A 57375-nucleotide genomic window follows, 5' to 3' on the forward strand; every position below is an offset into this window, starting at 1 on the left:
ACAAGTACGTCTCGGTCGCCACGGGCCGCATCTTCGGCGCTTGGGTCGACCTTCGTGAGGGGCCGACCTTCGGGGCCGTCTACACCGCTGAGCTCGACCCCTCGCGAGCGATCTTCGTCCCGCGCGGCGTCGGGAACTCGTATCAGACGCTCGAGCCCGACACCGCGTACACGTACCTCGTGAACGACCACTGGTCGCCCGATGCGACCTACACCTTCCTGAATCTCGCCGACGAGACCGCCGCGATCGAGTGGCCGATCCCGCTCGATCAGGTCGAGATCAGTGAGAAGGACAAGAACCACCCGCGTCTTTCCGATGTGGTTCCGATGCCGCCCAAGCGCATCCTGGTGACCGGCGCGAACGGCCAGCTCGGCCGGGCACTGCGCGCCGAGTTCGGCGATCACCCCTGGATGGAGTACGCGGGGCGGGACGAGCTCGACCTGACGTCGCCCGACCTGGCCTCCGCGCGCCGGTGGCGCGACTACAGCACGATCATCAATGCGGCCGCGTACACGAAGGTCGACCTCGCCGAGACCCCCGAGGGGCGCGTCGACGCCTGGGCGGCCAACGTCACCGCGGTCGCCGCGCTGGCGCGCATCGCCACGGCGAACGGCATCACCCTCGTCCACGTCTCGAGCGACTACGTGTTCGATGGAACGAAGGACGGCGCCTACACCGAGAGCGACCCCGTGTCACCGCTCGGCGTCTACGGACAGACGAAGGCCGCCGGTGATGCCGTGGTATCCGTCGTCCCCCGTCACTACATCGTCCGCACCAGCTGGGTGATCGGCGACGGCAACAACTTCGTCCGCACCATGGCGTCTCTCGCCGAGCGGGGCATCGATCCGAAGGTCGTCGACGACCAGATCGGACGCCTGACGTTTACGGACGACATCGCGCGCGGCATCCGGCATCTGCTGGACAGCGGTGCGGCCTACGGCCTTTACAACGTCAGCTCGTCGGGCGCCGCGTCGACCTGGTTCGACGTGGCGCAGGATGTCTTCGCACAGACCGGTCACGATGTTGGCCGCGTCAGCGGCGTCAGCACGGAGGGCTATTTCGCGGGGGCAGCGCATCCCGTATCAGCGAGGCCGCGTAACAGCGAACTGGATCTGTCTGCATTGGAGGCGAGCGGATTCTCGCCAACTGCGGGTGCCGACGCCCTCCGCGCATACCTGAGATCGTGAAGCTGCGTTGCGCAACAGCAGGTCCGGCGCCTCGGACTCTCGCGAGGAACCGATCGTGCGGCTGAGCGCACTCGTGCCCGCACCGATGAAGCGGATGTGGAGAAACAGTGCAGTCAGGTACCTCGTCGTGGGCGGCGTTGCCTTCATTTTCGACTTCGGACTGCTGTTCGTTTTGCATGACCTGGTCCACATCGACCTGGTGATCGCTACGCCCGTCGCCTTCTTCACGAGCTTCGCGCTGACGTTCGTAATGCAACGGGCGATCACGTTCCAGACCGGCGCGGGATGGGGATCGAGTGCTGCCAAATACACAGCACTCGTGATCTTCAACGCCTTCGCCACCACCGCGATCGTCACGGGCATTGATGCTCTCGGATGGCCGTGGGCCCTAGGAAAGGCGATCGCCGTCGCGTCGACGACGGTATGGAACTACTTCGGTTACCGCTACTGGATCTTCCCGCCGGAGCGCAGCCAGTAGTGTCGGCGCACTGTCACTCGGCGCGACCGTCCCGAGGCGGATCACCGTGAACCCGGGAGCACTCGCTCCGGGAATTGAACCGCGCCCTCAACTCGTCGAGGTCAGTTCGAAGGATCGCGGCCTCCTCTGCGAGGCGACGGATCTCGTCTTCGGCCCGAGACAGCTCCCACGACAGGTGGAGGGCAACTCCGACGAGCAGCACGATGGAAAGGGCGAAGATGAGGTTAGCTGGCACCTGGACACCGAGCACGTCGGTCAGCTGCAAGAGCAGCCCAGGGAACACCGAGATGACGAGGAGGGCGAGACCGATGATCAGCCAGAGGGTTGCGTACTTCTCGCGAAGCTGGCGTCTCAAAAGTAGGCCGATGATGATCGCGAGGACGACGATCGCGAATATTATTCCTGCGGCAATGATCATGACGCTGCTGCTTCCACGGGTCTAGCGGGCCCACGCATCAACGCGAGGCTGAGAGCAAAGACCGATCGCGTCAGGTACACCGTGGCTCCGATCGGATTCTGACTGGGCCGGCCGAAGGCCCGCGGCCGCATCGCAACCGGCACCTGCGTGACCGTCAAACCCGCGTGCAGCGCATTCACCAGCGAGTCCACCGTGTCGCCCAGGTATTCGGCCGGGTAGTAGCGGACGTATTGATCGATCGCGACCGCGTTGGCGGCACGGAAACCACTCGTCACGTCCGTGAGAGTTGTCTTCGCCACCCGCGACAAGACGCCGGCGAGCAGTTTCATCGCCCACCGGCGCGGACCCTTCGCGGAGTAATCACCGACGTCAGCGAACCTCGCCCCGATCGAGATGTCGGCCGTGTCGAGTCCTGCGAGAACGGCGGCGATATCGCGCGGGTTGTGCTGGCCGTCAGCATCCACCTGGATCGCTCTCTGGAAGCCATGTCGCTGCGCGTAGGTGAATCCGGCACGCATGGCACCCCCCACCCCCATGTTGAACGGGAGCGTGAGTACCCGCGCACCTGCGGCGGCTGCTACCGCGCCCGTCCCGTCCGTCGACCCATCGTCGACCACCAGAACCTCAAACTGCTCAGGTTGCTCTCGTATCTCTGCCACCGTCGCGGCGATGTTCGCGCACTCGTTCCATGCGGGCACGATGACGAGAGTCTCGGGGTGTAGGGCAGTGGGCACGCTCGATCCTAACAAGGGTCGTGACTCAGCTTGGAGGGGTTCACCTGTAGTCTGTGGTCCGCCCCGGCGCGTTTCCGAGGCCAGTTGCAGAGAGTGATCGAACAGCAGCCCATGAGCATACGTTCCACCTTCGTCGACCTCCTTCATCGCCACCGAACGGCCGAGGTTCTTCTTCTCGCACTCGCGGTGCTGATGATCCTCGGGACGGGGGCAGTGTTCCTGCCGATCGCCTCGGGAGCCGACGAGGCCGCTCACTACATCTACGCGTCGGCAGCGGTTCGCGGTCAAGCAGGCCTCCTCGAGCCGATGGTGCCAGAGCGCATCGCCAACACCCACAAGTTCGCCGCGTGTATTGCTTTCCACCCGGAAATCACCGCGTCCTGCCAGGGACCCCTACGTCTCGACTCAAACGCCGACATTCGTTCGCAGACCAATGCTGGCCTCTACAACCCGGTGTTCTACCTTTGGGCGGGCTTGGGATCCCTCATCGTTCCGACGGAATATGGCATGTACCTCTCACGAGCGCTTGCAGCTATCGTGACGTCCGCGTTCCTCGCCTGGGGGTTGTCGCTGCTGCGGCGCGGCGCGACGACCGGGTGGCCCCTCGTCGGAGCAGCGCTCGTGCTGACTCCGATGACCTTGTACGTGGGGATGGTCGTGAATCCGAGCGCTTGGGAGATCGCCACGATCTTCTGCGTCGCCGTGGCGGCCTATCAGCTATTCGCTAAACGCAGGCAAGCTCGCGGGTGGACGGAGCAACATACACTGCTGCTGATCTCGGGGTCGCTTCTCATAGTCACGCGTGGGCTATCACCCCTCTTCCTCCTCCTTGCGGCTATAGCTGTCGTGACCGCGGTGGGGTGGCGCAGGGCGTTCGGGCACCTTCGCGACCGCAGCACGCAGATCGTGCTGATCGCGCTGATCGCTATCGCGGTATGGAGCGTTATTTGGGTAGCCGGACATGGCACCTACTACGTGGGAGTCGAGCGTCCCGAGACACTTGCCGAGGGGCTCGAGGGCATTTCAATCTTCTACTCGTCCTACTACGAGCAGTTGAATCAGATGTACGGCGACCTCGGGTGGTTGGACCTGCCGAGCCCTCACATCCTTTCTCTGGTCTGGCTGATGTTCATCGGGGCTTACGTGGTCGTCGCGTTCGCAGTCGCGCGTCGACGCGGGAAGATCGCCCTGCTCATCGCCTTCGCCTCAGCGACAGTCGTCCCCGGTGTACTGGCAGGACTGCAGTGGTCGGGAGTCGGCTGGCAGGGACGATACTCGCTGCCGCTCGTCGCCACGCTGCTGATCGTCACGGGTTTTGTCGCAGACCGCGGGCTAAGCGGACGAGGTGACCAGATCGGGCCTCGGCTAGTCCGCACCCTGCGCATCCTCGCCGTGGGCGTGTTCGCCGTCGGCGCCGTCGTAATGACCGTGCAGACCGCCCATCGGTACAGTGTCGGCGCCTCCGAACCGTGGCTCGCAAGCCCGTCCTGGCTCCCACCGCTTCCCGGGTGGATGCTGACCGTCGTTCTGGGCGTAGGCCTCGTCGCGATTACGACGTTTCTCCTCCGCGCCGCCCCGGGAGCTGTGCCCGAGGAAGTCGACGAGGCTTCGGCCGCGCCCCGCAGATCGAACCGGATGGGGGCAGACCGACCGTGAGATCACCACTGTCCGAGACCGCCGACGAAGAGAACGCCGGTACCGGGACCGCTGGCGAACCCGCGCAAGAGTCCCGCCGGAGTACGAGCAGCGGGGCGAACACTCGACACCTTCGAGGGCATCGTTCGCATGCGCGACTATATCGATGGATACGGGTGCTTTCTCCGCTCGTCATTGTCATCGTAGGGTTTCTTCTAGCCTGGTTCCGGCTCAGCGGCACAGAACGCGGCGCGCTGTGGGCCGAGGACGCGGCGATTTTCTCCGCCCGCGCCCTTGACCCCGCTCTGCTCACCGCGGGGATCTTCACCCCGTACGCGGGCTACACCCACGCGCTGCCGCAGATCATCGCCAGTGCGATCTGGGCAGTCATACCGGCCGAGCATGTGGCCATAGCGACCTCGGCCGCATCGTGCCTCGTCGCGGCGTCAGTCGGTGCTCTCGTTTTCCGTCTCACCGACCACTGGCGCATCCATCCTGCGTCAAGAGTCGCGTTGGCCAGCATCACCGTACTCTCCCCCGGACTCGCTTACGAGGCGCTCGGCAATCTCGCCAACCTACATTGGCTGCTCCTATTCTTAAGCCCCTTCCTCTTCTTGGCAGCACCGCGAACGTGGTGGGGAAGCGTCGCACTCGCCGTCGTCGCACTCTTGGTCGTGGCGACGGAGATACAGGCCGCTGTGTTCGCACCGCTGCTGCTGTGGCGCTTGCGAGCTCGCAAGAGGTGGCCCTTGTATGCAGGCGCCGCGATCGGCGCACTCATCCAGGCATGGGCGTTTCTCAATTTCGACAAAACACGAGGCGACGGCGGTCGCCCCTCGCCTGCCGCGCTGGTCGACGGCTACTTTCTACAGGCGCCGCTTTCTGCCTTCACCGGGAGCGGCAAGGGTTCTTCCGCACTTGTCGCCTACTCCGGCTGGGACGTCGCATACGTCGCACTGGTGCCCTTTCTGGCGGCCGCTGTCGTGTACGGATGGCGACGACGCTCTCGCGCATTGCTCGTGACAGCACTCCTCGGCGCCTCGGTGGTCATCTGGGGCGCGGGGTTCTGGATGAACTTCTACGAACAGTTCGACTTCGCGAAGATGGGGTTCGAGACGCTGGCTGGCGGCGTGCCCCTATTGCGCTACTCCATCGTCCCGATCATGTTGCTGTGGGCGATCGTTGCACTCGCGGTGGGAGGGCGCCCGGACGGTCGTCTCGGCGGAGCGGGTATCGCGACCCTCGTGATAATGGCTTCAGTGTTCGCCGCGAGCTACCATGTCGATGACGGCGCCGCCAGAGGCAACGGGCCGACGTGGAGTCCGGAGGTCGAGAATGCCGCCCGGACATGCAGCAGCGACGTCGGCATCGTTATAGTGACCGTCCCCGCCGCGCCGGACGGATGGTTCGTCGACCTCCCGTGTGACGATCTCCGCTGATGTCAAGCCTTAGCCTCAGCATGCGCACGGCGGGCATCTAATATCATCTATCGAGCAGCATCGGCCCGAACGCATCCGCGGGACGGGGCGTCGAGAGGACCAGATGACCACGCCAGCCACTATCGTCGTGCCCACCTACAATGAATCGGCGAACGTCGCCGACCTGGTCCGCCGCCTCGAAGCCGCATCAGACGGACAGATCGCCGAGATCATCTTTGTCGACGACTCGACCGATGACACCCCGGCGGTTATCCGTGCTGTGGCGCGCCACGCGGCCATTCCGGTGCGCGTCATCCACCGCGAGCACGCCGACGGCGGCCTGGGAGGCGCCGTGCTCGTCGGGCTCCATTCCGCCACCACCGACGTCTGCGTGGTGATGGACGGCGATCTGCAACACCCACCCGAGGACGTTCCTCGACTCATCCGGGAGTTCGAGCTGAACGGCTCCGACATCGTTGTGGCCTCACGCTACAGCGGCGACGGCACTGCGCATGGGCTCGCAGGAATCGTGCGAACGGGCGTGTCGAGGCTGTCGACGCTCGTCACCAAGTCCATGTTCCCCGTCCGCCTGAGGTATTGCTCCGACCCAATGACGGGCTTCTTCTTGGTGGACCGTAGCGCGGTCGACCTGGGTGGCCTTCAGCCCCGCGGGTTCAAGATTCTGCTCGAGATACTGGCACGTGAGACCCTCAAGGTGAGCGAGATCCCATTCGACTTCGCAGAACGCAACGCCGGCGATTCCAAAGCGTCCTTCAGGCAGGGACTGCATTTCATCGCCCAGCTCGCGGCCTTGAGGTTCGGGAAGATGTCCCTCTTCGCCCTCATCGGCGCTCTCGGGGCGGTCCTGAACATTGGGATCGTGTGGGCTCTCACTCAGCTCGGCGTCAACTACATCGTCGCTGCCATCATCGCTGCGGAAGCCACAATCGTGGGCAATTTCATACTGCAGGAACGATTCGTCTTCGGCGAAATGCGCGCCAACGCGTCAAACCTCGGCTCTCGCTTCGCCAAGTCGTTCGCTTTCAACAACGCGGAAGCCGCCGTCCGTATCCCCGTAATGGCCGTTCTCGTTGAGACATGGCATATCTCTAGCGTGGTGGCTACCGCGTTCACCCTCGCTGTCGCGTTCTTTGCCCGCTTCCTTTTCCACTCCCTCGTCGTGTATGCGCCGCGCAGGGGCGGCTCGTCGACAAGCGCGAACCAGCAGGTCGCTTTCGAGAGGCAGATGACCGGACCGACCGAGCTTTGACGACACGGCCACCGTCCGTGAGCGGTTCCGTAGCCGCGTCCTCGACTACGGAATAGCTCGACACCCGAGCAGCGTATTCGACCGCCCGGTGTCGTCGACGGCGTAGACGCAGACGTTTCGGCTACCCGTGCGCAACGGCAGCGAGACGTCGTAGCCTCGACGCACTCCGTACGCAGGGTACGAAGCAGCCACATCCGGACGGTCGCGATTCGTCTCGAATATCGCGCCAACACCATCGAGATAGGCGTGAATAGCCGTGGGGCCTGCGGTATCGGGGTCGATAGCCCACCCCGCGAGTCGGAGCGACCTGCCGTCGGACGAGACGGATACCACGTCAAGGCTGCCGATCGGACTACGGCCGAGCGCTTGTGGCGCGAGAGCACTCTCGACGGTCTTGCATCCGAGGAGGCGGTTGGGTCCCGCGGTATTGATCGCGTACGCGCACACGTCGAGCCTGTTTGCTGTCAGCGGCGCAGACGCGCTGAAGCCGTGGCCGGGGCCATAGAGCGGGAACGCAGCCCCGATATCCGACCGACGCCGATCCGCCTGGGTCGCAATTCCGTTCGCGCCGAAGTAGATGTGCACAGGGATGGCCGCCGCCGTGTCGGGATCGATGGCCCATCCTGCCGCCGTGACCGTCTGGCCCGACACCGAGACGACGTCAAGAGCACCGATCGGCTCGCGCCCTTGATCGGGGCCACCCGGCACTCTGACGGTTGAGCACGTCACGGTCCGGTTGTCGCCGACTCCGACGTTGATGGCGTAGATGCAGACGGAATGGTCGCCGGGGGTCAGCCCGATGGTCTCCGAGAATCCGTGCCGTGTTCCGTAGGCCGGATAATGTGGCGCGAGGTCGGCGCGGTTCCGGTTTGCGCTCGAGATACGCCCCACGCCGTCCACGTAGATGTGGAGACTCACGGGTTCTGTGGTGTCCGGGTCGATAGCCCACCCCGCGATGGTCATCGAGTTGACGGTGAGCTGGGTCGAATCGATCGTCACGATCGGAGACCCGGCCATAGCGGTCATGCTTCGACACCCAAGTAGCGTATTCGCTCCACGACCAACGTTAATTGCCCAGGCGCATACCTGCAGCTCTCCTTCGGCCGACGCGGGGAAGGTGCGGTCGAAGCCGCGAGCGGCGCCCAGGCCGGGAAAAGCAGCACCGACGTCGGGGCGCGAACGATCCGCTCGCACGGCGTAACCGGCCCCGCCGATGTAGACGTGCACATCGATCGACTCGGCAGTGTCAGGATCCGCCGCCCAGCCGGCAACGCGGAACTGTCCCGGCGAGACCTCGACCACGTCGAGGCTTCCTATCGGACGGTGGGCGAGATCAGATTCAGTCGACCCGAACCAATCGGTGTAGAGCCGCCAGAAGTTGCGGTTCCCATACGAGGAGCACGAGTCGCCCGTGCCGTACAGATTGTTGAGCGCAGCCTGGTTGGGGACGTACGGAGTGTAGATGTACAGACCCGCCGTCGCCTGGTTCTCGATGTAGACGCGCTGGGTGCCGCAGTTGTTGTACGGGTGGTACAGGATGTTGTTCCAGCGGCCGGCCTGGTAGCCGAAGTCCTGCGGGAACGCCTTGTAGATCTTGTACTGCCGAGCCGCGTAGTAGACCTGGTAGAAGAAGCCGAGCGTCGCGGAATCACAGGGAGCCGTGTCGGGGCATCCCTGTCCGGTCGCCGCCGCGTAGGCGCGCGCGGTCGGGGAGGTCGACGTGACCAGCGACTGCTCCTTCTCGAGCAGGACCAGGATGACCTTCTGGCTGATGCCGCACGAGCGGGCGACGCGATCGATGATCGTGGACGCACTCTCGTTGCCGCGCCCCTCGTACCCGTTGCAGTAACGGTCGGACGGGCGGTTGTCGGTGTTCTGACGGTAGTCCTTGAGACACGTGTAACCCGACGAGCAGGACCGCACCTGGCGCTCCATGAATGCTTGGATCTCGGGTGAGCCCATCGCGTTGGAGTCGTAGAACGCGGCGTCGCTGATGATGTTGCCGGGATTGAAGTCCGAGCCCGATGCCGCCGCGGCAGCCGGAGCCGGAGCGATCGACGACGACAGCGCCACCGGTGCCGCGACGAGCAGGGCGACGGCGCACACCCATGCGGCGAGGACCGCGACGGACGAGCGGATGCTGCGGCGCGCGCTCACTGGCTCGACTCGACGCTCGAGTCGGCGGAACGCGCCCGCGTCGACGAGGACTCGTACTGCACGTCGAACCGCGTCGCCGTGGAGTCGGATGCGACGTCGGCCGACATGAGGCCGCAGTACGTCACACCGTTACCGGCCGTGCTGGTGATGGTAGCCACCCCGACGCCGTCGACCCGGAGCGTGCAGGTGCCGTCATCCTCGCTGACGCCGGGGATCATCGCCGTCACCTCGAGCGTCGCACCCCGCTGCTCGGCCGTCACGATCAGGACCTCCCCGTTGTAGGGGGTGTCCACCTCGACCGTCTCGGTCGGGACCGGCACATCCGGCGTGGCAGTGTCATCCGCCGTCGGGGTCGGCTCGGGCGTCGGGCTCTCCAGCGTCGCCGTCGGCGTGGGCGACGGTGTCATCGCACCGCCGACGGGCGTGGCGCAGGCGCTCAAGGCCAGCATCCCGATCACGAGGCCCCCGAAGAGTCGGAAGCTCGTGGCGGTCACCGAGGACGTTGTTCTGCGCGCGCGGGGAGAGGTCACCCTCTCATTCTGCGGCCATCGCCTCGTTCGCACAGCATCGACGCCCCATTCGTCATCCGTCCGTTACGGCGACGGTCAGCGCGACATCCGGCGGCGCAGACGGCGCAGCCGTGACCAGATCGGCTGATGGGCGTCGATGTCGGCGCGGATGGCGGCACGCTGCTCGCGCTGTTCGCGCCGCAGCGACTCGACCTCGCTCCGCAGCTCCGCGACGATGCGACGCTCCATGGCGCCCAGGTAGAGCGGCAGTCCGGCGCCGTTGGCCGCCACCCAGGAACGGAGCTCGCGGTCGCGAACGATCATGTCGTCGCGGTCATGGAGGTGCTCGAGCGCGAACATGCTGTTCCCCTCGGCACCCGACGCGCTCGGACGCTGCGTCCAGAAGGCCAGCGGCGCTCCTCCGATGAAGCCGAGCGTCCCGACCGCGAGGACGCGGAGGTAGAACTCCCAGTCCTCGACGGCTTCGAGCGACTCGTCGTAGGGGCCCACCCGCTCGTGCAGCGCACGGCGGTAGAGCAGCGAGATGGGGACCGCACGGTTCACCTCGAGCAGATCGATGAAGCGCAACGCGGTCAGATCCGCCCAGAACGGCACGCGCCCGGTCTCGACCCAGCGTCCCGCCCGTTTCTCCTCGTAGACGATCGCCGTCGCGACCCCGACCCCCGAGTCGTCCGGGTGCTCGTCGAGGAAAGCGACGGTGCGCTCGAGGAACTCCGGCGCCCAGAGGTCGTCATCGTCATGGATGACGACGAACTCCGTGTCGAGAGCGTCGACGCCCGTGTTCGCTGCGGCGCACCGACCGCCCGGGGCGCGGGAGTCGAGCACTGTCACGGTCTCGGCGACGGCCGACCCCCTGACCGCCGCGTCGACAGCGGCGCGATCACTGCCGTCGTTCACCACGACGATCCGCCGATCGCCGAAGGTCTGGGCGGCGACATCGGCGAGCGCCCGGGCGAGGAACTCGGGCCGGTCGGCCGTGCGAATGACGACTCCTACGCGTGCGGGCATACGTCCACCCTAGGAGGAGGAAACCGGCGCCCGCGTCACAGCTCGGCGTGGAGCGCCCACACGCGCTCGGCGTGATCGCGCCACGAGAAGGCGCGACCGCGGTCGCCGGCGCGCACGGCCCACCGATGGAGCTCCTCCGGCGACGCCAGCACCTCGCCCGCGGCATCCCGCAGCTCGTCGAACGGTGCGATGCGCGCGCCGTCCAGGAGCACCTCGCGATGGACGGGTGAGTCGCACGCCACGACGGGGACGCCCAGCACCATCGCCTCGACGGCCCGCCAGGGGAAGCCCGACCCGTCGGAGAGCGCGATCAGCAGCACGGCCGCGTCGAGGACGGCGGCGCGGTCGGCGGGGTCGAGCCGGCCGGGCACGATGACGCGGTCACGGTCGATTCCCGCCTCGGCGATCGCCCCGGCGACGTCGGCGGGCTCGTCGAAGACGACGACGCTGGAGGTCTCCTCCCCCGCGATCGAGGCCAGCACGGCGCGCAGCTGCTCATCGGTGCCGCCGGCGACGACGGCCACCCGGTCGGGCACGCCGAGTTCACGCCGCCGCCCGACGGCGTCGGTCGGAACACGGAACTGCGCGGGAGCGGCGCCCGGGATGACGCGGATCCGACCGCTGAGCTTGGGCGCGATGTCGGCGAGGCGATGCGCCGTCGCGTGCGCGGGGACGACGACGGCATCCGCGTGCTTCTCGGCACGCTTGAGCAGGGCACGATGAGCCAGCAGAGTGGCCCGCGGGAAGAGCGCGGGCGAGTCCCACACCGCGAGGTCCCAGAGCGTCACGACGGTCTGGTCGTTGTCGTGTGCGCGGTCGTGCTTGACGAGCGGTGCGAGCAGGGTCGGCGCGTGCATCAGCCCGCCCGCGACGCCTCCCGAGATCCCCATCGGCCACGAGGCCAGCAGGCCGGTCCGCGGGAACGGGGCCCGGATGGTCTGCGCCAGGCCGTCGACCGCGGCGGCCGTGTCCACGGCGTCCGACGGGACGACGGCCGCAACCTCGCATCGTGCCGGCGCGGTCTCGATGAGCGCGCGTGCCACCTCGAGGGATGCCTCGGCGGAATCGGCGTCGACGACGTCGATCAGCTGGTCGAGGACGACCCGGAGAACCGTGCTCATCGTTCAACCCTCCGGCTCGGGGGTGGGGGTCTGCGGGTGGAGCGCGTCCTGCACCATCTGTCGGACGAGGGCCCAGTCGGGGTCCGCCTCCTCGATGCCGTTCGCGGGGGTGAGCTCGATCGTGGTGACCGGCTGCTCCTTGGCCTTGATGGCGATGTCGGCGAGGAAGGGCAGCAGATCGGCGGGGATGTCGGTCTGCACGAGCACCTGGCCGGCGTCGGCGATCTCGGTGAACCGGTCGAGCACGTTCTGCGGGGTCATCTGGGCGAGGATCGCCTGCTGGAGCTCGCGCTGGCGGCGCATCCGGTCGAAGTCGCTCGTCGTGTACCGCGACCGGGCGTACCACTGGGCGGTGTCGCCGTCCATGTGCTGCTGTCCGGCCTCGATCCACCCCTCGGCCCAGTCCTCGGCGCTCTGCCCCTCGTACCGCGGGCCACCGCCCTTGGGCAGACGCTCGACCACGTTGATGTCGACACCGCCGAGGGCGTCGACGAGGTCGGCGAAGCCCTTCATGTCGATGAAGACGTAGTACGGGATGGTGATGCCGAGAATGCCTTCGACGGCGTCCTTGGTCGCTTCCACACCCGGCGACGAGCCGTTGTTCTTCGCATCCGGATAGAGAGCGTTGCCGTCGCGGCAGATCTCGACCTCGGTCTGCAGCTGATTGATGCCGCTGCTCCACCCGCAGTTCGGATCGACACGGCCTTCGTGGATGTCGGGATACAGATCCTTCATCGGCCCGGGCGCGAACGGGAAGTGCCCCATGTCGCGCGGGACGCCGGTGATCGTGGTGGCCCCGGTCTCCGCGTTCACGGACACGACGGAGATCGAGTCGAAGCGCATGGAATCGCGGCCTTCACCGCTGTCGGCACCGAGCAGGAGGATGTTGTAGTAGCCGTCCGACGGCGGAACGCTCGGCCCGCTCGAACCGAAGACGGTGCTGAGCGTCTCTCGGACGGAGTTGACCCGGTCGAAGGTCCAGGCAGCCGCCGAGGTCGACGCGACGGCGAGCACGATGGCCAGGAGCGGTACGCCGATGCGGGCGACGGTTCCGGCCCGCACGAGTCGCACGAGCCGCAGCGTGTCGACCGTCAGCACGAGCCAGAGCACCGCGTAGAACGCGATGAGGGCCTGGACGATCAGCAGCACGAACCAGTTGGTCGCGAGCGAGAGGAGCAGCGGACGCCACAGCAGTCCGGTCAGCACGGTCAGAAGGGCGAGGGCCCACATCGTGATCGTCGCCGCGAGGCCGAACCGCCCCAGGCGCCGGTTGCCCGCGAGCACCTGGGCCGAGCCGGGCAGCAGGAAGGTCAGCACGACGAGCCACCAGCCGCGGCGACCCATGACCTCGGGCGACGAGGTGTCGGGATGCCGGAGCGGACGCTCCTCGATGAGGTTCGAGCGTCGCGGCCGCGCGGAGCTGCGCGGCGGGGCGCTGACGCTCACAGGGAATCCTTGAGGCGGCGGTTCTTCTCTTCGACCTGCTGCTCGAGCCCGCGCGCGTACTCCTCCAGCCGATCCGCGAGTGCCGGATCCCCGGCTCCGATGATGCGCGCGGCGAGCAGGCCGGCGTTCTTCGCACCGTTGATCGAGACGGTGGCGACCGGGATGCCGCCCGGCATCTGCACGATGCTCAGCAGCGAGTCGAGCCCGTCGAGGGTTGCGAGCTGGACGGGGACGCCGACGACCGGCAGCGGCGTCAGCGATGCCAGCATCCCCGGAAGGTGCGCTGCTCCCCCGGCCCCGGCGACGATGACGCGCAGCCCCCGGCCCCGCGCCTCACGGCCGTAGCGCAACAGCTTGTCGGGGGTGCGGTGAGCCGAGACGACTTCGACCTCGTGGGCGACACCGAGCTCGGTGAGCGCCTGCGATGCGTCGCTCATGACGCGCCAATCGGAGTCCGAACCCATGACGACCCCCACGAGCGGGGCGTCCGACGAATGCAGCGGCGAGGATGTCACCGACCCAGGTTAGGTGGGCGACCTGAGGAAATCCCGGAGCGGCGCGGTGCCCCGTCGGGCTCAGTCGTCGAAGTGAGCGGCCACCACGCGGGCATCCCCCACGACGGCGTCGAGGTCGTCGCCGGAGAGGTTCACGTGCCCCACCTTGCGACCCGGCCGCGGCGACTTGCCGTAGGTGTGGACCTTCGCCCCGGGGTGGGCGTCGAGAGCGGCGGGGATGCGGGCGGCGAGCGAGTCGGAGACCGGGCCGCCCAGGATGTTGATCATGACCGACCACGGTGCTCGCGGAGACGTGTCGCCGAGCGGCAGGTCGAGCACGGCGCGCAGGTGCTGCTCGAACTGTCCCGTGACAGCGCCGTCCTGACTCCAGTGACCGCTGTTGTGCGGGCGCATCGCCAACTCGTTGACGAGCAGACGCTCGTCGGCCGTCTCGAAGAGCTCGACGGCGAGCATGCCCGTGACGCCCAGCCCCTCCGCGATCGCGACGCCGATCGTCTCGGCGACCTCGATCAGGCGCTGACCGGCCCGCGGAGCCGGCGCGATGACCTCGGCGCACACGCCGTCGCGCTGCACCGTCTCGACCACGGGGTACGAACGCCACGCGCCCGAGGGGCGCCGGGCGACCTGCTGGGCGAGTTCGCGAGTGAACTCCACGAGCTCCTCGACGAGGAGCTGTCCGCCCGGCTCGAGCGCGTCGAGCCAGTCGGCGGCTTCGTCGGCGGCGCGCACGACCCGCACGCCCTTGCCGTCGTAGCCGCCGCGCGGGGTCTTCACGACCGCGCGTCCGCCGTTGTCGTCGAGGAACGCCTGCAGGCCGGCGGCATCCGAGATCGCGGCCCACTCGGGCTGCGGCATCCCGAGCTCGGCGAGCCGCGCGCGCATGCGCAGCTTGTCCTGCGCGTAGAAGAGCGCGTCGGGACCGGGGTGGACGGCGACGCCCTCGTCGACGAGGGCCCGCAGCACCTCCTGCGGAACGTGCTCGTGATCGAAGGTGATGACGTCGACGTCGCGCGCGAACGCGCGCACCGTGTCGAGGTCGCGGTAGTCGCCCGTCGCGGTCGCCGCGATCGCGGCGGACATCCCGGCCTCCTCGGCCAGCACGCGCACGTCGATGCCCAGCTCGACGGCCGGCGCGATCATCATGCGGGCCAGCTGCCCTCCGCCGACGATTCCTACTCGCAACGACATAGCGCCTCCTCCGGGTTCGCATCCATCATCGCGCACCGCGCCACGTGGCCGCACGCGCGACCGGACTCGGGCGTGCTCAGGAATCGGAGCCGACGACCGGCATGCTGTGGGAGTCACGATGCGCGAGGATCTGGCTCACCTCGACCTGATCGGCCAGCACCTCGTGGACGAGCGCGACGGCCGGGATGCTCCGCAGCCGCATCGAGGGATCGACGCCGTTCGAGAGCGTCAGCGTGCCGGTGCCGTTGAGACGTTGCAGCGGGCCGCGCGACTCGTCGATGCCGTAACCGCGGATATGGCTGAGCTCGGCCCGGCGGCGGACGATGAGTCCCGAGGTCTCGATGACCCGGCGGGTCGTGATCGTGTACGAGTGCGCGAGCCAGCGCAGGTACGGCAGCACCACGAGGAGCACGACCACCAGTCCTGCGGCCGACCAGAGCATGACGTCGGTGAAGGGCTCGGGGAGGTTGTCCGTGAAGTACCCCGTCACGCCCGCCACCACGATCAGCAGCAGCGCGGGCCACAGCAGCGGCCCGGCGTGCGGGCGCAACCGCGCGACGCGCAGCTCGGGAGCGGCAGCACCGAGCGCGGGTGCGACGGGTCGGCCGAACGAGGCTGCGGGCTGAGTCACAGCACCATCATGACGCGCGGGTGCGACAACGCGGCGACGGCACGCCCGGATGCCGCCAGGGCTCAGCCGACTGCTCGGACATGCACGACGTCGCCGGCTCCGACGACGCTCTCGACCGCACCGGTGCGCACGACCAGGCGACCGTCGTCGTCGAGGCGCTCCGCCGTTCCCGTCAGCGTCTCGCCGCCGGGGAGCGAGACGACGACGTCCTCGCCGATCGTGACGCACACCGCGGCGACGCGCTCGCGCAACGGCTCGTCCGCGCCCGCCACCGCGAGGTGCGCGATGTGATCGCGCAGGCCCGTGAGATAGTCCGCCAGCAGTCGGTCCTCGTCGACCGGAGCGCCGAGCGCCGCGAACGACGTCGCGGTCGCGACCGGCAGGTCGACCTCGGCCATGGTCGTGTTGACGCCGGCGCCGAGGATGACGTCCCCGTCCTCCCCCGGAAGCACCTCGGCGAGGATGCCGCTGATCTTCCGTCCGTCGACCAGGACGTCGTTCGGCCACTTCACGCCCACCCGGCGGTCGCGCAGCTGTGCGGAGACGGCGTCGCTCATGGCGAGACCGGCGACCAGCGGGATCCAGCCGCGCGAGTGCACGGGCACGGCACCCACGCGCAGCAGCACCGAGATCGCGAGCGCGGTGCCGGCCGGAGCCGTCCAGCTGCGATCGAGGCGGCCGCGACCGGCGCGCTGGTCGGTGGTCAGGAGGACCGAGAGGTGCGGATGGGCATCGGGGTCGGCCTCGACATCGCGACGGAGGTGGGCGTTCGTCGAATCGGTGTGCTCGACAACGTGCACGCGGGGCGAGACCGCGGCCGCGCGGGGATATCCGTTCTCGGGGATGCTCATGGCGTCACCCTACGACGTCGGATCGGAACGCGGCGAGGGGTTGCGTCCGAGGGTTTCCACAGGTGATCCGCGTCGTCGTTGTCGGTGTGCTCCAACGGCTGCGGGGCGGCGCTGGATAGGGTGGAACGCGTGACCGACCAGCCCGACCTGTCCACGACCGCCGGCAAGATCGCCGACCTCCGCGCCCGCTACCAGACGGCCGTCGTCGACGCCGAGACCGCGGCACGCGAGAAGCAGCACAAGAAGGGCAAGCTCACCGCGCGCGAGCGCATCGAGATGCTCGTCGACCCGGGTTCGTTCGTCGAGCTCGACGAGTACGTGCGCCACCGCACCACGGCGTTCGGCATGGATCGCTCCCGCCCGTACGGCGACTCGGTCGTCTCGGGAGTCGGAACCATCCACGGCCGCACCGTCGCGGTGTATTCGCAGGACTTCACCACGTTCGGCGGCTCGCTCGGCGAGTCGGCGGGCGAGAAGATCATCAAGGTCATGGAGCTCGCCCTGCGCGGCGGAATGCCGATCATCGGCATCCTCGACTCGGGCGGAGCGCGCATCCAGGAGGGCGTCGTGGCTCTCGGCAAGTACGGCGAGATCTTCCGCCTGAACACCGCGGCATCCGGCGTCATCCCGCAGATCTCGCTCATCATGGGCCCCGCCGCGGGCGGCGCGGTGTACTCCCCCGCCCTCACCGACTTCGTCATCATGGTCGACAAGACGAGCCAGATGTTCGTCACCGGTCCCGACGTCATCAAGACGGTCACGGGCGAGGACGTCGGCATGGAGGAGCTCGGCGGGGCGCACACCCACAACACCCGTTCGGGTGTCGCGCACTACCTCGCCGAGGACGAGGATGACGCGATCGACTACGCACGTTCGCTGCTGAGCTTCCTGCCCGACAACAACATGTCGGACGCCCCGGTCTACGAGACCGGGTTCGAGTGGGAGACCACCGACGACGACCGCTCCCTCAACGCCGTCATCCCGGACTCGCCCAACCAGCCGTACGACATCCACCAGGTGATCGCGGGCATCGTCGACGAAGGCGACTTCCTCGAGGTGCAGCCTCTCTTCGCCCCCAACATCGTCGTCGGATTCGGTCGGGTGGAGGGCCGTACCGTCGGCATCATCGCCAACCAGCCCTCGCAGATGGCGGGAACGCTGAACATCGACGCCGGCGAGAAGGCGAGCCGTTTCGTGCGCTTCTGCGATGCCTTCTCGGTGCCGATCGTCACGCTCGTCGACGTTCCGGGCTACCTGCCGGGCACCGACCAGGAGTGGACCGGAGTCATCCGCCGCGGCGCCAAGCTGCTCTATGCCTACGCCGAGGCAACGGTCCCGCTCGTGACGGTCATCCTGCGCAAGGCGTACGGCGGTGCGTACATCGTGATGGGGTCGAAGCAGCTGGGCGCCGACGTCAACGTCGCCTGGCCCACGGCCGAGATCGCCGTGATGGGCGGGCAGGGTGCCGTGAACATCCTGTACCGCGGCGAGATCAAGCGTGCCGAGGAGGCGGGCGAGGATGTCGCCGCCGTGCGGTCCCGCCTGGCCTCCGAGTACACCTACAACGTCGCATCCCCGTTCCTCGCCGCAGAACGCGGTGAGCTCGACGGCATCATCGAGCCCGCGCAGACCCGCGTGTACATCGCGAAGTCGCTGCGCGCGCTGCGCGGCAAGCGCGCCGAGCTGCCCGCGAAGAAGCACGGGAACATCCCGCTGTGACCGGCCCGGAAGACGCTCGAGACGAGGCGGCGCGCGACCAGCGTCCCCTGCGCATCGAGGTGCGCCGCGGCACCCCGACGCCCGAGGAGCTCGCCGCCGTCATCGCGGTCGTGAGCGAGTCGTACGCCCAGGAGGCCGCCGAAGCGGTCGCCCCCGAGCCGGCACCCGAATCCGCGTGGCGGCGCTCGGCGCGCGCGCTGCGGACGCCGCTGCGCCGCGGCTTCGGCTGGGGCCGATTCACCGGCTGACGCGCCGGCCGGCCCGGTCCGCGTGGCCGAGATTTTGTCCCCCGAAATACCTACAGACAGATCTGGCACACTGCCGCAGACTGGATGTGCTGGAACGCTACTGCGTTCGGTCACCTGAGCTTCACGCCGGTGACTGCTGCGAGTCGGTTTTCGGGTAACCACTCGCATGGCGAGGGGCGGGCGGCTTCGCCGCCCCTCGCCCCCAGCACCTCACGGCACGTCAGGGACGCGGACGCGGGCGCGCGATCTCCCGCCAGAGATCCACCGTCTCGTCGGTGCCGTCCTCATGACGCGACCGCCCGACCACCGTGACCGCCGTGTCGGGATGCGTCGACGTGCGGATGTAGAGGCGCTCCGAGCGGACGCCCTCGAGCACCTCGGCGAGCTCGGCCCGGATGCCGGCGAGCTCTCGGTCATCGAGACCGTCGAGGCCGCCCTCGTCGAGGAACGTCACGTGGGAGCCGGCCCGCCGAACGTCCTCCAGCACGCGGCGCACGGCGTCGTCCAGCAGACGCGGCCCCCGCAGCTCGTCGCGCAGGCGCCCCTCGGCGAGCCGCGCTTGCAGCCGCTCGTCGTCGTCGAGGTCGCCGTCGGCCTTGATGGTTCGCGAGAGCACGGGCCCGGCCACAGCGAGCGCGCGCTGCACGCGCACCCGTCTCTCGCGGCGGCGTCCCTCCTGGGTCGCCAGCCACTCCGACGCCTCGCGCTGGAGCGCGGTCAGCTGCGCGGTCTCGACGGCCGCTCGGTCGATCAGAAGCACGATGACCTGGGCACCGCCCACCCACAGCGCCGAGCCTACGGCGCCGAGAGAGAGGGTGGGCTCGGGGCCGATCCAGATCACCGACTGCAGGAAGAGCATCGCGATCCCCGACCACGCGACGATCGATCGCCGACGGACCACGAGGATCGCCATCAGCGCCCCGAGGCCGCCGAGACTCCAGGTCGCGAAGGGCTGCAGCCGTCCCGCCTCCCCCGCGGCCCACCACGTGGCGGACGGGATCACAACGGTCACGGCGAGGGCGAGCAGCGCGATCCACAGCGGCAGCGGCGCCGGCCGGCTCATCCCCGCCGTCACGGCACTGACCGCCGGAGCATCGGCTCCGGGGCGGGAGGGAACGCCCATGGGGCGCGTCGGCCAGAAGATGCACAGGCCGGTGACGGCGAGGTAGACCACGAGATTCAGGACGAGGACGACCGGCACGTCGACCGGCCGGGTCCAGATCATCCCGCCCACCGCCAGGTAGGCCGTGAACGCGACCCCGAGCGCCGAGAGCACCCAGCGCACCGAACGGTTCATGAGCGCTCCCGCCAGCTGATCGACACGGTCGTCCCCGACCCGTCGGAATCGACCGTGGCCACTCCGGCCACCGCGGCCACGCGCGCGATGATCGAGGCTCGGATGCCGAGTCGGTCCTCGGCGACGCGAGCCGCCTCGAAGCCGGGGCCGTCATCGCTGACCTCGATGCTCAGGCCTGCCCCGTCAGCGCGGAACGACACCCGCAGGTTCGCCGCGCCGGCGTGTTCGACCGAGTTGGTGACCGCCTGCGCGGCCGCGAGCTGCAGCGCCCGCGCGACGCGACCCGGGACCGGCCGGGCGTCGGGCCTGACATCCTGCATCACCGCCGCGTCGGGGTGCAATCGTCGCACGGTCGCTTCGAGCTCGGCGCCGATGGTCGCTGCCGCCAACGGCGCGTCCGGCCCCTCGCCCGCCTCCTGATCGACGTTGGCGAGACGCGTGAGGGCGTCGCGGGCCATCGAGACCGCGAGAGTGCGCTCGCGGTCGGTCTCGGCTCGTTCGGCCGCGATGAGCGCCGCCAGGACGCTGTCGTGCATGAGGGCCGCGACAGCGACGCGTTCCTTCTCGACCGCATCGGCGGCAGCGGCCTGCGCGAAGGAGCGGACGGCCCCCTCCCGCCCGCTGTCGATGCTGGCGGCGAGGGAGCGCAGGATCCATCCCACGACGATCAGGACGCTCGCGAGGATGATCGCGAACGCCGAGTCCAGCGCCACGTCCAGCACGGTGGCCGGCGTGAGCGGCAGCAAGGTCAGCCGCATCGCGCCGTACAGCAGCGGAAGCAGGAAAGCCCACACGATCTGCCCCGCGAGCGGCATGCAGAACACCGCGGCGACCGTGCCGACGTTGATGAGGAACCACAGCCAGGGCTGCTCGTCCACCGTCGTGGGGGTGCGGGCTGCGAGCGGCCAGAGCAGGGTCGCGATCGGGAAGACCCCGGCGAAGATGCCGGCGAAGATGCGGACGGCGCGCGAGGTGATGAGCGAGACGCACATCAGCAGGAGCGAGCCGAGGACGGCGATCAGCAGCACCGTGTTCCATGTCGAGTGCCCGGCCGGGGCGCTCAGGGCGCCCACGAGCGCCTGGATGCCGATGACGGCGCTTCCCGCCCCGACGACGATTCCCAGGATGCGGTCGATGCGCGACTGCGTGAACCGCTGCGTCTGCGCCAGGGCTTCGCGGAACTCCGCAGGCCGGCGGGGACGCGGGATGCTGGCGCCCGCGGGTTCAGCGGGCATCGGAGGCTTCGGTGACGAGACCGTCTTCCATCGCGCGGCGGAGGAGGTCGACCTTGGTGGGTGCGGGACGGCCGACCTCGACGTACTTCACCCGGACCCGGGTGATGTTCTCCTTGGCGGTGGAGTACGCGATCCCCAAGCGCTCGGCCACGGCCTTGAGCGGGAGGCCTGCGGCGTACAGCCGCAGCACGTCGCGCTCCCGTGCGGAGAGCTGAGCATCGGCGAACGCCCGGTCGCCGTCGACGGCACTCGCCCACTCGACGTTGTCGAGGTGCTCACCGCGCGCGACCGTCTGGATGGCCGAGACGACGTCGTCGGCGCGCGCCGACTTGCTGATGACGCCGAGCGCTCCGGCGGCGAGCGCTTCGCGCACCGCGACCGGACGGTCGGCGACGCTGTGGATGATCACCTGCGAACCGTTCCACACGAGCTGCGCGACGTTCTCGGACACGGTCGCGCCGTCGCCGAGCATGAGGTCGAGGACGACGACATCCGCGGGTGTCTCACCGGTGTCTTTGCGCCATCGCAGGTACTCCGCGACGGTGCTGCCGGTGAAGACGACCTCGCCGACTCCCGCACGGGAACAGGCCGCGGCGAGCCCGAGTCGGACCGACTCGTGATCGTCTATGAGTGCCACCCGTGTCATGCGCTCAGCCTAGGACAGCGGACCCTCGTCGGTGAGTACCGCGATCGCCTCCATGTGGTGCGAGTTGGGGAACAGGTCGAGCCCCTGCAGCGACACGGGCGTGTAACCGCCCGCGCGGAGCATCCCGAGATCGCGCGCGAGGGCGACCGGATCGCATGCGACGTAGACGAGCGTCGCGGGGCGCAGCCGCAGCAGCGAGTCCACGACCTCGCGTCCGGCTCCCGATCGCGGCGGGTCGAGCACCGCCACCCCGGCGCGCAACCGGGCGCGCTCGGCGTTCGAGGCCTCCTGCTCGGTGCGGAGCAGCCAGCGGTCGACGCGACCGGTCTCCGCGCGCGCCCCCACCCACTCGGCGAGATTCTCGCCGGCATGGTCGGTGGCACGCGGATCGGACTCGACGCTCGTGATGCGGGTCGCGGGGCCGCCGAGCTCGGCGACGGATGCGGCGAGCAGGCCGACACCGCCGTACAGGTCGAGGTGCCACGCGTCGGGATCGATCGCGTCGCGCTCCGCCGCGCGCAGCCCGCGCTGGACCGCATCCCGCAGTGCCACCGGCGCGAGACGATGCACCTGCCAGAAGCCGCCGGCGTCGACGCGGAAGTCCCGGTCGCCGACTCGCTCGGTCACGACCTCGCGCAGAGCCGGGTCCACGCTCGGCCGCGGCCCGCCTCGGCCCCGTCGGCGCGGGGTCTCGGGCCGCGGAAGGGCGCGCACGCGCCCGTCGGCGGGCTGCACGAGGTCGAGGCGGCCGGGAGCGGCCGAGCGCCCGCGGGAGAGCGCTTCGGCGATCGCGGGCGTGGCCAGCGGCAGATCGTCGACTTCTACGACGCGGTGAGACCGTGCCGCGAACGGCCCGATGCGTCCGTCGTCGTCGATGTGCAGGCTGACGCGCGTGCGCCATCCGGTGCCGTCGGCGGTCTCGTCGGCACCGGCGCTCGCCACGATGACGTCGCTGTCGACGCCGCCGAACCGCTGCAATGCGTCGCGCAGGACGCGCTGCTTGAGCTCGCGCTGGTGGGTGAGCTCGATGTGCCCGAAGTCCGCTCCGCCCGGCCGGCTCTCCGGGGCGATGCCGATGTCGGCCGGGGACCAGACGTGCGGTCGCCGATGCGGCGACGCCTCGAGCACCTCGAGCGCCTCGGCACGCCAGAAGGACGATCTCGCGGTGTCGGTCAGCCGCGCACGCACCCGCTCTCCGGGGATCGCGTCGGTGACGAAGACGACGCGGCCTTCGTGACGGGCGACGAAGACGCCGCCGTGGGCGACGTCGGTGACGTCGAGATCGAGAAGGTCGCCGGACTGCATCCCACGATGCTCGCACACGCGCACCCGCGGGTAGCGTGAACGGCATGCGTGTGTGCCTGGCCTCGACCTCCCCCGCTCGTCTCATGCTGCTGCGTCAGGCCGGCATCGAACCGGCCACCCGCGCGCCCGAGGTCGATGAGGAGGCCGTCGTCGCCGCGCTCGAGGCCGCGGAGGGCCGGGTTCTGCCGCCGGAGGAGCACGTGCTGCTGCTCGCTCGGCGCAAAGCGGCCGACGTCGTCGAGATGCTCGCACGGGACGAGCCCGAGTTCGACGGCATCGTCATCGGGGGCGACTCGATGTTCGCGTTCGACGGCGAGGTGCTCGGCAAACCGCTGCTGCCGGCGGTCGCGACCGAACGGTGGGAGCGGATGCGCGGTGGCACCGGCATCCTCCACTCCGGGCACTCCGTCTTCCGCGTCCGTCCGGGAGCGGCCCCGCGCGAGGCTCACGCGGTCGCCGAGGCTGCCGTCACCTTCGCCGACGACATCTCGTCCGAGGAGATCGCGGCGTACGTCGCGACCGGGGAGCCGTTGCAGGTCGCGGGCGCCTTCACCGTCGACAGCCTCGGCGGCGCGTTCATCACGCGGGTCGAGGGCGATCCCTCGACGGTGGTCGGGATGTCGTTGTCGACGCTGCGCGTGCTCGTCCGCCAGCTCGACGTGGCCTGGACCGACCTGTGGAGCACGCCCCGCACGGCCTGACCGCGACGCCCGCTTCGTAGGCAACCGCTCACGTTCAGTCGATCACTTTGTGCGAGTGATCCAAAAGACGAGCGCTCGCGCTCGCTAGGCTGGCATTCATGCCTGAGATCGCCAAGGTCCTGATCGCGAACCGCGGCGAGATCGCCGTCCGAATCGTGCGCGCCGCCCGAGACAGCGGGAAGGCGTCCGTCGCCGTCTACGCCGACCAGGATCGCGACGCGCTCCATGCCCGCCTCGCCGACGAGGCGTACGCGCTCGAGGGCTCGACGAGCGCCGAGACCTACCTCTCCATCGAGAAGATCCTCTCCGTCGCACGCCGCTCCGGCGCCGATGCCGTGCACCCCGGTTATGGCTTCCTCGCCGAGAACGCCGAGTTCGCCCGCGCCGTCATCGGCGCCGGCCTCACCTGGATCGGGCCCTCGCCCGAGGCCATCGAGGCCCTCGGCGACAAGGTCACCGCCCGGCACGTCGCCGAGAAGGTCGGGGCTCCCCTCGCCCCCGGCACCCCGGGGCCGGTCGACGGGGCCGACGAGGTCATCGCCTTCGCGAACGAGCACGGCCTGCCGATCGCCATCAAGGCCGCTTATGGCGGGGGCGGGCGTGGCCTGAAGGTCGCGCGCGAGCTCGACGAAGTGGCCGAGCTGTTCGAGTCGGCCACCCGCGAGGCGATCGCCGCGTTCGGCCGCGGGGAGTGCTTCGTCGAGAAGTACCTCGACAAGCCGCGCCACGTCGAGACGCAGTGCCTCGCCGACGCGGCCGGCAACGTCGTCGTCGTGTCCACGCGCGACTGCTCGCTGCAGCGCCGCCACCAGAAGCTCGTCGAAGAGGCGCCCGCACCTTTCCTCACGGCCGAGCAGAACGACATCCTCTACTCCGCCTCGAAGGCGATCCTGCGAGAGGTCGGCTATGTCGGGGCGGGAACCTGCGAGTTCCTCATCGGCGCCGACGGAACGATCTCGTTCCTCGAGGTCAACACCCGCCTGCAGGTCGAGCACCCGGTGTCCGAAGAGGTCACCGGCATCGACCTCGTCCGCGAGCAGTTCCGCATCGCCGAGGGCGGCACGCTCGACTACGACGACCCGGCTCCGGTCGGCCACTCCATCGAGTTCCGCATCAACGGCGAGGACCCCGGGCGCAACTTCCTGCCCCAGCCCGGCCGCATCCACGTCTTCAAGACGTTCGGCGGCCCCGGCATCCGTCTCGACTCCGGCGTCACGGCGGGCGACTCGGTCTCGGGCGCCTTCGACTCGATGCTCGGCAAGATCATCGTGACGGGCCGCACCCGCGAGGAGGCTCTCGAGCGCTCGCGCCGGGCACTCGACGAGTTCGAGGTCGCCGGCATGCCGACCGTGCTCCCGTTCCACCGCCGCGTCGTGCGCGAGCCCGCCTTCACGGCGGAGGACGGCACGTTCGGCGTGTTCACGCGATGGATCGAGACCGAGTTCGTCAACGACATCCCGGCGTGGGACGGCGAGCTGGAGGCACCCGCAGAGCCCAGCGGCCGCCACACGGTGGTCGTGGAGGTCGCCGGCAAGCGCCTCGAGGTGAGCCTCCCCGACCGCGTCGCCTCGCCGCCGGTCGCGGTCGGCCGTCCCGCTCAGGTGCCGCCGTCGCGCCGTTCGCACGCCGCGAGCGCCAGCGCTGCGGCATCCGGAGACGCCGTCAAGTCGCCCATGCAGGCGACCGTCGTCAAGGTCGCGGTCGAGGCCGGCCAGCAGGTCGTCAAGGGCGACCTCGTGGTCGTCCTCGAGGCGATGAAGATGGAGCAGCCCATCCAGGCGCACAAGGACGGCGTCGTCGGCGCGATCGACGCGACGCCGGGCACCACGGTCGGCGCGGGCCACCCCCTGCTCACCATCTCCTGACGCCTCAGCTGGGCCCATGCGTCATCCTTCACGTGCGATCCCCGTCGTCTGCCTGATCGGGCTCGGGCTCGGGCTGAGCGCCTGCGCTCCCGACACCGTCGATCTCGCGGCGGCGGACGCGTGGCTCGCCTCGGTCACGGCCGAACGAGCGGGCGCGGATGTCGGGTTGGGCACGGCGAGCGGGCAGACCATGCCGATCGATGACTCTGCTGACGCGAGCGCAGGCGTCGTCCTGGCTCTCGCCGAGCCGGCGCGGGCGAGCGCGGTCGAGGTGCGCTGCTTCGGCGGTCACACCGCGACGGTGTTCGTCGAGACTTCGACGACGTCCGGCTCGCGCGGCTTGGAGGCAGACATCGACTGCGACGAGAAGCCGCACACCCTCCAGCTCATCGACGCCACCCGCACGACCGCCGTCAGGATTGCGGTCCGCGCCGAACCGGAGACGCGCTACGTCGCCAACGTGGAGTGACACGGCGACGCATGGTCGCGCGCGTCGGAGAGAGGCGCGGTTCTCCGACGCTCGTGCGCGCGGCTCAGGAGAGCGGGTCCTCGTCGCGCTGGACGAGGTGCATCGCGCGCGCGGCATCCGTGATGCTGCCGGTGAGCGAGGGGTACACCGCGAAGACGCGCGAGACCTGGTCGACCGTGAGCCGGCGCTCGACGGCGATCGCGATCGGGTAGATCAGCTCCGACGCGCGGGGGGCGACGATGACGCCGCCGATGACCGTGCCCGATCCCTCGCGCGCGATGATCTTCACGAAGCCGTCCTTGACGCCCATCATCTTGGCGCGCGGGTTCGCGGCGAGCGGGAGCTTGTGGACGTAGCCGTTCACGAGACCCGACTCGATGTCCTTCTGCTGCTGGCCCACCGTCGCGATCTCGGGCGCGGTGAAGATGTTCGCGGTGATGCGACGGCGCTCGAGCGGGATGACGGTGTCGCCGAGTGCGTGGAACACGGCCTGGCGCCCCTGCATGGCGGCGACCGAGGCGAGCGGCACGAAGGTCGTGCAGTCGCCCGCGGCGTAGATGTTCGGCACGGACGTGCGCGCGACGCGGTTGACCTGGATGTGGCCCGAGTCGGTGAGCTGGACACCGGCCTCTTCGAGACCGATGCCGGCGGTGTTGGGGATCGAGCCGACCGCCATGAGGCAGTGGCTCCCCTCGACCGTGCGGCCGTCCGAGAGGGTCGCGACGACGCCGTTCTCGGTGCGCTCGACCTTCTCGGCGCGAGACTTCGACAGCACCGTCATCCCGCCGCGCTTGAAGACCTTCTCGATGACCGCGGCCGCGTCGACGTCCTCGCCCGGAAGCACCTGGTCGCGGCTGGAGATCAGCGTCACCTTCGCCCCGAGGTTCATGTAGGCCGAGGCGAACTCCGCACCGGTCACGCCCGAGCCCACGACGATGAGGTGCTCGGGCAGGGACTTCATGTCGTAGAGCTGCGTCCACGTCAGGATGCGCTCCCCGTCGGGCTTCGCGCTGGGCAGCTCGCGGGGCGACGCGCCGACCGACACGACCAGGGTGTCCGCCTCGACACGGTCAAAATCCGTGCCGCCGGGGCCTGTCGCCGCGATGAGGGCGTGCGTGCCGTCGAGGCGGCCGTGACCGGAGATGATGCGCACGCCCGCCTCGACGAGCTGAGCGCGCATGTCGTCGGACTGCTGGCGCGCGAGCGACAGCAGTCGGCGGTTGACCGCCGCGAGATTGATCGCGATCTCGGGCTTGAGCGGGGTGCCGGAGTCTGACCGCGCGAACAGCTGAACGCCCAGATCGGATGCCCCGGCGATGGCCACCGCGGCGTCGGCCGTGGCGATGAGCGACTTCGAGGGGACGACGTCGGTGATGACGGCGGAGCCGCCCACGCCGGCGCGTTCGACCAGCGTCACCTCCGCGCCCTGTTGGGCGGCGGCCAGGGCCGCCTCGTATCCGCCGGGCCCGCCACCGAGGACGGCGACGCTTTGGGTGCGCTCGAAGCTGAGAGGCGACATGGACTCCATTCTTCCTCAGCCGCGGAGACGGTCGCGCACGCCTGCGTCCGAGCGGCCGCGAGTCCTAGAGTGGGGGGATGCTTGACTCCTCCGCGCACCCGCTCGACGATCCCGGTGTCGACCCCCTCGAGGTCGCCCGCCAGGCCGCGGCCGACATCGCCCGCATCAGCGGCGTCGAGCGCCACGACATCGCGCTCACCCTCGGCAGCGGCTGGGGCCGCGCGGCCGAGCTCATCGGCGAGACCACCGCGACCATTCCCGCCACCGACGTCACCGGATTCAGCAAGCCCGCGCTCGCGGGACACGTCGGGACGCTCCGCAGCATCCTCACCCCCGAGGGCAAGCGCATCCTCGTCATCGGCGCCCGCACCCACTATTACGAGGGGCACGGCGTTCGCCGGGTCGTGCACAGCGTGCGCACCGCCGCCGCCACGGGCGCGAAGATCATGGTGCTGACCAACGGCGCGGGCGGCATCAAGCCGACGTGGCGTCCCGGCCAGCCGGTGCTCATCAGCGACCACCTGAACCTCACCGCCGACTCGCCGCTCGAGGGCGCGACCTTCGTCGACCTGACCGACCTCTACTCGTCGCGACTGCGCGACATCGCCCGCTCGATCGACCCAACGCTCGACGAGGGCGTGTACACGCAGTTCCGCGGCCCGCACTACGAGACACCGGCCGAGGTCCGGATGGCTCGCACGCTCGGCGGCGACATCGTGGGCATGTCGACGGCGCTCGAGGCCATCGCCGCCCGTGAGGCCGGCATGGAGATCCTCGGGTTCTCGCTCATCACGAACCTCGCCGCCGGCATCCAGGAGACCCCGCTCAGCCACGCCGAGGTGATCGAGGCCGGGCGCGAGGCGGAGCCGGTGATCTCGGCGCTCCTCGCCCGCGTGATCGAGGCGCTGTGACCGGCGCGGACGAGCCCGCCACGGGCGTGACCGTCGACGCGACGACGCCGGCGGTTCCCTGGGACGCGGCGCGAGCCTGGCTCGCTCAGGATCCCGACCCCGAGACCCGTGACGAGCTGACGGCGGTCATCGCGGCGGCCGAGTCCGGGGATGCCGCCGCCGCGGCCGATCTCGTCGACCGTTTCGGCACGCGCCTGGCCTTCGGCACCGCGGGACTTCGCGGCCGGCTCGGCGCCGGCAGCAACCGCATGAACCGCGTGCTCGTCACGCAGGCAGCGGCGGGGCTCGCGGCGTACCTGCTCGAGAAGGCGGGGCCCGATGCTCCGCCCGTCGTCGTCATCGGCTACGACGGGCGACGAGGGTCGGCGCGGTTCGCGCAAGACTCGGCCGAGGTCTTCGCGGGGGCCGGGCTGCGGGCGATCCTGCTGCCACGCCTCCTTCCGACACCGGTCCTGGCGTTCGCCGTGCGGCACCTCGGTGCCGACGCCGGTGTCATGGTCACCGCGAGCCACAACCCGCCCGACGACAACGGATACAAGGTGTACCTCGGCGGCGCCGACGACGGCTCGCAGATCGTCCCGCCGGCCGACGGCGAGATCGCTGCGCACATCCAGCGAGTGGCGGATGCCGGCGACATCTCGGCCCTCCCCCGCTCCGAGCAGTACGAGACCGCCGACGATGAGGTCGTCGAGGCGTACGTCGCCGCGACGGCGACCGTCGCCCCGGCACCCGCGGGCGCGAACGGGATGCGCTGGGTCTACACCGCCATGCACGGTGTCGGAACCGAGACGATGCTGCGCATCCTCGACGCTGCGGGCTACCCGCACCCCGTCCCGGTCGCCGAGCAGGCCGAGCCCGACGGCCGGTTCCCCACGGTCGCCTTCCCCAACCCCGAGGAACCGGGTGCGATGGACCTCGCGCTCGAGACCGCCCGCGCGAACGACGCGGAGTTCATCCTCGCGAACGACCCGGACGCCGATCGCCTCGCGGTCGCGATCCCGGATGCCGCCGCCGAGGGCGGCTGGCGGCGGCTGACCGGCAACCAGATCGGTCTGCTGCTCGGCTGGCGCGCCGCCCGTCGAGCCGCGGGGGGCGGTGTCGCCGGCGGCGCGTCGCTCGCGTGCTCGCTCGTGTCCTCGCCCGCGCTCGAGGTCGTCGCGGAGCGCTACGGCCTCGACTTCCACGCCACCCTCACCGGTTTCAAGTGGATCTCGCGCGCCCCCGGCCTCGTCTTCGGGTTCGAAGAGGCGCTCGGCTACCTGGTGAACCCCGAGACGGTGAAGGACAAGGACGGCATCTCCGCCGCCGTCGCGATCCTCGGGCTCGCCGCCGAGGCGCGGGAACAGGGCCGGACGCTGGGCGATCTGCTCGCCGAGTTCGACGCCGAGTTCGGCAGCTTCGCGAGCGGACAGGTGTCGGTCCGGGTCGACGACCTCGCGGTCATCGGACGCATCACCGCCGCGCTGCGCTCGGCACCGCCCACCCGGATCGGCGACGCCGCGGTGGTGTCGTTCGAGGATCTCGCCGCTCCGGTATCGGGCCCGCCGCTCGGCGACATCCTGCGCCTGTGGCTCGAGGGCGACGCCCGCATCCTCGTCCGCCCGAGCGGCACCGAGCCGAAGCTCAAGCTGTACCTCGACGTCCGCGGAGACTCGGCTGCCGATGCGGCATCCCGGCTCGCCGCGCTCGAGGCCGGTGTGCGCGACCTGCTCGCGACCATCGGCTGACAGCCGCCCTCCGGCAGCGTGCGTCCCGCGTTTCTGGCGATACATCCGTCGGACGCGCGGGGCTGATGTCGCCTCGAATGCCCCTGGGCACCCCACCAGCACCACCCGTCCGACGTCTGTATCGCGTATCCGCGCCGCTAGGCTTCGAAAGTGCTGCTGACGGAACCTGTGGAGCTCGCTGACGACCACGTGAGACTCGTCCCGCTCGACCTCGATCATGCCGACGACCTCGCCCGCGCCACGGCCGGGCTGGAATACGCCTGGTACACCTCGGTCCCCGCTTCGGTGCCGGCCGACATCGCCCAGCGCCTCGCCTGGCGCGACGAGGGCCACATGAACCCGTTCGCGGTGCTGCGGGGCGACACGGCGGTCGGGATGACGACGTTCTGCAACATCGATCAGCCCAACCGCCGGGTCGAGATCGGACACACCTGGCTCTCCCCTGCGGTGCAGCGGACCGCGGTCAACACTGCCGCGAAGCGCCTGCTGCTCGGCCACGCCTTCGAGAGCTGCGACGCGATCGCGGTCGAGTTCCGCACGTCGTGGCACAACCGCCAGTCACGCGCGGCGATCGAACGCCTCGGCGCCAAGCAGGACGGGGTGCTGCGCAACCACCGTCTGGGGCCGCACGGGACGCTCCGCGACACGGTCGTGTACTCGGTGCTCCCGCACGAGTGGCCCGCGGTGAAGCTCGGGCTCGAAGCGCGACTCGCGCGCTGAGCACAGGCGATCAGCCGTCGACGACCGCGACGAGCTCGTCGAGGAAGGCGCTGAACGTGATGCCTCGCCGCACGATCCGCTGCACGCTCTCGCGCTCGCTGAACACCTCGACCAGCTGCTCGAACACCGTCTGGAACGCGGCTCGATCGGACTCCGAGAAGGCGACCATCGCCACGACCTGCACGCGGCCGTCGCCCCACGCGATAGACGGGTCGGCGATCCCGAGCGAGATCGCCGTGCGCGTCGCGGTCATCCCGATGGCGTGCGGAACGGCGAGTGCATCGGTGAAGGCCGTCGACGACAGCCGCTCCCGCTCGATCGTGCGCTCGATGTAGTCGTCGTCGATGACGCCCTGATCGACGAGCAACGACCCCAGCTGCCGGATCACGCCCTCTTCTCCCCCATCGCCGTCGAGCCCGCGGATGAAGGCGGACGGGTCGAAGTAGCGCTCCAGCTCGGCGCGCAGGCGGGCCAGGCGCCGAGCCCGGCGGAGCCGCGCGGCGGCGGTCTGCACCCGATCGATGTCGGCGTCGGTGAGGAACGGCTGGATGTGGACGATCCGGTCGCTCATGACGGGCGGGGCGATGGTCGAGAGGATGAGGTCGGTGTCGATCGAGGCCCAGTCCGGGTCGACGCGCGTCTCGACGCCGACGACGTCGAGCGCCTGACCCAGCGACCGGTCGACGCTCGAGCGCAGCAGCTCGTGCAGCTCGTAGTAGCCGGGGCAGACGATCGTCGCCGTCAGCGCCTGCGCAGAGAGGCGGCTGCGTTCGAGCCGACCGCCGACGTGCATCGCGATGTAGGCGATCTCGTCGTCGAGGAGCGGGATGCCGAGCAGGCCCCGCAGGGCGTCGGCGATGTAGACGGCGACCTCGAAGATCATCGGATACGTCGTCTTGAGCGATCGCGTGAGCGGGTTGCGCGACCACGCCTGCTCGCGCGCCCGATGCTTGAGGTTCTGCACGTGCAGCGACAGCCGCAGCACGAAGTCCTCCTGGTCGATGTCGACGAGGAACTCCGCGGCTGCCCGCCGCACGACGTCGCGCACCGCGGTCGCGACATCCGCGTCGATGCGCTCGCGGATGAGCGCCGCCGGCTCGGTCGCCCCCGGGGCCACGACGCGCGTGAGCACGAGGGCGGCGAGATGCTGGCGGTCGCCCGACCCGAGGACGACGCCCAGGTGCCGACGCGTGAGGCGGTCGAGGATGTCGCCGACCTCAGCGCGGAACGCGGCGTCGTCGGCCTCCGCCACCTCGAGCGCCCGGCCCCGCGTGATGCGATCGGCGGCGATGGCGATGTGCATGACGACATCCCCGATGCCGAACTCGTTGACGAAGTAGCCGAGCTCGGTCAGCTCCGATACGAGGTCGTCCTTGAAGGGGCCGAAGGCCACCGCACCGACCGAGCGTTCGCCGAGAGTCCGGCGGAGGCTGTCGAGGTCGAACGAGCCGTCGTCGGTCTCCTCGTGCGCGAGTCTGCTGAGCAGACGGCGCTGGGCCATCTCGGTACCGCGCAGCCGCGCCCGCGACGACGTGCGCTCGAGGCTGAGCTCGGTGCCGCCGAGGAGCCCGCGCACCCGGCCGAGGTCGGCGTCGATCGTGGCGGGGCTGACGAAGAAGGCCTCGGCGGTCTCGAACACGTCGATCCCGTCGGGAGAGTCCAGCAGTGAGCGCACGAGGCGGTGCAGCCGATCGCGTGGCGTGCCGGCGTCGCCCACGTGCACGGCCCCCGAGCTGTCCGGACCCGCGCGGTAACCCTGCGGCCCGGACTCGACCACGACGCCGTCGGGCACCCGGGCGTTGAGGGCGGTGACGTAGCTTCGGATCGAGCGCGGCGTGACCCCGATGGCATCGGCGAGCGCGGCTGCGGTCACCCAGTCGCCGTCGCGCGCGAGAATCGCGAGGACGCGGTCCTGCCGGCTCCTGGTCACGCTCCCATTCCATCATGGCCCGGCTGAGCTTCCGCCCCTGCGGAAGCAGGAAGCCCTTGTCGCCTCTGAGACCGCTCACAACAATGGGGAGAGGAGGAGGCGGGTCGATGAGGATCCTGGTCGTATGCGGCGCGGGTGCGTCGAGTACTTTCGTCGCACAGCGAGTGCGCCACGCGGCGCAAGCGCGCGGCCTGGACATCACCGCCACCGCCGGAACCGAGCAGTCACTGCCGATCGATCTCGACGCGGCGGACATCGTCCTCGTCGGCCCCCAGCTCATCCCGAAGCTGGACCGGATCACCGAGGCCGCGGCTGCCCGCGGAACGCGCGTCATCCTGATGCCCGCCGACATCTTCCGAGATCTCGATGGGAGCCGGACGCTCGCGCTGATCACCGCTCCGGCCGCCGCCACGACACGTTCCAGCACCGACATCCCTTCAACGGAGAGGACCTCCTCATGAGCGAGGCATCGCGTACCGTCCGCATCGGATCGTCCAACGGGCTCCACGCCCGTCCCGCCAAGCTGTTCGCTCAGGCGGTCAAGCAGTCGGGTGCCAACGTCACGATCGCGAAGGGATCGGGCTCGCCCGTGAACGCCGCAAGCATCCTCGGAGTCATCGCGCTCGGCGTCGAGTACGGCGACTACGTCACCCTCACGGCCGACGGCGACAGCGCGGAGAGCGTCCTGGACGAACTCGCCGACCTGCTCGCCACGGATCACGACGAGTGACCACGAACGACCATCGATACGAACACGGACGATACGAAGGAGATCGAGCAATGAGTGAGCTTCGCGGAGTGGGCATCGGCCTGGGAGTCGCGCAGGGACCGGTCGCACGGATGGCGGAGCCGCTTCCCGCGCCGAAGGACGAGAAGTCGCAGCTGTCCCTCGACGAGGAGACGACGCGCGTGAAGGATGCCGTCGCCGCTGTCGCACGCGAGCTCGAACAGCGTGGTGCGCAGGCGGGCGGCGCCGCCCGCGACGTGCTCGAGGCCCAGGCCATGATGGCCGAGGACCCGAGCCTCGAGGCCGAGGTCGCGACGCGACTCCAGGCGGGCAAGACGGGCGAGTTCGCCGTCTACGACGCCTTCGCCTCGTTCCGCGACCAGCTGTCCGCGATGGGCGGTTATCTCGGCGAGCGCGCCGCCGACCTCGACGACGTCGCGCAGCGCGTCATCGCGCACCTGCGCGGCGTCCCGGCCCCGGGCGTCCCCGAGCCGGGCCACCCGTTCGTGCTCGTGGCCAAGGACCTCGCCCCCGCCGACACCGCGCTGCTCGACCTCGACATGGTCCTCGCGCTCGTCACCTCCGAGGGCGGGCCGACCTCGCACACCGCGATCCTCGCCCGCGAGAAGTCCATCGTCGCCGTCGTCGGCGTCACCGAGGCGGCCGGCCTCTCCGACGGCGAGACCGTCATCGTCGACGCCGCCAAGGGCGTCGTCACCACCGACCCGAGCGAGGACGAGCTCGCACAGGCGCAGAACCGCGCCGACGAGCGGAAGTCGGCGGCATCCGCGCCGATCACCCCCGGCGCGCTGGCCGACGGCACCGCCGTCCCCCTGCTGGCCAACCTCGGCAAGCCCGAGGGAGCGGCGCAGGCTGTCGAGCTCGGCGCCGAGGGCGTGGGCCTCTTCCGTACCGAGTTCCTCTTCCTCAGCTCGTCGCAGGCGCCCACCGTCGCCCAGCAGCGCGAGGCCTACACGAAGCTGCTGCAGGCGTTCCCGGGCCAGAAGGTCGTCGTTCGCGCCCTGGATGCCGGCGCCGACAAGCCGCTCGCGTTCCTCAACGACGCGCACGAGGAGAACCCCGCGCTCGGCCTCCGCGGTCTTCGCGCCCTGCGCGCCAGCGAGGACATCCTTCGCGAACAGCTCACCGCGCTCGCCGAGGCGGATGCCGCGACCGAGGCCGACCTGTGGGTCATGGCCCCCATGGTCTCGACCGTCGAGGAGACGGAGTACTTCGTCGGGATCGCCCGCGAGTACGGCATCAAGACCGCGGGTGTCATGGTCGAGGTGCCGTCGTCGGCGCTGCTCGCTGACCACGTCCTCAAGGTCGCCGACTTCGCCTCGATCGGCACCAACGACCTCACCCAGTACACGCTCGCCGCCGACCGCCTGCTCGGTTCGGTGTCGTCGTTCCAGGACCCCTGGCACCCGGCCGTGCTGCGCCTCATCCACGAGACCGGCAAGGCGGGCCAGGCCAACGGCAAGCCCGTGGGCATCTGCGGCGAGGCCGCAGCCGACCCGCTGCTGGCCGTCGTGCTCGTGGGCCTCGGCGCCACGAGCCTGTCGATGGCGCCCACCGCGCTCGCCGACGTGCGCGCCACCCTGCTCCACCACACCCTCGACGACGCACGCCGCATCGCCGAAGCCGCCCTGACCGCGACGGACGCGGCCTCGGCACGTGCCGCCGCGCAGACCGCCGCCGGCATCTGATCAGCACCGCACCCGCACCACACACTGCACCAGAAGGAGAACCAGAAATGACAACGACGTCAGCACCATCCGCGGGAGGTGGGGTCCGGGTCCGCGTCCAGCGCTTCGGAACCTTCCTGTCGGGAATGGTCATGCCCAACATCGCGGCCTTCATCGCGTGGGGTCTGATCACCGCCCTGTTCATCGACACGGGCTGGGTCGGCCAGGACGGCCCCATCGCGGCCTGGCGTTGGGCCGATTCGCGCATGCTCGGTGGCGGGGTCACCCCTGACGGCACCGAGTGGATCGGTCTCGTCAGCCCGATCATCACGTACCTGCTGCCGATCCTGATCGCCTACACCGGCGGTCGCATGGTGTTCGGCGCCCGCGGCGGCGTCGTCGGCTCCGTCGCAGCGATGGGTGTCATCGTCGGCGCCGCCGGCACCGTGATGTTCCTCGGCGCCATGGTCGCTGGGCCCCTGACGGCCCTCGCATTGAAGTGGATCGAGAAGCTGTGGGCGGGCAAGGTCCGTGCCGGATTCGAGATGCTCGTCGACAACTTCAGCGCTGGATTCGTGGCGTTCTTCGCCGCTCTCGCCGCCTTCTTCTGGCTCGCACCCGTGATGAAGTTCATCACGGACGTCCTCGGCGGTGCCGTCGGCTTCCTCGTCGACCGCGGCCTGATCCCGCTGGCGAGCATCATCGTCGAGCCCGCGAAGGTGCTGTTCCTCAACAACGCCATCAACCACGGCGTCTTCACGCCGCTCGGAACCCAGGAGTCGCTCGAGACGGGGAAGAGCCTGCTCTTCCTCGTCGAGGCCAACCCCGGCCCGGGTGCCGGTCTCCTGCTCGCGATCTCCGTCTTCGGGGTGGGAATCGCGCGCGGTACCGCACCGGGCGCGTTCATCATCCAGTTCTTCGGCGGCATCCACGAGGTGTACTTCCCGTACGTGCTGGCGAAGCCCCTCCTGATCGTTGCGCTCATCGCCGGTGGTGCCAGCGGTGTTGCCACGAACGCCATCTTCAACTCCGGCCTGGTCGCCGCGGCCTCTCCGGGATCGATCTTCGCTGTGCTCATCCAGACCGCCCCGGGGAGCCACCTCGGCGTCATCCTCTCGGTGATCATCTCGGCCGCTGTGACATTCGCGGTATCGGCTGCGATCCTGCTGGCCAGCCGTAAGCGCGACCTCGCCCGCGAGCAGGCCGGTGAGGGCACCTTCGAAGACGCCATCGCACGCACCGAGGCGAACAAGGGCAAGAGCTCGGAGGCCCTGTCGGGTCTGCGCGCATCGGGCGCTGCCGCCGCTAGCGGTGCCGCCGCCGAGACCGGCGCCGGCACCGCAACGGCGACCAAGCCGATCGAGTCGATCGTCTTCGCGTGCGACGCGGGCATGGGCTCGTCGGCGATGGGCGCGAGCGTCCTGCGCAACAAGTTCAAGAAGGCCGGCGTCGAGGGCGTCACCGTCGTCAACAAGGCGATCGCGAACCTCGACGGCTCGGCGGACCTGGTCATCACGCAGAACCAGCTCACCGACCGCGCACGCCAGCGCACACCCGACGCGGTGCACGTGTCGGTGGACAACTTCATGAACTCGCCGAAGTACGACGAGGTCGTGGAGATGGTCCGCAAGCAGCACGACGCCGACGCGTAGGCTCGAAACCCAGACCCGGGCCGGGGCGGTCCATCCGCCCCGGCCCCGCGTCATCCCCCAGCAACACCATTCGAAGGAGACAGACATGGCACGTGAGGTCCTGAACATCGGTCAGATCCGCATCCACTCCGGAAGCGCAACCCGCGAGGAGGCGATGAAGGAGGCCGCCGACCTGCTCGAGTCCGCCGGTGCCGTGACCTCCGCGTACTTCGACGCCATGCAGCAGCGCGAGCAGACCGTGTCGACCTACATGGGCAACGAGCTCGCCATCCCCCACGGCACCAACGAGACCAAGGACGCGATCCTCGACTCGGCGCTGTCGTTCGTCCGCTACGACGGCGGCGTCGACTGGGGCGGGGAGCCGGTCTCCTTCGTCGTGGGCATCGCCGGCAAGGGCGAGGAGCACCTCGACATCCTGTCTCAGATCGCCCTGCTCTTCTCCGAGGAGGACGACGTCGCTCGCCTCAAGGCCGCGCAGACGCCCGATGAGCTCTACGCCCTGCTCGCATCGGTGAACCAGTGAGCACCGCAGTCCACTTCGGCGCCGGCAACATCGGCCGCGGCTTCGTCGGTCTGCTCCTGAGCGAAGGCGGTTACGAGCTCGTCTTCTCCGACGTCGCCGCTCCCCTGGTCGACGCCATCAACGCCGCCTCCGAGTACACGGTGCACGAGGTCGGCGAGGGCGGTGTCGACCGCACGGTCACGGGTTTCCGTGCGCTCAACAGCGCGGAGGACCCGCAGGCCGTCGCGGATGCCGTCGCGACCGCGGACATCGTCACGACCGCCGTGGGCCCGACCGTGCTGAAGTTCATCGCGCCCCACATCCTCGCCGGCCTCGCGCTGCGCGACCCGGCCGCGGCTCCCCTGACCGTCATGGCGTGCGAGAACGCGATCGGCGCCACCGACCTGCTTCGCGAGGAGATCCGCATGCAGGCGGGCGATGCGTGGGAGGCCGTCTCGGGCCGAGCGATCTTCGCCAACACCGCCGTCGACCGCATCGTGCCCGCACAGCCCGCCGGTGCCGGCGTCGATGTCACCGTCGAGCCGTTCTACGAGTGGGCGATCGAGTCGGGTCCGTTCGGCGGCGAGCTGCCCAACATCCCCGGCGCGCACTTCGTCGAGAACCTTGAGCCCTACATCGAGCGGAAGCTCTTCACGGTGAACACGGGTCACGCCACGACCGCCTACTTCGGCGCACAGGCCGGCACCCCGACGGTGGCCGAGGCCCTCGCCGTTCCCGAGATCGCCGCGAGCGTCTCGGCGGCCCTGGAGGAGACCTCCGCCCTGCTCGCCCACAAGCACGGTCTCGACGCCGGCGAGCTCGCGGACTACCGCGCCACGATCCTGCGGCGCTTCGCCAACCCCGAGCTGCCCGACACGGTAGGACGCGTGGGACGCCAGCCCCTCCGCAAGCTCTCGCGGCACGAGCGCTTCATCGGCCCCGCGGCCGAAGCAGCCGAGGCCGGCCTCCCGGTCGACGCCCTGGTCGCGGCGATCGGCGCGGCGCTCGCGTTCGACGACCCGGAAGACCCCCAGTCGGTCGAACTGCAGCAGCGCCTGCGCACCGAGGATGCGGCATCCTTCACCGCGTCCGTGACCGGGCTCGAGCCCTCGCATCCGCTCTTCCCGCGGGTCGAGCGGGCTGTCTCGGCGCGTCAGGCGGCGATCGGCTCCCACGCTCGATGAGCGACGCCCCGACGGTGCGGACGACGGGTGACGAGCCCGAGCGTCCGCACCGGCGCTCGCGCACGCGCCGGATCGTCGTCATCGTCGCGCTGTCTCTCGTCGGGGTCTTCGTCGCCGGGGTCGTCGGCATCCTGGTCTGGAGCCAGGTGGGCGTCATGGACGCCGAGGCAGGCCCGCTCGACGCCGTCCGCACCGATGAGCGCATCGTCATGTCCGAGACTGACGGCAGCCTCGTGCTCGAGCCCGCCACGGGCCCGAGCGACGTCGGACTCGTGTTCGTGCCGGGCGCGAAGGTGCAGGCCGAGGCATACGCCGCGATCCTCGCCGACGTCGTCGCGGACGACGGGGTGACGGTTGTCATCACCCGGCCGTGGCTCAACCTCGCGTTCTTCGACCCGCGCCCGCTGTCGTCGTTCACCGGGCTCGTTCCCGGCGTGGACACGTGGCTGGTCGGCGGGCACTCGCTGGGGGGCGTGCGGGCCTGCCAGCTCGCCTCGGATGCCGACGGACTCGTGCTGTTCGCGTCGTACTGCGCCAGCGATCTGTCGGCCTCGACGCTGCCCGTGCTGAGCCTGTCGGGCTCGGAAGACGGTCTGACGACCCCGCAGAAGGTCGATGACAACCGTCACCTCCTCCCCACGGCGACGACCTTCGTCGAGATCGCCGGCGCCAGCCACGCATCCTTCGGCGACTACGGCCCTCAGGCCGGCGACGGCACCCCCGCGATCTCGCCCGCGGACGTGCGTGTCGAGGTCACGGCGGCCGTGTCCGACCTGGTGTCCACTCTCCCCCGCTGACCCGGCGCCCGGCTGACCCACCACCCGCACCCGAGGTCCCAGTTCGGCCGGGAACTCGGCGGCTATACCCGGCTCAAGTGGGACCTCGGTGGCGCCTCGGGGGTCAGGGACGCCAGCCAGCGCGGAGAAGGCCAGACCGGACCATATCGACCGCCCGTCGGCCGTCGCCGCGAAGATGGTGTCGCAGGATGCGCACGTGCTCCCACCCAGCCTCGCGGATCGCGTGCCAGCGGTCGGCGTCTCGCGCGAACTGGGCGTCGTCGAAGGCATGCTGGCGCCCGTCGTACTCGACCGCCACGCGCCATCGCCGGTAGGCGAGGTCGAGACGTGCGATGAAGACGCCCGACGCATGTCGCAGCTCGGGATTCAGCTCCGGCTCAGGGAGTCCCGCCCTCTGTAGGACGAGACGCAGACGCGTCTCCTCCGACGATTCCGAACCGGGCCGGATGTCGGACAGCGCACGGATGAGCCGGCTGCGCCCGCGCGTCGCGTGCAGCTCGACTTCCTCCGCCAGCTGGTCGAGGGTCACGAGCCCGCCGCGGCCCACGAGGTAGTCGCCGGCCGCGACGAGGTCCTCGTACTGCCAAGCCGCCCCGACATGACGCCACGCACGAGCGGGATGCTCGAAGGGGATGCCGCCCACATGCCATACGGCCGGGAGGCGTTCGCCCAGACGATGCCCGACGACCCCTTGGGCTCGCGGCTCGCGCTTCGGCCGGTGTGCCGCGACATGCAGGACCAGCGGGTCGCTTCCGATCGGGAGGGGAGCGCCGAATCGCGCGAGCGCCGTGTCATGGCTGAAGAACTGCCACGGCATCAGCCGCACCGCGTATTGTGCACACCGCTGAGCGGCATCCGTCGTATCCGTGCCGCGCGGCACCCGGATCCCGCGGAACGGGATCTCGAGATCACTCGCGTCGAGCCGCCCCGCCGTCACGCCCATCGCACGGGCGGCTCCAACCGAGAACGGCGCGCCGCGCAGCGGCTCGGGCAGGGGCTGGGGTCGTCGCATCCCGACAGCCTGGGCCACATCGCCGCTTCAGCCGCTCCTGCCGCCGCGTCTGTGAGCATCACGGCGCTCACCGCCCCTGGGCAGAAACCGCGAGGTCCCAGTTCGGCCGGGAACCAGACTCTGAAACCCGGCCCAACTGGGACCTCGAGGGAAAAGCCCGGGGTCAGGAGCCGAAGCCCTCGGCGATGACCTCGATGAGCTCCTCGCGCTCCTCGACCGAGAGGAAGGCTCCGGCGGCGGCGTTGAGCTGGAAGGCCTGCAGGTCGTCGAGGTCGTAGTCGAAGGTCTGCGCCAGGGTCGCGAGTTCGCGCGTGAGCGAGGTACGGCTCTGCGTGCGGTTGTCGACGTTCACGGTGACCGAGAAGCCCAGCTGATACAGCAGGTCGAAGGGGTGGTCCTCCCACTGCGTGCCCCATCCGGCGATGGCGCCCGTCTGCAGGTTCGACGAGGGCGAGAGCTCGAGCGGGATCTCGCGGTCGCGCACCCAGCGGGCGAGGTCGCCGAACTGGACGAGCACCTCCTCGCCCTCGCGCGAGACGACGTTGAGGTCAGACGCGATGCGCACACCGTGACCGAGGCGCTGCGCCCGGCCGTCGATGAGGGCCGACCGGATCGAGTCGAGCCCCGCCGCCTCGCCCGCGTGCACCGTCACCGGGAAGAACTCCGACGCGAGGTAATCGAACGCGTCGCGGTGCTGGGCGGGGAGGAAGCCGTCCTCGGGTCCCGCGATGTCGAAGCCGGCGACGCCGCGACCGCGGTTGTCGACGGCCAGGCGCGCGATCTCGAGCGAGCGGTCGGCCTGACGCATCGCCGAGAGGATCTGACCGACGCGGATGTCGTGACCCTTCGCCTCGGCGGCATCCTCGCCCTCCTCGATGCCCTCCTGCACGGCGTCGACGGCGTCCTGCAGCGACAGTCCGCCGCGCAGGTGCTGTTCGGGCGCCCAGCGCACCTCGCCGTAGACCACGCCGTCGGCCGCGAGGTCGGTGACGAACTCGCGCGCGATGCGGCGCAGGCCGTCGCGGGTCTGCATGACCGCGAGGGTGACCTCGAACGTCTTGATGTAGTCGACGAGCGAACCCGAGTCGCTCTGCTCCTCGAACCAGTCGGCGAGGTCGTCGGCGTCGGTCTCGGGCAGGTCGGTCCCGAGCTCGTCCGCCAGTTCGACGATCGTCGCGGGGCGCACGCCCCCGTCGAGGTGGTCGTGCAGCGAGACCTTGGGCAGCGACCGGACCGAGACGCCCTGCAGTTTGACGTCGGCGTGCTGTTCGATCGGCATGGCGGGCTCCTCCGGACGGAACGGGCGGGTGGGTCGGGCGAGTGGATGGAACGGGACGGTGGTCGGCACCCGACGAACGGATGCCGCCGGCTCAGGCCGTGATGCGCTCGAGGACGAGCGGCCCCGCAGGCGGAGCGTCGTCGTCGATCTCCCACGCGCCGTGCAGCGCGTCGAGAGCGCGGTCGAACCGTGCACCATCATCGGCCAGCAGGGTGAACAGCGGCTGACCGGCCGCCACCTCGTCGCCAGGCTTCACGTGCAGGTCGATGCCCGCCGCGTGGATGACCGGGTCCTGCGCACGGGCACGGCCGGCGCCGAGACGCCAGGCGGCGACGCCGAACGGCAGTGCCTCGAGACGCGAGACGACACCGGCGGTCGGCGCGGTGATCGTGTGCGTCTCGCGGGGCGTCGGGAGCGCGGCATCCGGGTCGCCGCCCTGCGCCTGGATCATGCGGCGCCAGACGTCCATCGCGCGGCCGTCGGCGAGGGCCGCCTCGACGTCGGCATCGGGCTGACCGGCGAGTGCGAGCATCTCGCGTGCGAGCGCGACGGTCAGCTCGACGACGTCGGCGGGCCCGCCTCCGGCGAGCACCTCGACCGACTCGCGGACCTCGTTCGCGTTTCCGATCGCGAGCCCGAGCGGCGCGTTCATGTCCGTGAGGAGCGCCGTCGTCGCGACGCCCGAGTCGGCACCGAGCGCGACCATCGTGCGGGCGAGCTCGCGTGCCTTGTCGACGTCCTTCATGAAGGCGCCGGAGCCGAACTTCACATCGAGCACGAGCGACTCGGTGCCCTCGGCGATCTTCTTCGACATGATGCTCGAGGCGATGAGCGGGATCGCCTCGACCGTGCCGGTGACGTCGCGGAGCGCGTACAAGCGCTTGTCGGCGGGAGCGAGGCCCGACCCGGCGGCGCAGATCACGGCGCCGACGTCGCGCAGCTGGGCGAACATCTCGTCGTTCGACAGGGCGGCACGCCACCCGGGGATGGACTCGAGCTTGTCGAGCGTGCCGCCGGTGTGACCGAGCCCACGGCCCGACAGCTGCGGCACGGCGACGCCGAACGCCGCGACGAGGGGCGCGAGCGGCAGCGTGATCTTGTCGCCGACGCCGCCCGTGGAGTGCTTGTCGACCGTGCGCTTGCCGAGCCCGGCGAAGCTCATGCGCTCGCCCGAGGCGATCATCGCGTCGGTCATGACGCGGATCTCGTCGCGCTGCATCCCGTTGAGCAGCACGGCCATCGCGAACGCCGCCATCTGCGAGTCGGCGACGTACTCGCGCGTGTACGCGTCGATCATCCACCGGAGCGCGTCCTCGGGGACCGCGCCCCCGTCGCGCTTGGTGCGGATGACGTCGACGGCGTCGAACGCCTCGACGGCGGATGCGGTGGACTCGGCGCTCATCGGGCGGCCTCCTCGAGGTCGCGGGGCCCGAACGCGTCGGGCAGCACCTCGTCGATCGTGCGGATGCCCGAGACGGTCTCGAGCAGCATTCCGGGCAGGGCGAACTCGTTCAGCAGCTGGCGGCACCGGCCGCACGGCATGATCGTCTGCCCGTCGTTGTTCACGCACACGAAGGCGACGAGCTGTCCGCCGCCCGACATGTGCAGGTCGCCGACGAGGGCGCACTCGGCGCACAGCCCCACGCCGTACGACGCGTTCTCGACGTTGCATCCCGAGACGATGCGACCGTCGCTGACGAGCGCTGCCGCGCCGACCCGGTAGCGGGAGTACGGCGCGTACGCGCGCGTCATCGCTTCCGTCGCGACCGCCCGCAGCTCGTCCCAATCGATGTCTGTCACAGCAGCGTCACCCCTTGATGTACGGCTTGCCGGCGGCGGCCGGCCCACGGATGTGCCCCGCGAACCCGGCGACCGCGAGGATCGTCACGAGGTACGGCAGCATGAGCATGAACTCGCTGGGGATCGGCGTCCGCAGCACCGTCAGCAGGTTCTGCAGGTTCGTCGCGAAGCCGAACAGCAGCGCCGCGAGGGTGGCGCGGATCGGGTCCCAGCGTCCGAAGATGACGGCGGCGAGGGCGATGAAGCCGAGGCCCGCGGTCATCTCCTTGGTGAAGGTCGGCACCGACACCAGCGTGAAGTACGCGCCACCGGCTCCGGCGATCGCTCCGGCGAGGCTGACGTTCCAGAACCGGGTCGGGTTCACCTTGATGCCGACGGTGTCCGCCGCCTGCGGGTGCTCGCCGACGGCGCGCAGGCGCAGGCCCCAGCGGGTGCGGTACAGGCCCCACGCGACGAGACCGACCGTGACGTACATCAGGTAGACGATGAACGTCTGGTTGAACAGCACGGGTCCGATGACGGGGATGTCGCTGAGCAGCGGGATCGGCAGGCGCTGGAACGTCGTCGCCCGGTTGAGCGTCGCCTCGTTCGGCGCGAGGAGCGCGCCGAAGAGGAAGCCGGTGAGTCCGGTCACGAGCACGTTGAGCACGACACCGACGATGACCTGGTCGACGAGGTACCGGATCGAGAAGACGGCGAGCACGAGGCTCACCAGGACGCCGCCGATCATGGCGGCGATGAGTCCGATGAACGGGTTGCCGGTGATGCTGCCGACGACCACGGCGCCGAAGGCGCCGAGCAGGAACTGTCCCTCGATGGCGACGTTCACGACGCCGACGCGTTCACCGATGACGCCGCCGAGGGCACCGAAGATGAGCGGCACCGACAGCGACACCGCGCCGAACAGCAGACCGATGACGGGCACGAGCCCCTCGGCCGCCGCCCACACGAGGAAGGCGAACACACCCACGAATCCGGCTACCGCGACCAGCCAGGTGCGCGGGCGACGGTACGAGAGCGCGTCCCACGCCGCGACCGCCGTGATGACGGCCATCAGCGCGAGCAGCGTCCAGCTGGTCGGCCCGGTCGGCAGCGCGATGTCGGGGATGGGGATGGTCGAGCCGCCGTCGGCGAGGCGGAACGTGCTCGTGCCGCCGCGCGGGACCAGGGCGAACAGCAGCGCCAGCAGCAGCGTCGCCACGCCCAGGGCGATCGCCGGCTTGAGGTGGCGGACCTTCACCGCGGCGGGGGCCGCGGCGGCGGAGGTCAGATCGGTCGTTGCCATCAGGCACCCGCCTTCACAGCTGCGCGGCGCGACGAGTTCTTCGTGCGGCCCGACGCGCGCTTCTCAGCTTCGGTCTTGGGAAGGAAGAAGATCGTCCGCACGAGCGGCGGCGCCGCGATGAAGAGGACGATGAGCGCCTGCACCACGAGCACGATCTCGACGGGGATGCCCTCGGAGCCCTGCATCGTGAAGCTGCCCGCCTTGAGCGCGCCGAGCAGGATGCCGGCGGCGAAGACGCCCCACGGACGCGAACGCCCGAGCAGGGCGACCGTGATCGCGTCGAATCCGATGCCCGCGTCGATCGAGCCGGTGAAGCCGGTGGTGACCTGACCCTGCACCTGGTTCATGGCGGCGAGGCCCGCGAGTCCGCCGGCGAAGAGCATCGCGTAGATGTACATGCGCTCGACGGAGATGCCCGCGGCGCGTGCGGCGTGGGGGTTCTCACCCACAGCGCGCAGACGCAGGCCGAGGCTGGAGCGCTCGATGACCCACCACACGACGACCGTGGCGATGATGACGACGATGAAGCCCCAGTCCAGCAGCGGATACTGCGGACCGAGCAGCTCGGGGAACTGCGCGGAGGCCGGGGTGCGCAGCGAGATCGACTGCGTCGTCCCGGGCTGCTGCAGGAGCGAGGGGGTGCGCACCATCCAGCTGACGAGGTAGTAGGCGATGTAGTTGAGCATGATCGTGAGGATCACCTCGTGCGCTCCGGTCCGCGCCTTCAGCAGGCCGACGAGCCCGCCCCACAGGGCGCCGCCCACGATGCCGGCGATCAGCGTCAGCGGCAGGTGGATGAACATCGGCAGGTCGAGGTTGAACGTCACGAGCGCCGCGAAGGCGGCACCGATGAGGATCTGGCCGCGCCCGCCGATGTTGAACAGACCGGCACGGAAGGCCAGCGCGACGCCGAGCCCGGCGGCGATCAGCGGGGCCGCGAAGCCGAGGGTGTTCGTGAGCGGACGGATCTGCGTCGCGAAGTCGTCGACGCGCGTGTTGAAGACGGCGCCGCGGAACAGCGCGTCGTAACCGCCCGACACCGACTGCCAGATCGCGACGAAGGTGTCTCCCGGACGCGCGAAGAAGTACCCGGATGCCGCTGCCACGCGCTCGTCGGTGACGGCCATCATGATTCCGCCGACGATGAGCGCCAGCACGATGGCGAGCAGGGTGATGACGGCGCTGCTGCGCATCACTTCGGTGATGACGCGGTTCGTCGTCGGCGGCGGAGCCACTTCGGGCTTGCCCGTCAGGGGGCCGCCGACGGGCGGCAGCTGAGAGTCCGCGGGCTCGACGGGCAGGTCGGGACCGGGACCGGGGGTGGGGGTGGTCATGCTGCTGACTCCTCGGGGACCTCGCCGGCCATCATCAGGCCGAGCACGTCGCGCGGCGTCGTCGCCGGGACGACGCCGACGATGCGACCGCGGTACATCACCGCGATGCGGTCGGCCAGGGCGACCACCTCGTCGAGCTCGGTCGAGACGACGAGGACGGCGACACCGGAGTCACGGGCCTCGATGATGCGCTTGTGGATGAATTCGATGCTGCCGACGTCGACGCCGCGCGTGGGCTGCGCCGCGACGAGAAGGCGCAGCGGACGGGCCATCTCGCGCGCGATGACGACCTTCTGCTGGTTGCCGCCCGACAGGGTGCCGACCGGGGTGTCGGGGCCCTGCGTACGGATGTCGTACTCGGTGATGCGCTCGCGGGCGAAAGCTTCGAGGGCCCGGCGGTCGATCGTGCCCGCGCGGCTGAAGGCGCGGTCGTCGGAGCGGTCGAGGATGAGGTTCTCCTGTACGGAGAAGGCTCCGACGAGCCCGTCCTCCTTGCGGTCCTCGGGCACGAATCCGACACCGCGGTCGAGGATCGCTCGCACGCTGCGGCCGCCCAGCTCGTCGCCGTCGAGGCGGATCGAGCCGTGGTCGATCGGCAGCAGCCCGAGGATCGCCTCGACGATCTCGGTCTGGCCGTTGCCCTGCACACCGGCGACGGCGACGACCTCGCCCGAGCGCACCTGCAGGTCGACGTCGTCGACGACGACGATCCCCGAGGGCGTGACGACGCGGATGCCGTCGAGGACGAGGCCGCCCTCCCCCACGTTCGGGGCGCCCTTGGCGACGACCATCTCGACGGGGCGGCCGACCATGAGCGCAGCCAGCTCGGCGTTGCTCGCGGTCGGCGAGGCCTCGCCGACGACCTTGCCCAGGCGGATGACGGTGATGCGGTCCGCGACCTCGCGGACCTCGCGCAGCTTGTGGGTGATGAAGACGATCGAGGTGCCCTCGTCGCGCAGCTGGCGCATGATCGCCATGAGCTCGTCGGTCTCCTGCGGAGTGAGAACGGCGGTGGGCTCGTCGAACACGAGCACCTTCGCCTCGCGCGAGAGGGCCTTGATGATCTCGACGCGCTGCTGCACGCCGACGGGCAGATCGCCGACGACGGCGTCGGGGTCGATCTGGAAGCCGAAACGATCGGCCACCGCGCGCACGTGCGCGCGAGCGGCGGCGAGGTCGAGGACACCGAGGCCCTTGGTGTTCTCGTGACCGAGCATGACGTTCTCGGCGACGGTGAAGACCGGCACGAGCATGAAGTGCTGGTGCACCATGCCGATACCGGCGCTCATGGCGTCACCGGGTCCGCGGAAGTCCTGGACGACGTCGTCGAGGAGGATGTGGCCCTCGTCGGCCTCATAGAGGCCGTAGAGGACGTTCATGAGGGTCGACTTGCCGGCGCCGTTCTCCCCGAGGAGAGCGTGGATCTCGCCCGGCCGGACGACGAGGTCGATGTGATCGTTGGCGACCAGGGTGCCGAAGCGCTTGGTGATGCCCCGGAGTTCGAGCTTCATGTCGGCCAATCTATGCGACGGATGATGGGTGGACAGCGGTCGGGGCCGGGGAACTCGCGTTCCCCGGCCCCGACGACTCATGAGCTCACGGAGAGTTCGGCGAGTCCACGGTGATGTCACCGGCGACGATCGCCTCCTGCAGGGCGGTCAGCTCGTCGGCGAGACCGGCCGGCAGACGCGACTCGAAGTCGTGGAAGCTCGACAGCTTGACACCCTCGTTCTTCAGCGTGCCGACGTACGGGTCGGTCGTGAAGTCACCGCTCTGGGCGGCGACCGTGGCGTCGTAGACGGCGACATCGATCGCCTTCTGGATCGACACGAGCGTCAGGTCGGCGACGGTGTCGTCGGAGACGGCGAGGTCGCTGTCGACGCCGAGCATGACGACATCCTTGTTGCCCTCGCGGATGGCCTGGGCAGCGCTCTGGTAGATCGGGCCACCCACGGGCAGGATCACGTCGACACCCTGGTCGAGGATGCCCTGGGCGACCTGCTTGGCGGTGTCGTTGGCGGTGAAGCCGCCGGTGAAGTTGCCGTCCTGAGCCGTGATGTCCCAGCCGACGACGCCGACGTTCGCGCCCTTGTCCTCGTTGTACTTCTCGACGCCCAGCTGGAAGCCGTCCATGAAGACGGTGACCGAGTTGAACTTGTCGCCACCGAACGTGCCGACCTTGTTCACGCCCGCCTCAGCGGACCACGAAGCCGCCGCGTAGCCGCCGAGGTAGGCGGCCTCCGCGGTGTTGAACACCAGCGGCTTGATGTTCGGGGCGTCGGTCTTGCCGTCGAAGTCGGTGTCGGCGTAGTCGTCGATGATCGCGTAGTTGATGTCGGGGTTCGCCGTGGCCGACGCGACGGTGGCCGGGGCGAGCTTGTAGCCGACCGCGACGATCAGGTCGCAGCCCTCCGAGACGAGCGTCTCGAGGTTGGGGCCGTAGTCGTTCTCGGTGGTGGACTCGACCTCGATCGATTCCACGCCGAGCTCCTTGGCCGCGCGGTCCATGCCTTCCTTGGCCGACTGGTTGAACGAACGGTCGTTCCAGCCGCCCTCGTCGGAGACGAGGCAGGGGGTGAAGTCCGAGCCCGCCTCGGGTGCGGCGGATCCGCCGGCCTCATCGGGTGCGGCTCCGCAACCGGCGAGGGCGACGAGAAGGCCCGCGGCAGCTGTGATGCCGACGAGCTTCTGAGGGGTCGAGAGTGTCAATGCAGCCTCCACATTGAAGGCGCCGCGGACTTCGCGGCGGCTGGAATGAAGTTACCTACTGTTTCGCCCGGGTTGCACGCCGGACGCACTCCGCCCCGCGAATGGTTACAAAGACGCAATGTGCGCGTCACAGAACGTCGCCGCGGCCCGTCAGCTTGAGGGCGTCGACGACGTGCTTGACCCGCTGGGCGTTCTCGCTCGTGGTCACCAGAAGCGCATCCGGGGTGTCGACGACGACGATGTCCTTCACTCCGATGAGGCTGATGACGCGCGAGGTGTGGCTCACGACGATCCCGCTGGCGGCGTCCGACAGGATGCGCGCGTTCTCACCGAGGATGGCGAGGTCGTTCTTGCGCCCGTTGGAGTTGAGCTTCGCGAGGCTCGCGAAGTCGCCGACGTCATCCCAGTCGAAGTGCCCGGGAACCACGGCGAGCTTGCCCTTCTCGGCAGCCGGCTCGGCGACGACGTAGTCGATCGCGATCTTCTTCAGCTTCGGCCAGATGCGGTCGACGGCGGGGCCGCGCCGGTCGCGGTCGTCCCAGGCCTCGGCGAGCTCGAGCAGCCCCGCGTGCAGCTCGGGACTGTTGGCCTCGATCTCGGCCAGCAGGACGTCGGCGCGCGAGATGAACATGCCCGCGTTCCACAGATACGACCGGTCGGAGACGTAGGCACGCGCGGTCTCGAGGTCGGGCTTCTCGACGAATCGCTCGACGAGAGAGGCGTCACGGGCGCCCTCGACGATGAGCTCGCCTCCGCGCTTGATGTAGCCGAAGCCGACCGCGGGCTCGGAGGGGGTGATCCCGATCGTGCAGATGTAGCCCTCGCGTGCGACCTCGACCGCGTCGCGGACCGCGAACTCGAACACCCGGCTGCCGCGGATGACGTGGTCGGCGGCGAACGAGCCGATGATGACGTCGGGATGCCGGCGGTGCAGGATCGCGGCTGCCAGACCGATCGCGGCCGCGGAGTCGCGCGGCTCCGATTCGAGGAAGACGTTCTTGTCGGGGATGCCGGGGAGCTGAGCCTCGACGGCCGCACGGTGCGCGCGACCGGTGACGACAGCGATCCGGTCGGGACCGGAGAGGGGCGCGAGCCGGTCCCACGTGTCGCGCAGCAGCGAGTGCCCCGACCCCGTGAGGTCGTGCAGGAACTTCGGCGCGTCGGCACGCGACAGCGGCCACAGCCTGCTGCCCACGCCTCCCGCGGGGATGACGGCGTAGAAGTCCGGGATCTCGTCGACCATGCTCCGAGCGTACCGGGGCGCAGACGCCCGCCCCGGCGCAAGAACCCCGTTTCTTTAGGGTGCCCTTCGTCGCCCCGCGTCATTTTCCCGGCCTAGAATCGATGTGCGCCCATGTGACGCCGGGGGTCAACCACCCCACCGGGGCATCGATCGCCCCCACGAACCGTGTTCGATCCAGGGAGGACGACCGTGTCTGCACCAGCACGCGTCACACCGTCGGTAGCCCAGACCACTTCAAAGACCCCGCGCGGCACGCTGTACCGCGGCAACGAGGGCATGTGGTCGTGGGTGCTTCACCGCATCACCGGCGTGGCCATCTTCTTCTTCCTCTTGGTCCACGTGCTCGACACCGCGCTGATCCGCGTGTCGCCCGAGGCCTACGACGCCGTCATCGGCACCTACAAGAACCCGATCATGGGTCTCGGCGAGGTCGCCCTCGTCGCCGCGATCGTGTACCACGCCTTCAACGGCCTGCGCATCATCGCGGTCGACCTGTGGCCGTGGGCCACGCGTCATCAGCGTCAGCTGTGGTGGGGCGTGCTGGCCGTCTGGGCCGTCACGATCATCGGCTTCGCGGCTCGTCACGTGCCCATCGTTCTCTCCGAGATTGGAGGGGGTCACTGATGACCGCCGACACCCTTGCCGCTCCCCGCAGCCCGCAGGTCCGCAAGAAGGGCGCCAACCTCGAGAAGTGGGGCTGGGTCTACATGCGCGCCTCCGGCGTGCTGCTGGTCGTCCTGATCTTCGGCCACCTCTTCGTCAACCTGATGCTCGGCGAGGGCATCAAGGGCATCGACTTCGCGTTCGTGGCGGGCAAGTTCGCCAGCCCGTTCTGGCAGTGGTGGGACGTCCTCATGCTGTGGCTCGCCCTGATCCACGGCGCGAACGGCATGCGCACGATCGTGAACGACTACGTCACCGGCGCAACGGCGCGGAAGGTCCTCGTCTGGGCCATCTGGCTCTCGGCCGGCCTGCTGATCCTGCTCGGAACCCTGGTCGTGTTCACCTTCGACCCCTGCCTCGGAGTGACGGCGGACAGCATGCTCTGGGAGACCTGCCAGGGCTGACCCTGCGCTCCGACGACGTGAATCACAGCAACGAAAGGCTCGCCCCGTGAGCACCCAGACCGAAGAGGTCGTCGTCAAGGACGGCATCCACTACCACCAGTTCGACATCGTCATCGTCGGCGCCGGCGGCGCCGGCATGCGGGCGGCGATCGAAGCCGGTCCGGGCGCCCGCACCGCGGTGATCTCGAAGCTCTACCCGACCCGCTCGCACACCGGTGCGGCGCAGGGCGGCATGGCGGCGGCGCTCGCCAACGTCGAAGAGGACTCGTGGGAGTGGCACACCTTCGACACCGTCAAGGGCGGCGACTACCTCGTCGACCAGGACGCGGCCGAGATCCTCGCGAAGGAGGCCATCGACGCGGTCATCGACCTCGAGAACATGGGCCTGCCCTTCAACCGCACGCCCGACGGCAAGATCGACCAGCGCCGATTCGGCGGCCACACCGCCGACCACGGCAAGTCGCCGGTCCGCCGCGCCTGCTACGCCGCCGACCGCACGGGCCACATGATCCTGCAGACGCTGTTCCAGAACTGCGTCAAGCTCGGCATCAACTTCTTCAACGAGTACTACGTGCTCGACCTCATCACGGTGACCGCCCCCGACGGCTCGACCCAGACCGCCGGCGTCGTCGCCTACGACCTGGCCACCGGCGACCTGCACGTCTTCCACTCGAAGGCGGTCATCTTCGCCACCGGCGGCTTCGGCAAGATCTACAAGACGACCTCCAACGCCCACACCCTCACGGGCGACGGCGTCGGCATCGTCTGGCGCAAGGGCCTGCCGCTCGAGGACATGGAGTTCTTCCAGTTCCACCCGACCGGCCTGGCCGGTCTCGGCATCCTTCTCACCGAAGGTGCCCGCGGTGAGGGCGCGATCCTGCGCAACGCTTCGGGCGAGCGATTCATGGAGCGCTACGCCCCCACTATCAAGGACCTCGCTCCCCGCGACATCGTCTCGCGGTGCATGCAGCAGGAGGTCGCCGAAGGCCGCGGCGCCGGACCGCACCGCGACTACGTGCTGCTCGACTGCACGCACCTGGGCGCCGAGGTCCTCGAGACCAAGCTCCCCGACATCACCGAGTTCGCACGCACCTACCTCGGTGTCGACCCGGTCGTGGAGCCCGTGCCCGTCATGCCCACGGCGCACTACGCGATGGGCGGCATCCCCACGAACGTCGAGGCCGAGGTCCTCGCCGACAACACCACCGTCGTGCCGGGCCTCTACGCGGCCGGCGAGTGCGCGTGCGTCTCGGTGCACGGCTCCAACCGCCTCGGCACCAACTCGCTGCTCGACATCAACGTGTTCGGCAAGCGCGCCGGCCGCAACGCCGTCGAGTACGTCAAGACCGCCGACTTCGTGCCGCTGCCCGCGGACCCCGCCAAGGACGTGCGCGAACTCATCGAGGGCGTACGCAACAACCCCGGCACCGAGCGCATCGCCGTCCTGCGCAAGACGCTCCAGGACGAGATGGACAAGGGCGCCCAGGTGTTCCGCACCGAGGAGTCGCTCCTGCACGTCATGGACGTCATCGCCGACCTGCGCGAGCGGTTCAAGAACATCCACGTCGACGACAAGGGCAAGCGGTTCAACACCGATCTGCTCGAGGCGGTCGAGCTGGGCTTCCTGCTCGACATCGCCGAGGTCGTCGTGGTCGCCGCTCGCAACCGCAAGGAGAGCCGCGGCGGACACATGCGCGACGACTTCCCGACGCGTGACGACGAGAACTACATGAAGCACACGATGGCCTATCTGTCGGGCGACCCCCACTCGTCGCACGCCGAGGATCACATCCGGCTCGACTGGAAGCCCGTCGTGTTCACCAAGAACGAGAACGGCGAACTGCGGTACCCGCCGCTGGAGAGGAAGTACTGATGACGATCGTCGAAACCGATGCCGCGGCCCCTGCCGAGGCGGCGAACGACACCGGCATCCAGTCGTTCCTGGTCACCTTCATCATCCGGCGCTTCGACCCCGAGGTCGACAGCGAGCCGAGGTGGGTCGACTACGACGTCGAGCTCTACTCGACCGACCGCGTCCTCGACGCCCTGCACAAGATCAAGTGGGATGTCGACGGGTCGCTGACCTTCCGCCGCTCGTGTGCGCACGGCATCTGCGGGTCCGACGCGATGCGCATCAACGGGCGCAACCGCCTGGCCTGCAAGACGCTGATCAAGGACCTCGACATCTCGCAGCCGATCTACGTCGAGGCGATCAAGGGTCTGCCGCTGGAGAAGGACCTCGTCGTCGACATGGAGCCGTTCTTCGCCTCCTACCGCGACGTGCAGCCCTTCCTCATCGCCAACTCGAAGCCCGAGGCCGGCAAGGAGCGCATCCAGTCGATCGCCGACCGCGAGATCTTCGACGACACCACCAAGTGCATCCTCTGCGCCGCGTGCACCTCGTCGTGCCCCGTGTTCTGGACCGACGGCCAGTACTTCGGCCCCGCCGCGATCGTCAACGCGCACCGCTTCATCTTCGACTCGCGCGACGACGCGGGCGACGTGCGCCTCGACATCCTCAACGACAAGGAGGGCGTGTGGCGCTGCCGCACGACCTTCAACTGCACCGAGGCCTGCCCGCGCGGCATCGAGGTCACCAAGGCGATCGCCGAGGTCAAGCAGGCGGTTCTGCGCGGGCGTTGAGTCGGACGGGCCCCGAGCCCGATCAGCTGGCGCTCCCGCCGCGGGTAGATTCGAAGGCGTGGATCCCGACCCCTCGGCGACAGATGCGCTGCGCGAACGATGGGACTCGTCCCGATTGCGCGAGCGCCTCGACCAGCCCATCGAGCGTGCGACGACGATCACTCGTCGCACGCTCGGCTGGTTCCCGATCCGCGTCTGGCGCCACTTCCTGCGCCACAACGGCTTCCTCCTCGCGGCGAGCATCAGCTATCAGTCGCTCTTCGCCCTCTTCGCCACGATCTACACGGCGTTCGCCGTCGTCGGCCTCTGGCTCGGCGGCTCGTCGATGGCGATCGACGCCCTGATCGACGTCGTCAACAGCTACATCCCCGGCCTGATCTCCGGCAGCGGCCCCGTCTCCCCCAGCGACGTCGCCGACATCGCGCGCAACAGCGGCAGCGTCCTGGCGGTGACGGGTGCCGTCGCGCTTGCGGTCGCGATCTGGACGGCGATCGGCTTCGTGACGTTCACCCGCCGCGCCGTGCGCGACATCTTCGGGCTCCCCTTCGACACCCGGAACTACGTGCTCCTGAAGCTGCGCGATTTCGGCGCCGCCCTGCTGTTCGGCCTCGTGCTCGTGCTCGGCGCCGCGCTCGGCCTCGTCGCCGGTGGCATCGTCCGGCAACTGTTCGACCTCTTCGAGATCCCCTACGAGTCGACGACGATCGACGTGCTGAGCCGGCTCGCGTCGGTGCTGGTCGCGATCGTCATCAACGCCGCCGCCCTCACGGCGCTCATCCGATTCCTCACCGGCACCGCGCTGCCGTGGCGGAAGATCATCCCCGGATCGATATTCGGCGGGACCGCGCTGAGCGTGCTGCAGCTGGGTGCCGGCTTCCTCGCCGTCTACTCCCCCACGAACCCGCTCCTGGCGACGTTCTCGGTGCTCATCGGGTTCCTCCTCTGGCTGCGCCTCGCCGGAATCGTCATCCTCGTCGCGGCCTCATGGGTCGCGGTGTCGGCCGCGGACGACGGCATCCCGCTCGAGGTCAAGACCGAGGAGGAGCGGCGCGCCGACGAGCGACGAGCCCTGCGCGTGGTCGCCGAGGCGCAGCTGCGAGACGCCGAGCATGCTCTCGCCGAGGCCGGGTGGTGGCAGCGCGTCCCGGCCCGCCACGATGTGAATCGGGCGCGCGAGCTGCTGCGACGCCTCGATGCGGAGGGCTCCCCCGATCGCTGAGCCGTGTCGGACGTCGCGGTTACGCTGGCAGACGTGTCACGCCGTCTTCGCATCGCTTCCGTCAACGTCAACGGCATCCGCGCCGCCGCCCGCAAGGGCATGCATGAGTGGCTCGAGACCGCCGACGTCGACATCCTGACCCTCCAGGAGGTCCGTGCCCAGGCCTCCGATCTCGCCGCGGCACTGCCGGGCTGGCACTTCGTCTCGGACGAGGCGCTCGCGAAGGGGCGCGCGGGTGTCGCGATCGCTGCCCGCGAGCCGCTCGACGTCTGGCGCATCGAGCTCGGCGACGACGACCTCGATTCGAAGGGACGCTGGGTCGAGGCCGACATCGAGGTCGCGGGAGAGCACCTCACGGTCGTCAGCGCGTACGTCTTCACCGGCGAGGCCGACACCGAGAAGCAGGTCGCGAAGTACGCCTTCCTCGATGCGATGGAGAAGCGGATGCCGCTGCTCGGCCCGCTCGCCGTCATCACGGGCGACCTGAATGTCGGGCACCGCGAGTTCGATATCCGCAACTGGCGCGGCAATCGCAAGAAGGCAGGGTTCCTGCCGCGAGAACGCGCCTACTTCGACCGGTTCACCGCACCCGCGGGCGTCGAGGTCGACACCGTCGACGGCGAACGGGGCACGGGACTCGGGTGGGTCGATGTGGGCCGCACCTTCGCGGGCGAGGTCGACGGCCCCTACACGTGGTGGTCCAACCGCGGAAAGGCGTTCGACACCGACACCGGCTGGCGCATCGACTACCACCTCGCCACGCCTCGGCTGGCCGAGCGAGTGACCGACTATCGCGTCGTGCGTGCGCCCTCGTGGGACACCCGGTGGAGCGACCACGCCCCCGTCGTGGCGGACTACGTCTTCCCGGGCTGATCGGAGGCTCGCGGCTCCGGTGCTCGGGGCGACGCCCGTAGACTTCTCTGGTGACCAAGCCCCGCCTGTACTCCGGAATGCAGCCGTCCGCCGATTCGCTCCAGATCGGCAACTACATCGGGGCTCTCATGCAGTGGCGCGACCTGCAGGAGACCTACGACGCGTTCTTCTCCGTCGTCGACCTGCACGCTCTCACCCAGCCGAATGACCCCGCCGAGCTGCGGGCGAAGACCCGGCGCACCGCGGCGCAGTACATCGCGGCGGGCATCGAACCCTCGCGCTCGACGCTTTACGTGCAGTCGCATGTCCGCGCGCACGCGGAGCTCGCCTGGGTGCTCTCGACCATCACCGGGTTCGGCGAGGCCGGCCGGATGACGCAGTTCAAGGACAAGTCGCAGCGGTACGGCGCCGACGCCACCAACGTCGGGCTCTTCACCTACCCCGTGCTCATGGCCGCCGACATCCTGCTCTACCAGACCGACATCGTGCCCGTCGGCGACGACCAGAAGCAGCACGTCGAGCTGACGCGAACGCTGGCCGAGCGGTTCAACTCGCGCTTCGGTGAGACCTTCCGCGTGCCGATGCCCGTCATCCAGCAGGACACCGCCCGCATCTACGACCTGCAGAACCCGACCTCGAAGATGTCGAAGTCGGCCGAGTCGGATGCCGGTGTGCTGTGGCTGCTGGACGACCCGAAGGTGTCGGCGAAGAAGGTCATGCGGGCCGTCACCGACTCCGAGGGCTCGGTGCGCTACGACCGGGAGAACAAGCCCGGCGTCTCGAACCTGCTCGTCATCTACGCCGCGCTGACCGGCCGCCAGATCCCCTCGATCGAGGACGAGTACGCCGGTCGCGGCTACGGCGACTTCAAGAAGGGCCTGGCCGAGGTCGTCGTCTCCGAGTTCGGACCGGTCCGCGAGCGCGCCCTCGAGCTGCTCGACGACCCCGCCGAGCTCGACCGGGTGCTCGCGTCGAACGCGGCGCGTGCCGACGAGGTCGCCGACCGCACCCTCGGTGACGTCTACGACAAGTTGGGACTGCTGCGTCGTGTCTGACAACGAATCGACCGAGCGCGACACCGAGCTTCCGGCTGCGGCCGAAGGCGGCCAGGATGCCGCGGAGGTGCGCACGCCCGCGGAGATGCCCGCTGAGTTGCCGGTCGAGCCCGCGCCCGAGCTGATCGAGGCGCTCGATGAGGCGGCGGCCGCGTCGAAGGCCTCCCCCACTGACGCCGCCGTGCAGGAGCGGCTCTGGCGCGCCGCCTTCGCGCTCGACCGCTGGCTCTTCATCGCCCGGGGCTCCGACGACGAGCCCACTCCCTTCGCCCTGCGCTCGGACGAGGGCGCCGTGATCTTCGCGTTCTCCACAGCCGACCGGGCGCATGAAGCCGCGCTCGGCTTCGGCCTGGCCGAGGAGGAGGCGTCGCGTCTGCTCGCCGTGCCGCTTCCGTCGGCAGCCGCGTGGGTGGCGTCGTACGCCGAG

Annotated in this window: 54 protein-coding genes (2 of these 54 cut by a window edge); 28 read left to right on the top strand and 26 right to left on the bottom strand. The window is 69.6% G+C overall.

Annotated features, from left to right (window positions below; all coding sequences use genetic code 11):
* A protein-coding gene (locus tag CI089_RS02780; RefSeq protein ID WP_094260161.1) for a sugar nucleotide-binding protein crosses the window boundary here: on the top strand, positions 1-1187 show its 3' portion. 232 nt of this gene lie to the left of the window's left edge; only the last 1187 of its 1419 coding nucleotides appear in the window; its start codon lies off the left edge, out of view; the stop codon is at positions 1185-1187.
* A gap of 55 nt (positions 1188-1242) precedes the next feature.
* Positions 1243-1665, top strand: a complete 423-nt coding sequence (locus CI089_RS02785) for a GtrA family protein (RefSeq protein ID WP_256977411.1) — start codon at positions 1243-1245, stop codon at positions 1663-1665.
* A gap of 13 nt (positions 1666-1678) precedes the next feature.
* Here CI089_RS02785 and CI089_RS02790 read toward each other — a convergent pair whose 3' ends face one another.
* Together CI089_RS02790 and CI089_RS02795 are read right to left on the bottom strand one after the other, a co-directional pair.
* Positions 1679-2083, bottom strand: coding sequence for a DUF2304 domain-containing protein (locus tag CI089_RS02790; protein ID WP_094260163.1), 405 nt, complete (start codon positions 2081-2083; stop codon positions 1679-1681).
* Entirely contained in the window at positions 2080-2817 is a 738-nt protein-coding gene (locus CI089_RS02795) for a glycosyltransferase family 2 protein (protein WP_256977414.1), read from the bottom strand. Before CI089_RS02795 ends, CI089_RS02790 begins: the two co-directional genes overlap by 4 nt.
* 111 nt (positions 2818-2928) lie before the next feature.
* Here CI089_RS02795 and CI089_RS02800 point away from each other — a divergent pair, with 111 nt between their 5' ends.
* From CI089_RS02800 to CI089_RS02810, 3 genes are all read left to right on the top strand, one after another.
* On the top strand, positions 2929-4473 hold the full coding sequence (locus CI089_RS02800; RefSeq protein ID WP_094260164.1) for a DUF2142 domain-containing protein: 1545 nt from the start codon (positions 2929-2931) through the stop codon (positions 4471-4473).
* A 155-nt stretch (positions 4474-4628) separates the two neighbouring features.
* Positions 4629-5891, top strand: coding sequence for a hypothetical protein (locus tag CI089_RS02805; protein ID WP_094260165.1), 1263 nt, complete (start codon positions 4629-4631; stop codon positions 5889-5891).
* A gap of 103 nt (positions 5892-5994) precedes the next feature.
* Entirely contained in the window at positions 5995-7140 is a 1146-nt protein-coding gene (locus tag CI089_RS02810) for a glycosyltransferase (RefSeq protein ID WP_094260166.1), read from the top strand.
* Positions 7141-7185: 45 nt separating this feature from the next.
* On the opposite strand, the gene CI089_RS02815 is transcribed toward CI089_RS02810, so the two are convergent.
* The 9 genes from CI089_RS02815 to CI089_RS02860 all read right to left on the bottom strand — a co-directional run bounded on the left by CI089_RS02815 (position 7186) and on the right by CI089_RS02860 (position 16587).
* Entirely contained in the window at positions 7186-9297 is a 2112-nt protein-coding gene (locus CI089_RS02815) for a hypothetical protein (RefSeq protein ID WP_094260167.1), read from the bottom strand.
* Complete coding sequence (locus tag CI089_RS02820) at positions 9294-9791, bottom strand: hypothetical protein (RefSeq protein ID WP_143738855.1); 498 nt, start codon at positions 9789-9791, stop codon at positions 9294-9296. The genes CI089_RS02815 and CI089_RS02820 overlap by 4 nt, the downstream gene beginning before the upstream one ends.
* 111 nt (positions 9792-9902) lie before the next feature.
* Positions 9903-10835 carry a glycosyltransferase family 2 protein gene (locus CI089_RS02830; protein WP_094260170.1) on the bottom strand — a complete coding sequence of 311 codons (933 nt, stop codon included), beginning with the start codon at positions 10833-10835 and terminating at the stop codon, positions 9903-9905.
* A gap of 35 nt (positions 10836-10870) precedes the next feature.
* Positions 10871-11956: a glycosyltransferase gene (locus tag CI089_RS02835; RefSeq protein WP_094260171.1), complete on the bottom strand. Its 1086-nt coding sequence runs from the start codon at positions 11954-11956 to the stop codon at positions 10871-10873.
* Between the two features lie 3 nt (positions 11957-11959).
* Positions 11960-13402 carry an LCP family protein gene (locus tag CI089_RS02840; RefSeq protein WP_094260172.1) on the bottom strand — a complete coding sequence of 481 codons (1443 nt, stop codon included), beginning with the start codon at positions 13400-13402 and terminating at the stop codon, positions 11960-11962.
* Positions 13399-13866 carry a 5-(carboxyamino)imidazole ribonucleotide mutase gene (gene purE, locus CI089_RS02845; protein WP_094261210.1) on the bottom strand — a complete coding sequence of 156 codons (468 nt, stop codon included), beginning with the start codon at positions 13864-13866 and terminating at the stop codon, positions 13399-13401. Before purE ends, CI089_RS02840 begins: the two co-directional genes overlap by 4 nt.
* Before the next feature lie 111 nt (positions 13867-13977).
* Positions 13978-15105: a 5-(carboxyamino)imidazole ribonucleotide synthase gene (locus CI089_RS02850; protein WP_094260173.1), complete on the bottom strand. Its 1128-nt coding sequence runs from the start codon at positions 15103-15105 to the stop codon at positions 13978-13980.
* A 76-nt stretch (positions 15106-15181) separates the two neighbouring features.
* The gene (locus CI089_RS02855; RefSeq protein WP_023955485.1) at positions 15182-15736 is read right to left on the bottom strand and encodes a PH domain-containing protein; all 555 of its coding nucleotides are present in this window, start codon (positions 15734-15736) and stop codon (positions 15182-15184) included.
* A 62-nt stretch (positions 15737-15798) separates the two neighbouring features.
* Entirely contained in the window at positions 15799-16587 is a 789-nt protein-coding gene (locus CI089_RS02860; protein WP_094260174.1) for a biotin--[acetyl-CoA-carboxylase] ligase, read from the bottom strand.
* A gap of 129 nt (positions 16588-16716) precedes the next feature.
* Here CI089_RS02860 and CI089_RS02865 point away from each other — a divergent pair, with 129 nt between their 5' ends.
* A complete protein-coding gene (locus CI089_RS02865; protein WP_179223211.1) occupies positions 16717-18306 on the top strand; it encodes an acyl-CoA carboxylase subunit beta in 1590 nt (529 codons plus the stop codon).
* Positions 18303-18554 (top strand): acyl-CoA carboxylase subunit epsilon, encoded by a 252-nt coding sequence (locus tag CI089_RS02870; RefSeq protein WP_256977417.1) that lies wholly within the window; start codon positions 18303-18305, stop codon positions 18552-18554. The genes CI089_RS02865 and CI089_RS02870 overlap by 4 nt, the downstream gene beginning before the upstream one ends.
* Before the next feature lie 220 nt (positions 18555-18774).
* On the opposite strand, the gene CI089_RS02875 is transcribed toward CI089_RS02870, so the two are convergent.
* From CI089_RS02875 to CI089_RS02890, 4 genes are read right to left on the bottom strand one after another with little or no spacing between them, the layout of a single operon-like run.
* On the bottom strand, positions 18775-19851 hold the full coding sequence (locus CI089_RS02875) for a hypothetical protein (protein WP_094260176.1): 1077 nt from the start codon (positions 19849-19851) through the stop codon (positions 18775-18777).
* Positions 19848-21086 (bottom strand): ATP-binding protein, encoded by a 1239-nt coding sequence (locus CI089_RS02880; RefSeq protein ID WP_094260177.1) that lies wholly within the window; start codon positions 21084-21086, stop codon positions 19848-19850. The genes CI089_RS02875 and CI089_RS02880 overlap by 4 nt, the downstream gene beginning before the upstream one ends.
* Positions 21076-21732 (bottom strand): response regulator transcription factor, encoded by a 657-nt coding sequence (locus tag CI089_RS02885; RefSeq protein ID WP_094260178.1) that lies wholly within the window; start codon positions 21730-21732, stop codon positions 21076-21078. The genes CI089_RS02880 and CI089_RS02885 overlap by 11 nt, the downstream gene beginning before the upstream one ends.
* 9 nt (positions 21733-21741) lie before the next feature.
* Entirely contained in the window at positions 21742-23037 is a 1296-nt protein-coding gene (locus CI089_RS02890) for a class I SAM-dependent RNA methyltransferase (RefSeq protein ID WP_094260179.1), read from the bottom strand.
* 44 nt (positions 23038-23081) lie between these two features.
* Between CI089_RS02890 and CI089_RS02895 the strand changes: the two genes are divergently transcribed.
* The 3 genes from CI089_RS02895 to CI089_RS02905 all read left to right on the top strand — a co-directional run bounded on the left by CI089_RS02895 (position 23082) and on the right by CI089_RS02905 (position 26072).
* The gene (locus tag CI089_RS02895) at positions 23082-23738 is read left to right on the top strand and encodes a Maf family protein (protein WP_094261212.1); all 657 of its coding nucleotides are present in this window, start codon (positions 23082-23084) and stop codon (positions 23736-23738) included.
* Positions 23739-23836: 98 nt separating this feature from the next.
* The gene (locus tag CI089_RS02900; protein ID WP_094260180.1) at positions 23837-25603 is read left to right on the top strand and encodes an acetyl/propionyl/methylcrotonyl-CoA carboxylase subunit alpha; all 1767 of its coding nucleotides are present in this window, start codon (positions 23837-23839) and stop codon (positions 25601-25603) included.
* Between the two features lie 16 nt (positions 25604-25619).
* Positions 25620-26072: a hypothetical protein gene (locus CI089_RS02905; protein ID WP_094260181.1), complete on the top strand. Its 453-nt coding sequence runs from the start codon at positions 25620-25622 to the stop codon at positions 26070-26072.
* Positions 26073-26136: 64 nt separating this feature from the next.
* Here the strand turns inward: CI089_RS02905 and CI089_RS02910 are convergent, their stop codons facing one another.
* On the bottom strand, positions 26137-27600 hold the full coding sequence (locus CI089_RS02910; RefSeq protein WP_094260182.1) for an NAD(P)H-quinone dehydrogenase: 1464 nt from the start codon (positions 27598-27600) through the stop codon (positions 26137-26139).
* 68 nt (positions 27601-27668) lie between these two features.
* Between CI089_RS02910 and CI089_RS02915 the strand changes: the two genes are divergently transcribed.
* The 3 genes from CI089_RS02915 (at position 27669) to CI089_RS02925 (ending at position 30949) form a co-directional block, all read left to right on the top strand.
* Entirely contained in the window at positions 27669-28502 is an 834-nt protein-coding gene (locus CI089_RS02915; protein WP_094260183.1) for a purine-nucleoside phosphorylase, read from the top strand.
* A gap of 26 nt (positions 28503-28528) precedes the next feature.
* A complete protein-coding gene (locus CI089_RS02920) occupies positions 28529-30229 on the top strand; it encodes a phospho-sugar mutase (protein ID WP_094261213.1) in 1701 nt (566 codons plus the stop codon).
* A 150-nt stretch (positions 30230-30379) separates the two neighbouring features.
* On the top strand, positions 30380-30949 hold the full coding sequence (locus CI089_RS02925; protein ID WP_094260184.1) for a GNAT family N-acetyltransferase: 570 nt from the start codon (positions 30380-30382) through the stop codon (positions 30947-30949).
* A 10-nt stretch (positions 30950-30959) separates the two neighbouring features.
* Here the strand turns inward: CI089_RS02925 and CI089_RS02930 are convergent, their stop codons facing one another.
* Positions 30960-32879: a BglG family transcription antiterminator gene (locus CI089_RS02930; protein ID WP_094260185.1), complete on the bottom strand. Its 1920-nt coding sequence runs from the start codon at positions 32877-32879 to the stop codon at positions 30960-30962.
* A gap of 107 nt (positions 32880-32986) precedes the next feature.
* Between CI089_RS02930 and CI089_RS02935 the strand changes: the two genes are divergently transcribed.
* From CI089_RS02935 to CI089_RS02965, 7 genes are all read left to right on the top strand, one after another.
* Positions 32987-33340: a PTS sugar transporter subunit IIB gene (locus CI089_RS02935; RefSeq protein ID WP_094260186.1), complete on the top strand. Its 354-nt coding sequence runs from the start codon at positions 32987-32989 to the stop codon at positions 33338-33340.
* Positions 33337-33609: an HPr family phosphocarrier protein gene (locus tag CI089_RS02940; RefSeq protein WP_023955516.1), complete on the top strand. Its 273-nt coding sequence runs from the start codon at positions 33337-33339 to the stop codon at positions 33607-33609. The genes CI089_RS02935 and CI089_RS02940 overlap by 4 nt, the downstream gene beginning before the upstream one ends.
* Before the next feature lie 50 nt (positions 33610-33659).
* Positions 33660-35315 carry a phosphoenolpyruvate--protein phosphotransferase gene (ptsP, locus tag CI089_RS02945; RefSeq protein WP_094260187.1) on the top strand — a complete coding sequence of 552 codons (1656 nt, stop codon included), beginning with the start codon at positions 33660-33662 and terminating at the stop codon, positions 35313-35315.
* A gap of 47 nt (positions 35316-35362) precedes the next feature.
* Positions 35363-36946 carry a PTS mannitol transporter subunit IICB gene (locus CI089_RS02950; RefSeq protein WP_094260188.1) on the top strand — a complete coding sequence of 528 codons (1584 nt, stop codon included), beginning with the start codon at positions 35363-35365 and terminating at the stop codon, positions 36944-36946.
* 85 nt (positions 36947-37031) lie between these two features.
* Positions 37032-37469, top strand: a complete 438-nt coding sequence (locus CI089_RS02955; protein WP_094260189.1) for a PTS sugar transporter subunit IIA — start codon at positions 37032-37034, stop codon at positions 37467-37469.
* Positions 37466-38632 carry a mannitol-1-phosphate 5-dehydrogenase gene (locus CI089_RS02960; protein WP_094260190.1) on the top strand — a complete coding sequence of 389 codons (1167 nt, stop codon included), beginning with the start codon at positions 37466-37468 and terminating at the stop codon, positions 38630-38632. Before CI089_RS02955 ends, CI089_RS02960 begins: the two co-directional genes overlap by 4 nt.
* Positions 38629-39429: an alpha/beta hydrolase gene (locus CI089_RS02965; protein ID WP_094260191.1), complete on the top strand. Its 801-nt coding sequence runs from the start codon at positions 38629-38631 to the stop codon at positions 39427-39429. Before CI089_RS02960 ends, CI089_RS02965 begins: the two co-directional genes overlap by 4 nt.
* Before the next feature lie 103 nt (positions 39430-39532).
* Here the strand turns inward: CI089_RS02965 and CI089_RS02970 are convergent, their stop codons facing one another.
* The 9 genes from CI089_RS02970 to CI089_RS03010 all read right to left on the bottom strand — a co-directional run bounded on the left by CI089_RS02970 (position 39533) and on the right by CI089_RS03010 (position 50091).
* Positions 39533-40441, bottom strand: coding sequence for a hypothetical protein (locus CI089_RS02970; RefSeq protein WP_143738857.1), 909 nt, complete (start codon positions 40439-40441; stop codon positions 39533-39535).
* Between the two features lie 163 nt (positions 40442-40604).
* Complete coding sequence (locus CI089_RS02975; RefSeq protein ID WP_094260193.1) at positions 40605-41720, bottom strand: adenosine deaminase; 1116 nt, start codon at positions 41718-41720, stop codon at positions 40605-40607.
* A 91-nt stretch (positions 41721-41811) separates the two neighbouring features.
* Positions 41812-43122 carry a thymidine phosphorylase gene (locus tag CI089_RS02980; protein WP_094260194.1) on the bottom strand — a complete coding sequence of 437 codons (1311 nt, stop codon included), beginning with the start codon at positions 43120-43122 and terminating at the stop codon, positions 41812-41814.
* On the bottom strand, positions 43119-43520 hold the full coding sequence (locus CI089_RS02985; RefSeq protein ID WP_023955526.1) for a cytidine deaminase: 402 nt from the start codon (positions 43518-43520) through the stop codon (positions 43119-43121). The genes CI089_RS02980 and CI089_RS02985 overlap by 4 nt, the downstream gene beginning before the upstream one ends.
* Before the next feature lie 7 nt (positions 43521-43527).
* A complete protein-coding gene (locus tag CI089_RS02990; protein WP_094260195.1) occupies positions 43528-44805 on the bottom strand; it encodes an ABC transporter permease in 1278 nt (425 codons plus the stop codon).
* A complete protein-coding gene (locus CI089_RS02995; protein WP_094260196.1) occupies positions 44805-46139 on the bottom strand; it encodes an ABC transporter permease in 1335 nt (444 codons plus the stop codon). Before CI089_RS02995 ends, CI089_RS02990 begins: the two co-directional genes overlap by 1 nt.
* Positions 46136-47650, bottom strand: a complete 1515-nt coding sequence (locus CI089_RS03000; protein WP_094260197.1) for an ABC transporter ATP-binding protein — start codon at positions 47648-47650, stop codon at positions 46136-46138. The genes CI089_RS02995 and CI089_RS03000 overlap by 4 nt, the downstream gene beginning before the upstream one ends.
* Positions 47651-47735: 85 nt before the next feature.
* Complete coding sequence (locus CI089_RS03005; RefSeq protein ID WP_094260198.1) at positions 47736-48848, bottom strand: BMP family lipoprotein; 1113 nt, start codon at positions 48846-48848, stop codon at positions 47736-47738.
* A 127-nt stretch (positions 48849-48975) separates the two neighbouring features.
* Positions 48976-50091 (bottom strand): mannose-1-phosphate guanylyltransferase, encoded by a 1116-nt coding sequence (locus CI089_RS03010; RefSeq protein ID WP_094260199.1) that lies wholly within the window; start codon positions 50089-50091, stop codon positions 48976-48978.
* Positions 50092-50280: 189 nt separating this feature from the next.
* Here CI089_RS03010 and sdhC point away from each other — a divergent pair, with 189 nt between their 5' ends.
* The 8 genes in view from sdhC to CI089_RS03050 are tightly spaced (at most 58 nt apart) and all read left to right on the top strand, a layout consistent with a single transcriptional unit that may run on beyond the window.
* A complete protein-coding gene (gene sdhC, locus CI089_RS03015; RefSeq protein WP_023955538.1) occupies positions 50281-50715 on the top strand; it encodes a succinate dehydrogenase, cytochrome b556 subunit in 435 nt (144 codons plus the stop codon).
* Entirely contained in the window at positions 50715-51158 is a 444-nt protein-coding gene (locus CI089_RS03020; protein WP_023955540.1) for a succinate dehydrogenase hydrophobic membrane anchor subunit, read from the top strand. Before sdhC ends, CI089_RS03020 begins: the two co-directional genes overlap by 1 nt.
* A 46-nt stretch (positions 51159-51204) precedes the next feature.
* The gene (gene sdhA, locus CI089_RS03025) at positions 51205-53031 is read left to right on the top strand and encodes a succinate dehydrogenase flavoprotein subunit (RefSeq protein ID WP_094260200.1); all 1827 of its coding nucleotides are present in this window, start codon (positions 51205-51207) and stop codon (positions 53029-53031) included.
* On the top strand, positions 53031-53801 hold the full coding sequence (locus CI089_RS03030) for a succinate dehydrogenase iron-sulfur subunit (protein WP_094260201.1): 771 nt from the start codon (positions 53031-53033) through the stop codon (positions 53799-53801). Before sdhA ends, CI089_RS03030 begins: the two co-directional genes overlap by 1 nt.
* Positions 53802-53859: 58 nt before the next feature.
* On the top strand, positions 53860-55020 hold the full coding sequence (locus tag CI089_RS03035) for a YihY/virulence factor BrkB family protein (RefSeq protein ID WP_094260202.1): 1161 nt from the start codon (positions 53860-53862) through the stop codon (positions 55018-55020).
* Between the two features lie 33 nt (positions 55021-55053).
* On the top strand, positions 55054-55893 hold the full coding sequence (locus CI089_RS03040; RefSeq protein WP_094261214.1) for an exodeoxyribonuclease III: 840 nt from the start codon (positions 55054-55056) through the stop codon (positions 55891-55893).
* 50 nt (positions 55894-55943) lie between these two features.
* Positions 55944-56948: a tryptophan--tRNA ligase gene (trpS, locus tag CI089_RS03045; RefSeq protein WP_094260203.1), complete on the top strand. Its 1005-nt coding sequence runs from the start codon at positions 55944-55946 to the stop codon at positions 56946-56948.
* A protein-coding gene (locus tag CI089_RS03050) for a hypothetical protein (RefSeq protein ID WP_256977427.1) crosses the window boundary here: on the top strand, positions 56941-57375 show its 5' portion. 108 nt of this gene lie beyond the right edge of the window; the window shows 435 of its 543 coding nt (coding positions 1-435); it begins with the start codon at positions 56941-56943; the stop codon falls past the right edge of the window. The genes trpS and CI089_RS03050 overlap by 8 nt, the downstream gene beginning before the upstream one ends.

The organism is Microbacterium sp. Yaish 1 (assembly GCF_002245215.1).
Classification (GTDB): domain Bacteria; phylum Actinomycetota; class Actinomycetes; order Actinomycetales; family Microbacteriaceae; genus Microbacterium.

Excerpts from the sequence above, each read along its gene's own strand:
- CI089_RS02790 (WP_094260163.1), bottom strand. The coding sequence starts at position 2,083 with ATGATCATTGCCGCAGGAATAATATTCGCGATCGTCGTCCTCGCGATC.
- CI089_RS02800 (WP_094260164.1), top strand. The coding sequence starts at position 2,929 with ATGAGCATACGTTCCACCTTCGTCGACCTCCTTCATCGCCACCGAACG.
- CI089_RS02810 (WP_094260166.1), top strand. The coding sequence starts at position 5,995 with ATGACCACGCCAGCCACTATCGTCGTGCCCACCTACAATGAATCGGCG.
- CI089_RS02830 (WP_094260170.1), bottom strand. The coding sequence starts at position 10,835 with ATGCCCGCACGCGTAGGAGTCGTCATTCGCACGGCCGACCGGCCCGAG.
- CI089_RS02835 (WP_094260171.1), bottom strand. The coding sequence starts at position 11,956 with ATGAGCACGGTTCTCCGGGTCGTCCTCGACCAGCTGATCGACGTCGTC.
- purE (WP_094261210.1), bottom strand. The coding sequence starts at position 13,866 with ATGGGTTCGGACTCCGATTGGCGCGTCATGAGCGACGCATCGCAGGCG.
- CI089_RS02850 (WP_094260173.1), bottom strand. The coding sequence starts at position 15,105 with ATGTCGTTGCGAGTAGGAATCGTCGGCGGAGGGCAGCTGGCCCGCATG.
- CI089_RS02860 (WP_094260174.1), bottom strand. The coding sequence starts at position 16,587 with ATGAGCATCCCCGAGAACGGATATCCCCGCGCGGCCGCGGTCTCGCCC.
- CI089_RS02875 (WP_094260176.1), bottom strand. The coding sequence starts at position 19,851 with ATGAACCGTTCGGTGCGCTGGGTGCTCTCGGCGCTCGGGGTCGCGTTC.
- CI089_RS02880 (WP_094260177.1), bottom strand. The coding sequence starts at position 21,086 with ATGCCCGCTGAACCCGCGGGCGCCAGCATCCCGCGTCCCCGCCGGCCT.
- CI089_RS02885 (WP_094260178.1), bottom strand. The coding sequence starts at position 21,732 with ATGACACGGGTGGCACTCATAGACGATCACGAGTCGGTCCGACTCGGG.
- CI089_RS02890 (WP_094260179.1), bottom strand. The coding sequence starts at position 23,037 with ATGCAGTCCGGCGACCTTCTCGATCTCGACGTCACCGACGTCGCCCAC.
- CI089_RS02895 (WP_094261212.1), top strand. The coding sequence starts at position 23,082 with ATGCGTGTGTGCCTGGCCTCGACCTCCCCCGCTCGTCTCATGCTGCTG.
- CI089_RS02900 (WP_094260180.1), top strand. The coding sequence starts at position 23,837 with ATGCCTGAGATCGCCAAGGTCCTGATCGCGAACCGCGGCGAGATCGCC.
- CI089_RS02905 (WP_094260181.1), top strand. The coding sequence starts at position 25,620 with ATGCGTCATCCTTCACGTGCGATCCCCGTCGTCTGCCTGATCGGGCTC.
- CI089_RS02910 (WP_094260182.1), bottom strand. The coding sequence starts at position 27,600 with ATGGAGTCCATGTCGCCTCTCAGCTTCGAGCGCACCCAAAGCGTCGCC.
- CI089_RS02915 (WP_094260183.1), top strand. The coding sequence starts at position 27,669 with ATGCTTGACTCCTCCGCGCACCCGCTCGACGATCCCGGTGTCGACCCC.
- CI089_RS02935 (WP_094260186.1), top strand. The coding sequence starts at position 32,987 with ATGAGGATCCTGGTCGTATGCGGCGCGGGTGCGTCGAGTACTTTCGTC.
- CI089_RS02940 (WP_023955516.1), top strand. The coding sequence starts at position 33,337 with ATGAGCGAGGCATCGCGTACCGTCCGCATCGGATCGTCCAACGGGCTC.
- ptsP (WP_094260187.1), top strand. The coding sequence starts at position 33,660 with ATGAGTGAGCTTCGCGGAGTGGGCATCGGCCTGGGAGTCGCGCAGGGA.
- CI089_RS02950 (WP_094260188.1), top strand. The coding sequence starts at position 35,363 with ATGACAACGACGTCAGCACCATCCGCGGGAGGTGGGGTCCGGGTCCGC.
- CI089_RS02955 (WP_094260189.1), top strand. The coding sequence starts at position 37,032 with ATGGCACGTGAGGTCCTGAACATCGGTCAGATCCGCATCCACTCCGGA.
- CI089_RS02965 (WP_094260191.1), top strand. The coding sequence starts at position 38,629 with ATGAGCGACGCCCCGACGGTGCGGACGACGGGTGACGAGCCCGAGCGT.
- CI089_RS02970 (WP_143738857.1), bottom strand. The coding sequence starts at position 40,441 with ATGCGACGACCCCAGCCCCTGCCCGAGCCGCTGCGCGGCGCGCCGTTC.
- CI089_RS02975 (WP_094260193.1), bottom strand. The coding sequence starts at position 41,720 with ATGCCGATCGAACAGCACGCCGACGTCAAACTGCAGGGCGTCTCGGTC.
- CI089_RS02980 (WP_094260194.1), bottom strand. The coding sequence starts at position 43,122 with ATGAGCGCCGAGTCCACCGCATCCGCCGTCGAGGCGTTCGACGCCGTC.
- CI089_RS02990 (WP_094260195.1), bottom strand. The coding sequence starts at position 44,805 with ATGGCAACGACCGATCTGACCTCCGCCGCCGCGGCCCCCGCCGCGGTG.
- CI089_RS02995 (WP_094260196.1), bottom strand. The coding sequence starts at position 46,139 with ATGACCACCCCCACCCCCGGTCCCGGTCCCGACCTGCCCGTCGAGCCC.
- CI089_RS03000 (WP_094260197.1), bottom strand. The coding sequence starts at position 47,650 with ATGAAGCTCGAACTCCGGGGCATCACCAAGCGCTTCGGCACCCTGGTC.
- CI089_RS03010 (WP_094260199.1), bottom strand. The coding sequence starts at position 50,091 with ATGGTCGACGAGATCCCGGACTTCTACGCCGTCATCCCCGCGGGAGGC.
- CI089_RS03020 (WP_023955540.1), top strand. The coding sequence starts at position 50,715 with ATGACCGCCGACACCCTTGCCGCTCCCCGCAGCCCGCAGGTCCGCAAG.
- CI089_RS03030 (WP_094260201.1), top strand. The coding sequence starts at position 53,031 with ATGACGATCGTCGAAACCGATGCCGCGGCCCCTGCCGAGGCGGCGAAC.